Genomic DNA, 57671 nt, shown 5'->3' on the forward strand with positions numbered 1-57671 from the left:
GTTATTTAATTTATAGAATTATGACTATCCGAGCATGTTATTTACAAGCCCGGATGTCATTGACCTTATTGGGTTATTTTCTACTGAGTGTTGTATTTCCAACTAACTTGATATTGATAAATTTCATCGGTTAGCAAATCATCAATATGCACACTGGGACTCCATGAATCATCGCCACCAACCCCCATATGGAAACCATCAATATTCAACCAAGTGCCTAGTTCTGGTTTGAGTAAGTGCTGATGGCTGGTATTCATCAGCTGCTGCATGCTGTAACGGCTAATTCCAAAATGGAACTGACCTGTTAATTGCCAATTCCCGTATTCTAGACGGCGGGTATAGCAACGTAAGCCATTTTCGCTTGGGAATATATAGGGGGTGTGCATTTGTTCGAGTGGTTGCGACCATCGGCCATATTGCGCGGAAAGCTGGCGGTCAGGATAGTTTTCATGTGGCCCTAGCCCTAACCAGCTAACATTTTCTGCGATATCTGATAATTGACAACACATACCAATTCTTGCTGGTAAGGGCAGTGATGTAGCCACTTGAACTCGGACATCAATGGTCATTTGGCCTTGCTGATCAAAACGGTATAGCCAATGTGAATACAATACCTGCTCGTTGGCAAACGTGTAGCCATACTCAGCACTAATTTGTATTGAGTGAGCTAAGGTATCAGCCTGTAGTGATAAACAATGCTGCTCTAGTTGATACATACCGGCTTTTTTCCAGCGTTCAACCCAAGCGTTGGGATCAATACGAGTAGCCTCACTGACGCCAATATCATTATCCAGCGGTGCACGAACAAATTGATCACGTAATGGGGTCAATAACATCATCTTTTCCCCGACCCACCACTGTTCTAATAGGCCGGTTTGGCGACTGAACTGCCAACGCTGATGCTGATGTATTACCCAAATATGATGTACATCCTGGTGTAACTGGAGATGATTTGGCGTGAAGACTTTTGCTGTACAAGCAGGAGGGAAAGATATCGTCTGTGGTAAACGCCACTGATGCCAGGCACAGCGATGATTGTTTGGCGACCAAGGCGTCTTTTGCACTTGTCTGACTTCAGCATTCAACCATGTATGGCCTTCATCGACAGCCGGTAATTGTGCTGCCAGTGTGTATTGTTGTGTGCTTTCAGGCTGTATTTCTAATGGGAAATCCCCTTCCAGCACTAATTTACCCTCTGACTCAATACGCCAATAGAGATGTTCGTTGTCACTTTTTCGAAACAAATACTCACTGGCGACACTAATCACCAAGGGTTCGGTACTAAGCAGCTTGAACTGGAAAAACTGCTGGGCGCATTGTGCTTCATACAGACTTGGATGAGGGGTTCGATCAGGGAAAACAAGCCCATTCATGCAGAATTGGCGATCATTTGGAGTATCACCAAAGTCACCACCATAAGCCCAATAGGGCTGCCCATTTTCATCGTGACGAGTGAGACTTTGGTCTACCCAATCCCAAACAAAGCCCCCTTGTAGTCGAGGGTATTGTCGGAATGCCTGCCAATAGCGGGCGAATCCACCAAAACTATTACCCATGGCATGGGCATATTCACACAGAATCAATGGACGAGATTCATTCGGTAAGCCAACCCATTTCTTAATTGACCATTTCGGTACAGCCGGGAACGGTTGGTCTTCATCCACACGCGCATACATTGGGCAAACAATATCCGTTGCCAGAGTATTTGCTCCTCCTCCTTCGTACTGAACTGGGCGTGTGGGATCGTTAGTTTTTATCCAACGATACAAGGCATCATGGGTGGCGCCGTGACCTGATTCGTTGCCGAGTGACCAAATAATGATGCAAGGATGGTTACGATCACGCTGAACCATCCGGGTAACACGCTCACTAAAAGCAGAAAACCACTGTGGATCATCAGCGAGACGCCCCATGGGCTGCATACCATGTGTTTCAATATTGGCTTCGTCAACAACATACAATCCATAACGGTCACACAGGCGATACCACAATGGATGATTAGGGTAATGTGAACAGCGCACGGCGTTAAAGTTATGCTGCTTCATCAGAATGATGTCTGTTAGCATACTTTTTTCATCTATAGCTTGGCCTGTTTGCGGGTGATGTTCATGGCGATTGACCCCACGAATCAGCACGGCTTTACCATTTATCTTGAGTTGGCCTTGATGAATAGTCACTTGCCGGAAGCCGACGTCATAAGCCTCCGCCTCAATCAGTTCTTGTTGATGATTCAGTAGAGAAACGACTGCACGATACAGCGTGGGTTGCTCTGCACTCCATAAGGACGGGTGTTCAACTCGAAGCTTCAAGTGGGTACGATCAGTATAAGGGCCTCGTTCATCAATTGCCGATGTACCAAGGGGTTGCTGTAAGCTCGTGACCAAGGTCTCAGCCAGCCAAAGTTGTACACGGACTTGATAAGCTCCGGTGACTTGCGGATTATTAATTTCAAGGGATGGGATATTAATCGCGGCCATCACCTCTAAAGTGGCAGAACTAAATTCAGGGGATAAATTGGTCGTAATGTGAATATCCCGCAAATGAATATCTGGTTTATGCAGCAGGCTAACATCACGGAAAATCCCACTCATACGCCACATATCCTGGTCTTCCAAATAGCTACCATCACTCCAACGTAGCACTAGAACAGCAATACGGTTCTTGCCCACTGTTAAGTAAGGTGTGAGATCGAATTCTGCGGGCAGGCGGCTGTCTTGCGAATACCCAACCCAGTGGCCATTGCACCACAAATAGAATGCAGAATTCACGCCATCAAAAATGATGCGGGTTTGACCTGATAATAGCCAGTCGGCCTCAACCGTAAAATCATAAGAATAACAGCCTGTTGGGTTCTCCTGCGGGACGTGTGGTGGCTCGACAGGAATGGGATATTGCACGTTAGTGTAAATCGGCGTGTCATAACCATGAAGTTGCCAGTTAGCTGGAACAGGTAGCGATGCTACCCCCGGTAAGTCCTGTTCGACCCAACAATCTGGCACTGCCTCGGGTTGGGTAAAATAGCTAAATGACCATTGCCCATTAAGTAGCAATTTCTGCGGTGAAGACTCGTCATTTTGGGCTGAATTGATATCACGCCAACTGTGGAATGGTGGGTGAGCTTCAAGGCGATGGTACTGCGTCACCTGCGGATTCTCCCAATCCCTACGGGATAAAATCTGCGAAAGGGTAGGTCTAGGCTGATGTTGAACCTTTTGCGGTGACGTCATGATATCTGCCTCATATTCTGTGGGTATTTTCTTATTTTAGTTAGCGATAGGGAAAAATGTTATGCGCTCACAATTTGATGCCATCAAGATGAGTTCAGCAGAAAGTAAAGTAAATAGTGGTGAGTTAAATAGTCGAGAGTGATCGCATTTATTCACTTTTACGGATTTTGGGATTAAATGGGGCAGTTGTTTGGCGTATTGTCAGCTCGGTGGCCAATAACAAAGATTCAGAGGGCGGGGTAATTGTATGGTGCAGTCTAACCACTAGGCGGGAAACACTTTCTTCACCTAATCGCTTGAAGTTCTGTCTGATAGTGGTCAGGGGGGGCTGAAAATAGGCACTGTCTGCGGTGTCATCGTATCCAATGACAGAAACCTGACTTGGCACTTCGATATGATGTTCATGCAATGCTCGCAGTACACCCAGAGCCATTTGGTCGTTAGCCACTAAAATGGCGCTAAAAGGAATATGGCTAGAAATCAGTTTTTGTGTTTCCTGATAACCACTGCGCGCACTCCATTCACCATGGTAGACCGCCTGCGGTGCTAATGACGCAGTATTGAGCGCCTGTTGCCACCCCTGATAGCGTAGTTGGGAAGAAATAGCGTCTTTCGGGCCGCAGATCAAAGCGATGTGCTGGTGGCCTAATGCAATCAGGTATTCCGCTCCCTGAATTGCCCCTTCTTTGGGATCAAACAAGACACTAAACGCGGTGGATTGTGGGTCTACATCGAGAAAAAGCACAGGTGTATTTGCACATTGCTCGGCAATTTTTTGGCTACGTTTGGGCTTTAGAGAAACATTAACCAAAATGCCTTCAACTCGTTGAGCTAACAGCTCATTTATAGCTTGTTTACAAGCATCCTCACTGTGGTCATCAACCATGGCAATTACGACGTTGTATTCTAACTCTCGGGCTTTTCTTTTAATCGCGGCGGCTATTTGTGAAGGGGCATGTAAAGAGAGATCTGTGGTGGCCAGCCCCAGTGTCCGGCTATGTTTACCTGCTAATTGTTGTGCAACGCGATTAGGAACGTAGCTTAACTGGACCATGGCCAGTTCAACTTTATTACGGGTTTTAGGCGAAACATGGGGGGCGTGGTTTAAAACCCGAGATACAGTTTGATATGAAACACCGGCCTGGCGCGCGACATCATCTAAAGTAGCAGACTTGTGTTTCATGTATTCCTCTTAGGTATGGATAGCTACTAATTATAGCAAATTCAATGGATAAACTTTTAGTGACTACCCACAAACATGATGAAAATAGGCCGTTGAAGATATTTTTGCACTGTTGAGACTGAAAGCACGGCCGTATTGGTACGATTTAATAATAATCATGGTTATTATTCTGCCTAAAATAGAGGCTCAAGAGTATAATAAATCGCTTTTTTGGTTTTATTTTAGGCACGTGAACAAGAATCTTCCGTTTGCTTGCTAAAAAGAGTTGCTATTAAAAGCCGGTCATGAGTTAATGCGTCTCGGCCTGTGGTACAGACCTATTTATGCACGACATCTTGAGTAAAGTGGTTCATATTTAAAGCGTTATCGTTGATAGCTCTTCACTGACGAATTTCCTTCATAGTGCCTCCATAAGTAACGACTGATAACCGGCTATAACACGCCCATGGTGGCAAAATTTTTTAATAAAGGAAATACACATGTCTAACATGATGAAAGGTCAAGTAAAGTGGTTCAACGAGTCTAAAGGCTTCGGTTTCATCACTCCAGCTGATGGCAGCAAAGACGTGTTCGTTCACTTCTCTGCTATCCAAGATCAAGGCTTCAAGACCCTGGCTGAAGGCCAGAACGTACAGTTCTCTATCGAGAACGGTGCTAAAGGTCCGTCTGCAGCAAACGTAACTGCAATCTAATTGGCCTTTGGCTGATTATAAAAAAACCCGCTAAGGCGGGTTTTTTACTTTCTGATGTAAATAAAATTTATCTCCGCTTAACTCTTTCTTTGTACTTATTCTTGTTTTACTCAACGTCCTCTCTGTCCGTAAATTTCCCTTTAATATATTCGACAAAAGCATACCACTGGGTGCGCGTAAACCTTATCATTCTCACCTGATTCTGTACTACACTAGCAGCATTGATTTAATCGAAGGTAATATCATGAAAGTGAATGATCGGGTGACGGTAAAAACCGATGGCGGCCCACGACGTGAAGGGGTTGTTCTAGAAGTGGAACAGTTTAGCGAAGGCGTCATGTATTTGGTTTCGCTGGAAGATTATCCTGCAGGCGTGTGGTTCTTTAACGAAATCGACAGCCATGATGGCACCTTTGTTGAGCCACTTCATAAGTAGGGTTACCAACCCCACGCTCTATTGAGCGTTTATTAAACGGTAATAAAAAACCGGAGGAAGGTGAATAACCTAGTCTCCGGTTTTTTTATGTCACTTTGCTCATTATGTTTCGACTGGATTTCAGTCGGTCATAACTTAGAAAGTTTCCCAGTTCAGTGCATCATCGCCTGATTTTTTGTTATCACTGGTTTTATGCTGGCCAGTTGACGTAGGCGCAGGTGTTTTAAGCGCCGTTGAGGAACTACGCCCCTTCAGATGGAATACCGCAACAGCTTGGGTTAATACTTCAGCTTGTTGTTCAAGGGAGGCAGCCGCAGCCGATGCTTCTTGCACTAAAGAGGCATTCTGCTGTGTAACATTGTCCATCTCGGATACGGCTTGTGCAACCTGACTGATACCCCGACTTTGTTCATCAGAAGCTGATGCAATCTCGCCCATAATATCTGTCACATGGGTGACGGCCGTCACAATCTCTTTCATGGTCTTGCCTGCGTCAGATACCAGAATTGAACCATCACCAATGAGATCAACTGACGCCTCAATGAGTGATTCTATCTCTTTAGCTGCATCGGCACTGCGCTGCGCCAGATTGCGTACTTCACTGGCGACCACTGCAAATCCGCGTCCTTGTTCACCTGCGCGAGCAGCTTCAACCGCCGCATTTAATGCCAGAATATTGGTTTGGAAGGCAATGCTATTAATGACATTTGTAATTTCAGCAATTTTCATCGAGCTGAGGGATATTTTGTCCATCGTGCTGACGACGTCATTGACGATATCACCGCCTTGAGCCGCTTTACCTGATGCGTTAGCTGCCAGCTGGCTGGCATGGTGTGCATTTTCCGCATTCTGTTTCACGGTGGCAGTTAGTTGCTCCATGCTGGCCGCAGTCTGCTCAAGTGAGGCCGCTTGCTGCTCGGTTCGTGCTGAGAGGTCAGTATTGCCCAATGCAATTTCACTGGAACCTTGATAGATGGATTCAGCACTGCTGCGAACGGCTTCGACCGTGGAGGAAAGTGAATCTTGCATCTGCTGAATATTGTTACCCAATACACCAATTTCATTACGCCCGAATGAGACTGAATCCTGTGTCAAATCTCCTTGAGCAATGCGTTGAATTCTCTCTACTAGCCAGTTAATAGGTTTAATAATGACTTTGCTGATGACTAAGAAAGCAATGACGGTTAGCAGCAACGCGAGAATAAAGGCTCCTCCCATCAGAATATAGCCAAGTCGAGCTTCCTGTTGCGCGGATAAATTAATTTGATTGGCGCGGTCTGTACGATATTTAACCGCTTTCAGCAGTGGCTCATTATATGCGTCATCTAGCTGATTGAGTTTTTCCGCCTCTAGCGAAATTACCTCTTCAAAATGTCCCTCTTTAGTCGCGTCCAGCATGAGTTTCATCCCATCGTCGCGATACTCTTCATAAGCTTTTTTCAGCGGTGCATCTAAGGCTGTGTCGGTCTCCGATTTAATCGGGCGATTATAGTAGAGGTTAAACATCTGCTGTGATTGAGCAATAAGACTTTCTGCGTTTTTTAGGCCCTGTTGGTAACCTTGGCTATCACCGATACGTGCCGCGGATGCAGCTTGAATCAAAATAAGGCGTGCAGTACGCAGGTGGTTTGAGCTGTTAGATAGGCCCAGACGGATGTCCAGTTCTTGCGTCGCTTCTTCTAGCGACTGGTTACTTTGTTTTAAAAAGTAGCTCGATGTACCAATTGCTGCGGCAAATAAAAGCAGTATTCCCGCCAAAATGGCGATAAACAAAGTGACCAGACGCATATTATTCACAAACGATACTTTCGTATCTTTATTATGTTCTGGCGTTATTTTTATATCCGATGGCTTATGCGTACTTCCACGTTTCATTGTTAGTTCCGTTTCTATAGTCGCTCGAGGAAAGGTCCTTGCCTGCTATATCCTGACTGGGTGCTACCGTGCCGCTAACTGACGGATGGCAACATCAGTGACTTCGGATGTAGGCATCGCTACTTAAAGTTAATCCACCCCTATATTTGAAATAATCTTCACAGTCCTTTAAGAACCTATCGGCAACGGGCCTGAAATAGTTAGGGTTATTAATGAGATCGGGATCGCAATTTGAACTAAAGGGTTCATTGTATTTCTGTAATTGTGTCAATGACTTGATACAGGATTTTCCCTAGCTCTGCATGCTATGGTGCAGGTAGGGGAATGAGATTATTGTTGCCACAGTGCTGTTGCTTTTCCTAGCGATGAGGCTGATAGCCTACAATGCCAAGGTATGCTTGATAACGTTATTGGGGCGTGTGAGTGGTGCAGTCATGAAAAACTCCAGTGACGGCGTGACGTTTACAGTGTAGTAACTGGCATAGCTATTCGCCTGACTCTGATGAATATGAAATATGGCGATATAGTAAAATTAAAAAAAACAATATTCTTAATATTATTCTTATTATTTAACTGACGGGAATTGGTTTAGGTTTTGTTTAGAAATATAACCTTTACATAGCTATCACCCACAACTATAATCTTGAAAAATTTCGGTGGAGAAACTAATGGATACGCAAAGTAGTAGTCAAATAAGCAAGGCAAGCTAACTCATCTTCCAACCGATTTGTTGCTTGCCGAAAAATGGCGGGCAGCACCCTCTCTGTATTTCTCTGAGCTGTGCATACCCAATAATGATTTAACTCGATGATTTTCGTCGAGGGTATTAATTCGGGTTTTTATTATGGTATTTAATAACCACGCACTCTTTCCTCCAGGCACTAACACTGGTTATTGCTGATATTCCGTTTGGAATATATCAGCACAATTTCCTGTGTGCTAAATAGCACATGATTATTCTACCAATGATTAATTCATGGAGAGAATCATGGCATTAACTCCTTTTGTCGTAAATTTATTACTGGCGATGTGTCTGGGCGCACTAATTGGTGCTGAAAGACAATGGCGTCAACGAATGGCTGGTTTACGGACCAATGCATTAGTCGCAACTGGAGCTGCGGTATTTATTCTCAGCTCTTATGCGACATCTCCAGATAGCCCTGGGCGAATTGCTGCTCAAGTGGTCTCCGGGATCGGTTTCCTTGGGGCTGGCGTTATTATGCGTGAAGGCATGAATATTAGGGGGCTGAACACTGCGGCAACGTTGTGGTGTTCAGCGGGAATCGGTGTGCTTTGTGGGCTAGGGCTGTATTGGAATGCCGTTGCTGCAACCGCTGTTATTCTATGTGCCAATATATTGCTCCGTGAAGCCGCGCAGCGGATTAATATGCAACCTCAGCAACAAGCTGTCGATTTAGCGGTTCGATATCGGATTCAAGTCACTTGCGGTGCGGAAGATGAAGTTTTGGTGCGTACCTTGATTTTACAGGCACTAAATGGTGTGGCATTGCGGCTACAGTCACTTTGTAGTGCCGATATTGCAAGACCTGGCCAGTTAGAAGTCTGCGCTGAAATTATGGCAACGCCAGCAGAACAAAAAGAAATTGAAAGTATTGTTTGCCGCGTAAGTTTGGAGCGTAGCGTTAGCTCTGTTCATTGGCGTATTGCGTCGGAATTGCCGGTTTAATCATATTAACTACTGATTTATTTAAGTGGTATGAAATTAGGTTATTTAATAAATATTTGAATAATAAATAGCGCTAACCCATGTGGTAGTAAGGAGTTGTTATGGACGATCACCCCGAAGTTAACTCAATCAGCCGCTGCTGATAAAAATAAATACAATATTGGCAGCGCAATAATAGTTCGGCACATTTACCTCTCAATTATTGAGTGGGTAAGATCAGTGCATTCAGAATTAAATGAGATGCGTTATGACCAAATTTAAAAAGACAGCGACGAGTCGGAGCAATAATAAAAAACCTTTTACTATTGCATTAGAGGCTAAGAATAGCCTAGACCAAACTTTATCCAAGCTAAATGCAAATTTTAATGGGTTAACTGAAGAAGATGCTAAAGAAAGGCTGGAATTATACGGTATTAATCAAGTTGCGCATGAGAAAGCACCTCCAGCATTAATTCAATTATTGGCTGCGTTTAATAACCCTTTTATTTTTGTTTTAATGATTTTGGCAATAATCAGTTTCTTCACTGATTATTGGTTGCCGCTACAAAGAGGTGAGGAGACGGATCTCGTTGGTGTTTGCATCATTGTGACGATGGTCATGATCAGTGGCTTGCTGCGCTTCTGGCAGGAATACCGCACCAATAAAGCGGCTGAAGCATTGAAATCGATGGTGCGAACCACGGCAACAGTGTTACGTCGGAATAGCCATAGCGCTCAACCGGCAAAACAAGAAATTGCCATTAAGCAGCTTGTGCCGGGTGATATCATTTTATTATCTGCCGGGGACATGATTCCGGCTGATCTGCGACTGATTAAATCCAGAGATCTCTTTATTAGTCAGGCAATCCTGACGGGCGAAGCCATACCCATAGAGAAGTATGATGCAATGGGCGCAGTCACTCCGAAATCAGTTGATGCAGACGCTAGCAGTGAAAGTGAATTACTTGAACTGTCTAACATCTGTTTGATGGGAACTAACGTTGCCAGCGGAACGGCAATGGCAGTGGTGGTTGCCACTGGTGGGCAGACTTATTTCGGGTCGCTTGCTAAGTCGATTGTGGGTAATCGCGCTCAAACGGCCTTTGACCGTGGGGTTAATAGCGTCAGTTGGTTATTGATTCGTTTTATGTTGGTGATGGTGCCCATAGTCTTGCTGATTAACGGCTTTACTAAAGGGGATTGGAGCGAAGCGGCGTTGTTTGCGCTTGCCGTTGCCGTCGGTTTGACGCCTGAAATGTTGCCTATGATTGTTAGTTCTAATCTGGCGAAAGGTGCGATAGCAATGTCGCGGCGAAAGGTGGTAGTTAAGCGACTCAATGCAATACAAAACTTTGGTGCGATGGATGTGTTGTGCACCGATAAAACCGGGACTTTAACTCAAGACCGCATCATTCTTGAGCACCATCTGGATGCTCACGGTAATAATGATAGTAAAATATTGCAACTAGCTTGGCTTAACAGCTTCCATCAAAGTGGTATGCGTAATTTGATGGATCAGGCAGTGATCAAATTTAGTCGTGGTAAACCCGAAATTGATGCTTTACGTCGCTTTAATAAAGTGGATGAGTTGCCATTTGATTTCATTCGGCGTCGTCTATCCATTGTGGTCAAAGATGAACAACAGCATCAACAATTGATCTGTAAAGGTGCCGTGGAGGAGATGCTCAGTATCTGCACCCATGTGCGAGAAGGAGAGGAAACTTATCCACTGGATGAGGCGCGTCGAACATCATTATTAGCACTGGCCACACAATATAATGAAGATGGTTTTCGCGTTCTCTTGCTCGCTACTCGCGAGTTAGGGACTCAAGCCAGTGAGTTGCCGCTGAATATTCAGGATGAGCGTGATTTGGTTGTTCAGGGGGTGTTGACCTTCCTTGACCCGCCAAAAGAGAGTGCAGAAGCGGCGATTACGGCACTGCGGGAAAATGGCGTTGCTGTCAAAGTGTTAACTGGTGATAACCCTATTATTACGGCCAAAATATGTCGTGATGTTGGGCTAGATCCCGGTGAGCCGTTGAGCGGTCGTGCAATTGAAAACATGGATGACGAGACACTGGCTCGTGAAGTGGAGTTGCGTACCGTGTTTACTAAATTGACGCCCCTGCAAAAATCACGAGTGCTGAAAATGCTGCAAAGCAATGGTCATACTGTTGGTTTTCTGGGGGATGGTATCAATGATGCTCCAGCATTGCGTGATGCCGATGTGGGTATTTCAGTTGATACTGGTACTGATATTGCTAAAGAGTCAGCCGATATTATTTTGCTGGAAAAGAATTTAATGGTCCTAGAAGAGGGGGTCATTAAAGGCCGTGAAACATTTGGGAATATCATAAAATACTTGAATATGACGGCCAGTTCTAATTTCGGCAATGTATTCTCAGTATTGGTTGCTAGTGCATTTATTCCATTCTTACCTATGCTCGCCATCCATTTATTACTGCAAAATCTGATGTATGACATCTCCCAGCTCTCTCTGCCCTGGGATAAAATGGACAAGGAGTTTTTACGTAAACCACGTAAGTGGGATGCGAAAAATATCGGGCGCTTTATGTTGTGGATTGGGCCAACATCCTCAATTTTTGATATTACAACCTTTGCGTTGATGTGGTTTGTTTTTGCCGCGAACAGTGTCGAACATCAGGCATTATTCCAGTCTGGCTGGTTTATCGAGGGTTTACTGTCGCAAACATTAGTCGTCCATATGTTGCGCACACAAAAAATTCCATTTATTCAAAGTACGGCAGCACTGCCTGTGTTATTGACCACCGGAATCATTATGGCCATCGGCATTTATATTCCGTTCTCCCCTTTGGGGACATTAGTCGGATTACAGCCGCTACCATGGCAATACTTCCCATGGCTGGTGGGTACGTTGGTCAGCTACTGTGTGGTGGCGCAACTGATGAAGCAGTTCTATATTCGCCGCTTCGGCAAATGGTTCTAACTGTTTTTATTCACGATTTAATATAACTAACCGGGGCCATCTGGCCCCGGGATAATAAAACTTATTTTTAGTGCGGGTTATTCGCTACTGACGCGAATCACCAACTTGCCAAAGTTTTTGCCTGCTAGTAGGCCAATAAAGGCTTGTGGCGCATTCTCTAGCCCATCGACCAAATCTTCTCTGAATTTGATTTTTCCTTGATCGACCCACTGTGTCATTTGCTGCAGGAATTCATCAAAATGTGGGGCATAGTCATCAAAAATGATAAATCCTTGCATCCGAATCCGTTTGCGCAAAATGATGCTCTGTAGCAGTGGCAAACGATCAGGGCCAGTAGGTAATTCTGTGTCGTTATAACGGGCAATAAGACCACAAACCGGAATGCGGGCGCGTGGATTCAGTAATGGCAATACGGCATCAAAGACGGCTCCGCCGACATTTTCATAATAGATATCAATACCTTTTGCGCAATTTTTTTCCAGTTGCTGCGCGAAATCTGTTGCACGGTGATCAAGGCAGGCGTCGAAGCCCAATTCCTCGACCACATAACGACATTTCTCAGCACCCCCAGCAATACCAATAACGTGGCATCCTTTCAACTTACCTATTTGCCCCACCACCGAACCCACCGCTCCGCTGGCTGCAGCAACGACTAATGTTTCACCGGTTTTAGGTTGACCAATATCCAGTAGCCCCATATAAGCGGTAAAACCTGGCATACCCAGAACCCCTAAGAAACGGGAAGGATGGGCGAGTTGTGGCCCTAGATTGCGGATGCCCGCACCATCAGAGAGGGAATAGTCCTGCCAGCCGCTACTGGCCAAAACCCAATCACCAACTTGAAAGTCTGGATGTTTTGACGCTTCAACTCGTGAGACGGCACCTCCTACCATCACATCGCCAACTTCGACAGGAGCGGCATACGATGGCGCATCACTCATCCGCCCACGCATATAGGGGTCAAGAGAGAGATAGCGAGTGCGGAGTAAAATTTGGCCTGCGGTAGGTTGCGGGATGGGCTGAATATCGAGTGTGAAATTCTTATCGATTGGTGTGCCATGCGGGCGCGAAGCCAACAGAATTCGGCGGTTATTAATTTTATCTTGTGGCATCAGGTTCCCTTACTTGTGAGGCATAAATCGGGATATTGAAAACGGTAGGTGCTGAAAAATCATAGTTGAACTCTTTACATTGGTTTCAGTTAATAGTGCGAAAGGCGCAGTCGTTTTATTCCGACAGGCGCCATATAACAAGGAAGAGGGCGATGAATTAAAGGGGGACAATCAACACATCGACCGTGCTGGTATTAATTAACCGGGCAGCAGAACAGGAGAATTTATTCATCAGGCTAGCACTGTGGTTACCACATATTACTAAATCAATATGATGTTGACGGCAAAAATACGCCAGACTATCGGCGAATTCCCCATGAACAACACTTCTTTTTTCAATGGGATAATCTGAATTAACCGCTAGTTCTTCCATAAAAAGCTGAGCTTCTTCTTGTAAAACAGAGCGTAAATCACCCAGCATCGGTGCGGCATAGCTACTGTACATTTCAGGTTCTGTTGTCAGCGTAATCAATGAAATTCGTCCATCATAGGGCCGAACGATGGATACGGCTTTATTAACCAATCGTTGGCTATCAGGTGAAAGAGCAACTGCCACTAGCACATTCCTGTATCCCATCATTAGGCTCCTATAAGTACGGTGATACTTTAAAGGTTAGGGGATCGTATCTTTAAGAAATGAGAGATTAATCACACTTAGTAGTAGCAGGCAATAAAAGCTTTTAGAGCAGAGGGTTACTCAAAAAAATAGTAAAGGTGGTCGAAGTGAAACTTCTGTTTCAAACATTATTAATTAATTTTACTTACATTTGATTCACAAGGCCCTTGCAAAAATATGGATATGAAGCAAAGTTGAAAAAGTGTCTGATAAATATGTACAGAACATAGGAGTGAAACATGTGGTTACCTCTGTTGCCTTTTTTAATACGTCTTGTTGATTTTTCTAACAGTAAAAGGCAAATAGGTTAATAAATAATCGAAGGAATAACTTTTTGGCAAGCGCATAAATATTCGTTAAAACAAAATAGTTTCGGAAGGTTATTTATAGCATTGTAGGGTAATAAAGTTTCATCTTAGACCTTCATGCTGATAATTTCGAGTTACGACAGATTTATGTACTGCTATTTTGCTTTAGGAATGCTTTTGTTCGAATTGATCTAAAAACACTAAGAATTGGGCCTATATCCTTAGTTTTTTAGCTCTTTTCTGACTTCTGCTCATTTTTTGATCATGCAATTGATCAAAAAATGAGCAGTAAACGGAAAAAAGAACAACTTTATATTTTATTTTTGTGATTCGCGTCACATTACATTTAAAATGAATCACTAGTCACATTGTATGTGCTAACGATTCGGGAGTAGAGTTGGGCCTCTTTAGGATTAATCCTAATATTTTGTAAGAAAAGTTTCATGGCGCAGGTGCAATATCAGAGCAGCATAAAGTTCAACTGCCAAACCAGTGACATGCTATCTCATACCGAAATGGTATTTTTGTAATGTAACACCAGTAGGCTTTAATTACTTTTAGTTCTATAGGTTCTAATTAACTGTATAACGGGAAGGATCCCTGGTCTTGGGTGAGGAGTACTATCATCCAACTTATGTTTTAAAACATAATCAGTCGGGATGTATAAAATGAGTACGTCTGAATTACTCAAGCATATTTATGATATTAATTTGTCCTACTTGCTTTTAGCACAACGCTTAATTAACGATGAGAAAGCCTCAGCGATGTTTCGTCTGGGTATTACCGATACCATGGCTGACACATTATCGCAGTTAACTTTACCGCAGATGGTTAAATTAGCTGAGACTAACCAATTAGTCTGCCATTTCCGTTTTAGCGATCACAATACTATTCATCATCTGACGAAAGAATCTCGTGTGGATGACTTGCAGCAAATTCATACCGGGATTTTATTGTCGAGCCACTTACTCCACGAGCTATCGTTAAAAGACGGTAGTGCGCCTAAGAAAAGAGCATGACTGATGGTTGAGAAAAGTATTGTCCAGGAAGCCAAAGACATTCATTTGGCAATGGAGTTGATAACTTTAGGTGCACGCTTGCAGATGCTTGAAAGCGAAACGCAACTCAGCCGGGGGCGTTTAATTAAGCTCTACAAAGAGCTGAGAGGCAGTCCACCACCTAAAGGCATGTTACCGTTTTCGACCGATTGGTTCATGACCTGGGAACAGAATATCCATTCATCGATGTTTTATAACGCCTATAGCTTCTTGCTAAAAAGCGGGCAATGCACCGGTGTTGAGGCCGTTATTAAGGCTTATCGTCTTTACCTCGAACAGTGTCCAGATCAGTCTGGGATACCGCCATTGCTGGCGTTAACCCGTGCCTGGACATTGGTTCGATTCGTTGACAGTGGTATGTTGCAACTTTCTGGTTGCAACTGCTGCGGTGGGACTTTTATCACCCATGCGCACCAGCCGCGAAACAGCTTTGTTTGCAGTCTTTGCCAACCACCTTCCCGCGCAGTAAAAAAACGTAAACTTTCTCCGCAATCTGCCGATATAACTTCACAACTGCTGGATGAGCAGGTTAGACGCGCAGTTTGAGTTTCTTTGAGTTGTCAGCATTTTTGGTTACAGCCGCGGTATGGATACCGTTTCTGTAACCCATTAATGGCAATCAGGGTACTCAAAGGGTGCTAACGCCTCACCTTCCACCCACACACTTTGCTAAGGATATCGCGTGTTAGTTATTTTGGGTTATATCGTGGTCTTAGGTGCGGTTTTTGGCGGCTACATCATTGTTGGTGGTCACCTGGGCGCACTATATCAACCGGCTGAATTTTTAATTATCGGCGGGGCAGGTATCGGCGCGTTTATTGTGGGTAACAATGGTAAAGCGATAAAAGCCACAATGAAGGCCATGCCTAAATTGATGCGCCGCTCTAAATATAACAAAGTTTTATATATGGACTTAATGGCGCTGCTTTACCGCTTATTAGCGAAATCTCGTCAACAAGGAATGCTCTCACTGGAGCGTGATATAGAAAGTCCATTAGAAAGTGAAATTTTCTCTAATTATCCGAGGATTTTGGCCGATAAGCTATTAGTAGAATTTATTACAGACTATTTACGGTTAATTGTCAGCGGGAATATGAACGCTTTTGAAATTGAAGCGCTGATGGATGAAGAAATTGAAACTCACGAGCAGGAATGTGAAGTGCCAGCCGGCAGTTTGATGATGGTAGGGGATTCTTTACCCGCATTCGGCATTGTTGCTGCGGTTATGGGGGTCGTCCATGCACTGGCTTCCGCAGACCGACCCGCAGCAGAACTTGGCGCGCTAATTGCTCATGCAATGGTGGGAACATTCTTAGGTATTTTGCTGGCATATGGGTTTATCTCGCCTTTGGCAACTTTGTTACGTCAACAAAGTGCAGAAACGACCAAAATGATGCAATGCATCAAAGTTACTCTGCTTTCTAGCTTGAATGGATATGCGCCACAAATTGCAGTGGAATTTGGTCGTAAAACACTCTACACCACTGAGCGTCCATCGTTCATTGAGCTGGAAGAGCACGTGCGCAGAGTGAAAGCTCCGGCACCGCAAGCGACAGAAGAGGACGCATGAAGCATCAGAACCACCCCGTTATTCTGGTCAAAAAGCGCAAAGCCAAACACGGCGGAGCCCATCATGGCGGGTCATGGAAAATCGCTTACGCTGACTTTATGACAGCGATGATGGCCTTCTTCCTGGTGATGTGGTTGCTTTCGGTTTCCAGCCCACAAGAGCTGACGCAAATTGCAGAATATTTTCGTACACCGCTGAAAGTGGCACTGACCAGTGGTGATAAAAGCAGTTCCAGTACCAGCCCAATTCCTGGCGGGGGCGATGACCCAACGCAGCAAGTGGGTGAGGTGCGTAAGCACATTGATTCAGAAGAAAGTCGGAAAGAAGAGTATCGACTCAATAAGTTACGGGAAAAGTTGGATCAGCTTATTGAGTCTGACCCAAGACTGAGAGCGTTACGGCCACATTTGCTGATTAACATGATGGACGAAGGGCTGAGAATTCAGATTATCGATAGCCAAAATCGGCCAATGTTCAAGATGGGGAGTGCACAGGTTGAGCCATATATGCGCGATATTTTGCGTGCAATCGCCCCTATTTTGAATGACATCCCAAACAAAATCAGTCTTTCCGGCCACACCGATGACTTGCCGTATGCCACAGGCGAACGGGGCTACAGCAACTGGGAGCTATCAGCAGATCGCGCTAATGCGTCGCGACGTGAATTGCTCGCCGGTGGTTTAGATGAAGGCAAAGTATTACGCGTGGTTGGAATGGCCTCGACGATGCGGCTAAAAGAGCAAGCTTCAGATGATCCGGTTAACCGCCGCATCAGTATCTTGGTGCTGAACAAACAGACTCAACACGACATTGAGCATGAGAATTTAGATAACAAAGCGCTGGATATCGAAAAAGCGGAGAGCTTGAAGCAGATTGATTCTACTGGCACAACACCAGCGGTGACATCGCCCGGTGTTACAGCAACGAAGAGTGCAGCCGCATCAACAGAACAATCGGTGACGACGAGTTCAGTCTCCGTACCCGCAGCCGCCGCAACGGAACCTGTAAAAGCGGCCGTTTTGCCAGCAACAGCACCACAAATACAACAATCGAGCACGGAGAACACGACTCCGGTTACCCGCGGACCAACGACATCGTTGCCAGCGGCACCGGCAAGTGATGCACCGGTCTCTCCGACAAGCCGCGACGCACAGTAGAGGTGACACCGTGAGCATGGATATTACCGCGTTTTATCAGACGTTCTTTGATGAAGCAGATGAATTGCTGGCAGATATGGAGCAGCACTTGTTATTGCTGGATCCGCTGGCACCAGACAATGAACAACTTAATGCCATTTTCCGAGCTGCACATTCTATCAAGGGCGGTGCGGCGACATTTGGTTTTACGGTATTACAAGAGACAACCCATCTGTTGGAAAACCTGTTGGATGGTGCTCGCCGCGACGAGATGCGCTTGAGCACTGACATCATCAACCTGTTTTTGGAAACGAAAGATATTATGCAGGAACAGTTGGACGCCTACAAAACCTCTCAAGAACCTAATGCGGAAAGTTTTGAGTATATCTGTCATGCATTGCGCCAACTGGCACTTGAGGCATTAGAGCAGCAAGGTAATACAAATAAAGCGGTGGTAGCTGAGCAGAGTAATGCTATCGCCACGCCAGCTATTGAAACCAAAACGGGCAGCAAGTCTCCGGCTCTGGTGCAGGGCGGTATGCGTATTCACCTTTCTGGTCTGAAAGCACCAGAAATTCCTTTGATGCTCGAAGAGTTGGGTAATTTGGGCGAGGTGAAAGATCCCCATCAAACAGCCGACAGCCTGGAAGCAACGCTGATAACTTCTGTCAGTGAAGATGACATCAGTGCAGTACTCTGTTTTGTGCTCGAACCTGAACAAATCAGTTTTGTACAGGATGAGATTGCATCTGAGCCAGAGATTGAAGCAGCCGTTGCCGTGGCAAACCCTCAAGTGACTGTCGCCGCTGTTGCAGAAGTTAAAAGTGCACCCAAAGCTGATGTTGCCGCAGTGCCAGCCAGTGCTGAACATGTCAAACCGAAAGCGAAGGCGAGTGAATCAACCAGTATCCGTGTGGCGGTCGAAAAAGTAGACCAACTGATTAATCTGGTGGGTGAATTAGTCATTACCCAATCAATGTTGGCACAGCGCTCCAGCACATTGGATCCGGTGATTAATGGTGATTTACTCAATAGTATGGGTCAGTTGGAGCGAAATGCGCGCGATTTGCAAGAATCGGTAATGTCGATTCGTATGATGCCGATGGAGTATGTCTTTAGCCGCTTCCCTCGACTCGTGCGTGATTTAGCCAGCAAGCTGAATAAACAGGTTGAATTGACTTTACTGGGTAGCTCGACTGAATTGGATAAAAGCCTGATTGAACGCATTATCGATCCATTAACCCATCTGGTGCGTAACAGTCTGGATCACGGCATTGAAGATCCTGAAACGCGTATCGCGGCAGGGAAACAGCCCGTGGGGAATCTGACACTGTCAGCGGAGCATCAGGGCGGGAATATCTGTATTGAGGTTCTTGATGACGGTGCCGGACTGAATCGGCAAAAAATTCTGGCGAAAGCACAATCGCAAGGCATGGCGGTTAATGAGCACATGAGCGATGAAGATGTCGGGATGTTGATTTTTGCACCTGGATTTTCGACTGCCGAACAGGTTACTGATGTTTCAGGCCGTGGTGTTGGGATGGACGTCGTTAAGCGGAATATTCAGGAAATGGGCGGCCATGTGCAAGTCAGTTTTCAGGCAGGCAAGGGCACGTCCATTCGTATCTTACTCCCGCTGACACTGGCTATTCTTGATGGCATGTCCGTTAAAGTCAGTGATGAAGTTTTCATTCTGCCATTGAATGCTGTAATGGAATCGCTGCAACCATTGGCTGAAGATCTTCATCCATTGGCCGGTGGTGAACGTGTGCTACAAGTCCGTGGTGAATATCTGCCGCTGGTTGAATTGTTCCGTGTATTTGATGTTGAGAATGCGAAAACTGAAGCCACTCAAGGCATTGTTGTCATTCTGCAAAGTGCCGGTCGTCGTTATGCACTGTTGGTAGACCAATTGATTGGCCAGCATCAAGTGGTCGTGAAAAATCTGGAAAGCAACTACCGAAAGGTCCCAGGTATTTCAGCGGCCACCATTTTGGGTGATGGTAGCGTGGCATTAATTGTCGATGTGTCGGCATTGCAGGCCTTAAACCGGGAAAAGCGTGTCACGGCTGATGATACAGCCGCGGCATAGCAAAAGCCCCTGTATGAAACCCGTAATAAAACAGGTATAGGGCTGTGAGGTGTATTCCCGGCTCTAAAAACAAACATAAATTCAACCTATTGATTGAAGGGTAAAAACATGGCAGGACTAGCAACCGTCACGAAGCTGGCTGGCGAAACGGTAGGACAAGAGTTCCTGATTTTTACGCTGGGCGCTGAAGAGTACGGCATTGATATTCTGAAAGTACAAGAGATCCGTGGCTATGATCAGGTGACTCGCATTGCTAACACCCCGGCTTTTATTAAAGGTGTGACTAACTTACGCGGTGTCATTGTTCCGATTATTGATCTGCGGGTTAAATTTGCCCAACAAGGTGTTAGTTATAACGAAAATACGGTAGTTATCGTGCTGAATTTTGATCAGCGCGTTGTCGGTATTGTGGTTGATGGTGTATCTGATGTGTTGTCGCTAACCACGGAACAAATCCGCCCAGCGCCTGAGTTTGCCGTGACGTTGGCAACAGAATACCTGACAGGGTTAGGTTCGCTCGGCGAAAGAATGCTGATTCTGGTTGATATTGAAAAGCTGTTGAGCAGTGAAGAGATGTCGCTGATTGACTCGGTAGTGAAGGGTTAATACGTTATTCAGTTTTCAACGCGGGGTATCAGCACAACATTATGAGCTGATACCTCGTTCATTTATGAAAACCCCTTCAATAATTATTATTAAATGGAAAATTTACTGTCACATCCTAATCTGGGACAGCAATGATTTTTTGAAATGGTTACAGTAATTAGAATAAATAAAAATTAAAGAAAATAGACTTTATCAGTTATTTAAGAAACAAGTGCTGGGTTGTTAAATGTTTTATTTATCAAGTGGTTATAATTGGTTGCTAATAAAATAACTTGCCCATGTTTATTCGGGGATTAACTTTTTATTCTGTGGGAATATCTTACTCTAAGTATAAGAAATGATTAAAATTATCATCAACATTTTCTTGGAAATTAATGTTTAAGTACCTCCGTATAATTTCCTTTTCTAAACTAGTAGTTAGCTGCGCTAAATGAGTTTTATGAACGTTAGCTTATATCTATTTTGCTGTTAACTGCGGCGAAGTGTTAACACCCAGCTACACCTCGTTAAAATAATGTCTCTTCCCGGTAAAGTTCCCCCTTGCAGTGCCGATAACACTCTTAATTAGACGTCTTATGTTTTGGCGTACCGGTGTTTTGACGTACTTATGAAGGGATAACATGTTCAAGCGTATGAAAGTGGTCACCAGCCTGCTGCTGGTGTTAGTGCTATTTGGTGCCTTACAGTTGGTTTCCGGTGGGCTTTTCTTTAACTCACTGAAAAATGACAAAGAAAATTTTGAAGTTTTACAAGTTATCCGTCAGCAACAGTCGGTTTTAAATGAAAGTTGGGTCAATCTGCTGCAAACGCGTAATACACTAAACCGAGCTGGTATCCGCTACATGATGGATGTCAACCACACGGGAAGCGGCCCAACAGTGAATGATCTGCTGGCTTCGGCCAAAGGGACATTGGGCGTCGCTGAAGAGCGTTTTAAAAGCTACGAGCAAATTCCACTCGATAGTCAGCAAGATCCTGAGTCAGCTAAAAAATTAAAGCAGACTTATGACCAATACTTTGGTGCATTGACCGAACTTATCCAGTTGATGGAAGTGGGCAAAATTAATGAATTCTTTGATCAGCCGACTTCCAGCTTCCAAAATGCCTTTGAGCATGATTACAACACCTATCTGACACAGAATGACCGTTTGTATGCTTCTGCCGTAGAAGACAGTAATCAGTCCTTCAGTTTTGCCATGGGTGTGATTGTTACTGTGCTGATTGTTGTATTAGCAGTGATAATTGTTGTTTGGCTGGGCATGCAACACATCTTAATTAACCCACTTAAGCATCTGATTGAGCACATTAAACATATTGCTAATGGCGATTTGACCCAAACCATTGAAGTGCATAGCCGCAACGAGATGGGCACCTTGGCGGCCAGCCTGAAACATATGCAATCAGAATTGATTACCACGGTGAGTGATGTGCGTTTAGGGGCTGATGCCATCTATAGCGGCGCGTCAGAAATTGCTGCCGGTAATAATGATTTGTCAGCTCGAACTGAAGAGCAGGCGGCGTCGTTAGAAGAAACCGCAGCCAGCATGGAACAGTTGACTGCCACCGTAAAACAGAATGCTGAAAATGCTCGTCAAGCAAGCCAATTGGCATTGAGCGCATCAGAAACCGCGCAGAAAGGCGGAAAAGTTGTGGCTAACGTGGTGCAAACCATGCACGAGATTGCGGGTAGCTCACAAAAAATTGCTGACATTACCAGTGTCATCGACGGCATTGCTTTCCAAACCAATATTCTGGCACTAAATGCTGCCGTTGAAGCGGCGCGCGCTGGTGAGCAAGGCCGTGGTTTTGCGGTGGTTGCGGGGGAAGTACGTAATTTGGCGCAACGCAGTGCACAGGCAGCAAAAGAAATTAAGGGCTTGATCGAAGATTCGGTCAGCCGTGTCGACATGGGGTCTGTTCTGGTTGAAAGCGCCGGTGAAACCATGGGTGATATCGTGAATGCGGTAACCCGAGTCACTGACATCATGGGCGAAATCGCTTCCGCCTCTGATGAACAAAGTCGCGGTATCGATCAGGTAGGCCAAGCGGTTACCGAAATGGACCGCGTCACACAGCAAAATGCTTCTTTAGTCGAAGAGTCTGCTTCTGCCGCCGCAGCACTGGAAGAACAAGCCAGTATGTTAACCCAATCCATGTCCGTATTTGTTTTGCGTATGGATAACAGTAGTACCACAAGAAATATCAAGAAACCCAAGCAGCCGACACAGGATCTGAGCGGCACTGCTAAAAAAACACTGGGAAGTGACCTGCAAGAGAATTGGGAAACTTTCTAGACCCCTACACAAAAACATATACCCCAAATAATTCAAGTTGCAGGAAGACGGTAACTAAGAGCATCCCCAAGAGCTGACATCAGCAAGTGACTGGGGTGAACGAAGGAAGCCAACGCATATGCAGCTTGAAGTACGACGGGGATAAATAAAGCCGGCCAACGAGCCGGCTGAGAAGAGGTTACGATGTTTGGCCGAATCCGGATTTCTACCAGCTTTTTCCTGTTACTCATGTTGATTTGCTCAATACAGTTAATTTCGAGTGGTCTGTCATTTACCGCTTTCCGTTCAGACTACCAAAATTTAAACCGAGTGGATCTCAGCAGTCAGCAACGGGATGCATTAAGCCTCAGTTGGGTATCCTTACTTCAGGCACGTAATACCTTAAACCGGGCGGGGACGCGCTCGGCTCTCAAAGTACCTCAGGAGCAAGTTAATGCGTTAATGGGGAATGCCCGCAGCTCATTACAGAAAGCTGACCTCTATTTTAATCAGTTCCTGGCCGTACCGCGTCTTGATGAAAGTGAGACCGGAGGGGAGTTATTGAATGCGACTAAAAACAGCTATCAAAACTTACGGGCCTCATTACGCCAATTAATTGATTTTCTGGAAGCGGGTGATTTACAAGCCTTCATGGACCAACCGACTCAGAAAACACAGGATTTGTTTGAAGCCGATTTTGTGCAGTATTTGCAGTATGCCAATGAGGTGATTGCTGAGGCGGGCACGCAGAATCAGCAAGCTTACCATCTCTCCATGTGGATCTTTGGTGGTGCGATCCTAATGGTGATTGTGATGGCGATATCTTCACTGATTTGGTTGCGTACTATGTTTGTTACGCCACTGAAAATCATGCGCGCTCATTTTGAACGCATCGCGCGCGGGGATCTTTCCGGGCAGATTTATGTCTCTGGTCGTAATGAAATCAGTCAAATGTTTGCCAGTTTACGCACCATGCAACACTCGTTGATAACGACAGTGAGTCATGTTCGCGATGGCACCGAGTCCATGTTGACGGGTATTCAGGAAATTTCTGCTGGTAACAATGATTTGTCCGCACGAACGGAGCAGCAAGCGGCTTCTCTGGAGCAAACGGCGGCAAGTATGGAACAGTTAACTGCCACAGTGAAGCAGAATGCGGATAACGCGCGTCAGGCCACATTACTGGCGCAAGATGCGTCGGGAACCGCAGCTAAAGGAGGCGATTTAACGAGCAGTGTTGTCACCACCATGCACGATATCGCCACCAGTTCGCAGAAAATTGGCGCTATTACCAGCGTGATCGATGGCATTGCATTCCAAACCAATATTCTGGCATTGAATGCGGCGGTTGAGGCTGCCCGTGCGGGTGAGCAGGGGCGTGGTTTTGCGGTAGTCGCGGGTGAAGTGCGTAACTTAGCCCAGCGCAGTGCGCAGGCAGCAAAAGAAATTAAAGGGTTGATCGACGAATCGGTCAGCCGTGTTCGCCAGGGCTCCACACTGGTCGAAAATGCGGGTACTACCATGGAAGAGATCGTTCGCTCAGTGACACGGGTTACCGACATTATGGGTGAAATCGCTTCCGCCTCGGATGAACAGAGTCGGGGTATTGAGCAGGTTTCACTCGCAGTAACACAAATGGATCAGGTCACTCAGCAAAACGCCGCATTAGTGGAAGAGGCTGCGGCTGCAGCTAATGCATTGGAAGAGCAGGCAAGTCTGCTCTCCAATGCCGTGTCTGTTTTTCGTTTGGAGCAGGATGGCGACAGCGGGGAGGGGCAGGCAGCAGAGGGCAGTAGTCAGCAATCGGTTGTAAAAACAGCGGTCGCAAAGGAAATCCCAGATTGTCAAACGGTGTAACGAAGACGATGTTATGGGGTGAGGCCGGATGAAACCATCACCCCAAGAATCTGGGTCTATTCTGACCCAGATGATTCAACGGCTCCCGCTGTCGGATGTTCACTTCCGGCGCATTTGCCAACTTATTTATCAACGGGCCGGGATTGTTCTGGCCGATCACAAACGGGAAATGGTCTATAACCGCTTGGTCCGGCGGCTAAGATTGCTGGGAATTAACGATTTTGGTCAATATCTGGCGTTATTGGAGACCGATCCGAACAGTGCGGAATGGCAGGCATTTGTCAATGCGTTGACCACTAACCTGACGGCATTTTTCCGTGAGGCACACCATTTTCCGATTCTGGCTGAACATGCGCGCCAGCGACCGGGAAATTACTCGGTATGGAGTACAGCGGCATCGACGGGCGAAGAGCCTTATTCTATCGCGATGACACTATGTGATGCGTTAGGAAATCGTTCGGGATCCTGTCGCGTGCTAGCCAGTGATATCGATACACAAGTGCTGGAAAAAGCGACCAGTGGCGTATACCGACAAGAGGAATTGCGTTCTTTGTCAGCGCAGCAGATGCAACGCTATTTTTTGCGCGGCACCGGCCCCCATCAGGGGATGGTACGAGTGCGACCGGAACTTGCCAACATGATTCAGTTTCAACAACTCAATCTGTTAGCTCCGGAGTGGGCGTTGCCTGGGCAATTTGACGCTATTTTTTGTCGTAACGTGATGATTTATTTTGATAAAGAAACGCAGGAACGCATTCTGCGTCGCTTTGTCCCTTTGCTAAAACCCGGTGGCTTGATGTTTGCAGGTCATTCGGAGAATTTCAGTCAGATTAGTCGGGAATTCTATTTGCGCGGGCAGACCGTTTATGGACTGACCAAGGAGAGGTGATGAGTAAAATCAGAGTATTGTGCGTTGATGATTCTGCATTGATGCGCCAGTTAATGACAGAGATTATTAACAGTCACCCGGATATGGAAATGGTTGCAGCTGCACCTGATCCGTTGGTTGCCCGTGATTTGATCAAAAAATTCAATCCGCAGGTGTTGACACTTGATGTTGAAATGCCGCGGATGGATGGTTTGGATTTTCTTGAGAAATTGATGCGGTTGCGGCCAATGCCAGTAGTGATGGTGTCGTCGTTGACGGGTAAGAACTCCGAAATAACGATGCGAGCGCTGGAATTGGGGGCTATCGATTTTGTTACCAAACCGCAACTCGGTATCCGAGAAGGGATGCTGGCTTACAGCGAGCTGATTGCAGAGAAAATCCGGACTGCGGCGAAAGCGCGTTTACCTCAACGTGGCCCGGAACATGTACCGGTTATGCTCAGTCATACACCATTGCTCAGTAGCGAAAAGCTCATTGCTATTGGTGCATCGACCGGAGGCACGGAAGCTATCCGTACCGTATTACAGCCTTTGCCGCCCACTAGCCCGGCACTGTTAATTACGCAGCATATGCCACCGGGATTTACCCGTTCATTTGCCGAGCGGCTCAATAAATTGTGCCAGATTACCGTGAAAGAAGCAGAAGATGGCGAACGGGTATTGCCCGGACACGCCTATATTGCACCCGGTGATCGGCACATGGAGTTGGCTCGTAGTGGGGCAAACTATCAGGTGCGTATTCATGATGGGCCGGCGGTCAACCGCCATCGTCCCTCGGTCGATGTGCTTTTTCGTTCGGTAGCGCAGTATGCCGGACGGAACGCTGTCGGTGTCATTTTGACCGGTATGGGCAACGACGGTGCTGCTGGTTTATTAGAGATGCATCGTGCTGGGGCTTACACCATTGCACAAAACGAAGCGAGTTGTGTGGTGTTTGGTATGCCACGTGAAGCCATTGGGATGGGGGGGGTCAATGAGGTTCTGGATCTGAATCAGGTCAGTCAACGGATGTTGGCGCAGATCAGTAGCGGACAAGCGTTGCGCATCTAGCCACCTTTCGTCCTTGATATGCGGGGGAGAGTTTACTCACTTACCCGAATCACTGACTTGAGTAAGTTTATCGGGATTTGCTTGTTGGCAGCCTACCGGCAACGTCAATGATTTTGGATGATATTGCTGGATAGAATTTTTCCATTATAAACAGGATTTTGGTATTTAATCGCTCAGTGGTGAGCAACAAACCTTAGGAGTTGGTATGGCGGATAAGAATCTCAGATTTTTGGTGGTAGACGATTTTTCGACCATGCGTCGTATTGTCAGAAACCTGCTGAAAGAGCTGGGTTTTAATAATGTGGATGAAGCCGAAGACGGTGTTGACGCATTGAATAAATTACGCGCGGGTGGTTTCGATTTTGTGGTTTCCGACTGGAACATGCCAAATATGGATGGCTTGGACCTATTGAAAACGATCCGTGCTGATGGTGCTCTTGGTTCTCTGCCTGTTCTGATGGTCACTGCGGAAGCTAAAAAAGAGAATATCATTGCAGCAGCACAAGCCGGTGCCAGTGGTTATGTAGTGAAACCTTTCACTGCCGCTACCTTGGAAGAGAAGCTCAATAAGATCTTTGAAAAATTGGGTATGTAAGGAGGCGAGATGAGTAACCATCAAATGCCCGCAACAGATGCGGCATCAGCCAGTGATATCATTAGCCGTATTGGTCAGCTTACGCGGATGTTGCGCGACAGTTTACGTGAATTAGGTCTTGATCAAGCAATTGCTCAGGCAGCAGAAGCTATCCCTGATGCCCGTGACCGCCTTGACTATGTAGTTCATATGACGGCGCAGGCCGCAGAACGGGCATTGAACTGCGTCGAAGCAGCGCAACCGCGTCAGAATGAGCTGGAATCCTCGGCTAAAGCACTTAAAGTTCGCTGGGATGAATGGTTCGCTAACCCAATTGAGCTTTCGGATGCTCGTGAGTTGGTTACGGATACCCGTGAATATCTGGATGTTGTGCCACAACATACGTCATTTACTAATGCGCAACTGTTGGAAATCATGATGGCGCAGGATTTCCAAGACCTAACGGGTCAGGTTATCAAGCGTATGATGGATGTGGTGCAAGAAATTGAGAAGCAATTACTGATGGTCTTAATGGAGAACATTCCAGATATGCCATCAAAACCGCAAAAACCGGCGGATAGCTTACTCAACGGGCCTCAATTGGATAAAAATGGTGCAGGCGTTATCGCCAATCAAGATCAAGTAGATGACCTGCTCGACAGCCTCGGTTTCTAGCGGATATTGAACTCTGTAAATGATACGGTGCAGATGAGGTCTCTTGTTGTTGGGGCAACCTCATCTGCCACTCTTTTTTTAGCTGGACTTACCCCTCAGCTTGAGCAAATTTACTGCACATCATTGATGTGTTCATCCCACTCTCTGGCTAACTGCACGGCATTCCCGGCATTGATTCGCCCGTAGCCATACCATTGGCTGTGCCCCTCTTTATCATAAAAACCATACTTTTTGTCTATTTGGTCACAGGTATATCGAATAATATCTTTAACCTCGAGAATAGTGAGCGACGGATTAACGGAGAGAATAAGGGCTGCCACACCCGCGGCTCCCGGACAGGCGCTGGAAGTCCCACTAAAGCTATTGGTATAGTTGCCAAAAATATCACCGGTATTTACCGCACCTTTATTGTTGCCATATTCATTTCGTAAATCGGTCGTCCAGATGCCCGGTGTTAATGGTGTTGGGTGGAGTTCCATCGGATTGGCACAATCGCCGCTTGGGAAGGCGCACCACAGTGATTTGCCATAATCGCTGTAAGCGGAGCGCATACCGCGATCATTGCAGGCACCGACGGCAATGACATGCTTGTAGCTTGCATAACCGTCATTATCCACGGATTCATTGCCATTCCCTGCGGCAAAAAAGATGACACAACCTTTGCCATCACGCCCTTTTGTTACTGCATAATCAATTGCTGCGCGTGTTAACGCCGGAAGCTCGGCTATCACTTCGTGTTCAGGGTCATCTGGATCGAACCACATACCCTCGACCGGTCCCCAACTGCAAGAGATAATATCTGCGCCCATATCGGCCGCCCAAACAAAAGCCAAAGCTTCCCCTAGTGAACCCAAGCCTTCAGCTAGCCGTATCGGCATGAGATTTGCCTCTGGCGCGACACCGGATGCACCATAACGACCATCGGCACAGGCGACCCCTGCACAAGGTGTTCCGTGAGTATCATTAGGCCCAGGGCTGGGGTCATTATTTGAACTCACCCCCGAAAAGTTGGCTGGATGCACAATTTTCCCCTCACGCATAAACTCCGGATGGGTTAAATCAAAGCCATCATCAATGACGGCGATTGTGGTGCCTTTTCCTTGCGTCATTCTATGTGCGTCTTCCACATTGGCGCTGGCATCAACATCAATTTCAACCCGCACGACAGTTTTCTTCAAATGCCATTGATTTGGGTGAATAATCTTAGGTTCTTTATGATGAATTAACTCAGGATGGCAATGTTCAATATCATGACGTTTTAATATATCCTCAGCAAGAATAAAGACTTTATCTCCAGTGTTGGGTTGTGCGGAAACGAAATAGCCATTGGTCATAAAGGTTAATCTTACTTTAATAGTAAGGTTATATTGGCTGATTATTGTTTTGCATTCATCCTCCGTTAAGTCATCATTAAATTTAATAAACAAGTTCTCGGTATAAATAATAGGCTCTTTATTTCTCTCTGTTTTAAAGGCATAGCCAACAAATCTAACATCCCCATTCGCTGCTATGGCGGTCTTTAATTCATCTGTTTTGTTTTTGTTACATTGTATATCAACGACATACACATCAGCAGAGGCAAGAGTGAAAATAACCCTATATTGTGTGTTTTTTTTCATTACCTTATGCATCATCGCCGCAAAATCTTTCCCTTGCCGCATTCTAATAATGAACATGTCGTCTGATTTGATAATAGATAGTGTTTTCCTATTATGATTTTGAACATCATATGTAACATTGAATTTCTTCATCTCAATTTCCTTTTGATATGTTTAATTATCACTTAACTTAGTGTGATAATTATTTTCAATTAACACTGGTGGGCAATAAAAATAACTGAGTTGGATTTGTTTCTTATATCACATCAAAAAGATCAGTTTATAAAAAAAGTTATTATTAAACTTGAATTATTAAATTATCAGCCAGAGTGGTTTTGTTTTGGCTCCTAAAAATCACCGTGTGCAAACACTGGAGAGAAGGCGACGACTAGGGCTGATCCGAGAAATAACCGCCTAATTGCAGCGTTGTTCCATCCATAGGCTGCCTAAATGTTTGTCATGCTAGGCAGCAATTTTACTGTTACTCATGTCTTTGATACGGGAACGCTCACGCTGAACAGGAATACCTGCTGTGGCTGAAGATAGCGATCTGGAAAAAAGCGAGGAACCCACAGCCCATAAGCTGGAGAAGGCTCGCGAGAAAGGCCAGATCCCGCGCTCGCGCGAACTGACCTCGATGCTGATGCTCGGGGCCGGTTTGGCGATCTTGTGGGTCTCTGGGGAGTCGATGGCGCGACAACTTGCTGCCATGATTGCCCAAGGGTTGCATTTTGATCACGGCGTGGTGAGTGATGACAAGCAGATGCTGCGACAAATAGGCATGTTATTGAGCCAAACGTTGATGGCGCTGCTGCCGATCTTTGCCGGCTTGGTGATAGTGGCGCTGGCAGTGCCGATGTTGTTAGGTGGCGTGTTGTTTAGCGGCGAATCGATCAAATTTGATCTCAAGCGTATGAGCCTTATTTCTGGCTTGAAACGCATGTTTTCTTCTCAGGCGCTGGCCGAGTTACTCAAAGCCATTTTGAAAGCGACACTAGTCGGTTGGGTTACTGGCATTTTCCTCTGGCATAACTGGCCTGACATGATGCGGCTGATCGCCGCCCCCCCAATAGCCGCTTTAGGTGATGCACTCCACTTGATTATTTTTTGCGGATTGGTGGTGGTATTGGGGCTAACTCCGATGGTTGGGTTCGACGTGTTCTTCCAAATAACCAGCCATATTAAAAAATTGCGTATGACCAAGCAGGAAATACGCGATGAGTTCAAAGATCAAGAGGGTGACCCGCATGTGAAAGGGCGTATACGTCAACAGCAGCGGGCTATGGCCCGCCGGCGAATGATGGCCGATGTACCGAAAGCCGATGTCATCGTGACTAACCCGACACACTATGCTGTGGCACTGCAATATAACGAGGCCAAGATGAGCGCGCCCAAAGTCTTGGCGAAAGGTGCGGGCGCTGTTGCGTTACGTATCCGTGAGCTGGGTGCCGAACATCGCATTCCTTTATTAGAGGCCCCGCCGCTGGCCCGAGCATTATTCCGGCACAGCGATGTTGGCCAACATATTCCCGCCACCCTGTATGCAGCGGTGGCAGAAGTCCTTGCCTGGGTCTATCAGCTAAAACGCTGGAAGCGGGAAGGTGGGTTAATCCCGAAAAAACCTGAACATCTGCCGGTACCGGAAGGGCTGGATTTTGCAACAGAGAGTGAGACTGACTAATGGCTAACTTGGCCGCCCTGCTACGTTTACCGGGCAACTTTAAAGATACGCAGTGGCAAGTTCTTGCCGGGCCAATTCTGATCTTAATGATCTTGTCGATGATGGTGTTGCCGCTCCCACCATTCATCCTTGATTTGCTATTTACCTTCAACATTGCACTGTCCATCATGGTGCTGCTGGTTGCTATGTTTACCCAGCGCACCTTAGATTTCGCCGCATTCCCTACCATTTTGCTGTTTTCAACATTATTGCGTTTGTCGCTAAACGTGGCCTCAACTCGTATCATTCTAATGGATGGTCATACGGGGGCGGCGGCGGCGGGTCGCGTAGTTGAAGCCTTTGGTCACTTTCTGGTAGGCGGTAACTTTGCCATTGGTATCGTGGTCTTTATCATTTTGGTTATCATTAACTTTATGGTTATCACCAAAGGGGCAGGGCGTATTGCTGAAGTTGGGGCGCGTTTTGTGCTGGATGGGATGCCCGGTAAGCAGATGGCAATCGATGCGGACTTAAATGCCGGATTAATTGGTGAAGATGAGGCGAAGAAACGCCGCTCGGATGTCACCCAAGAAGCGGACTTCTATGGCTCTATGGACGGGGCGAGTAAGTTTGTTCGTGGCGATGCCGTTGCCGGGTTATTGATCATGGCTATTAACGTGGTTGGTGGTTTGCTGGTCGGGGTACTGCAGCACAATATGGCTGTCGGCCATGCGGCAGAAACCTATACGTTGCTGACCATTGGTGATGGCTTGGTGGCACAGATCCCGGCATTGGTTATCTCCACTGCGGCGGGTGTGATTGTGACTCGCGTCAGCACTGATCAGGATGTGGGCCAACAAATGGTCACCCAGTTGTTCAACAACCCAAGGGTGATGGTGTTGAGTGCCAGTGTTTTAGGCTTGTTGGGCATGGTGCCGGGAATGCCTAACTTTGTCTTCCTGCTATTTACCGCAGCCCTGCTGGCATTGGCTTGGCATTTACGCGGCAAACAAAAACAGCAACCCGCAGTGGCTGAATCCCCCGTTGTGCAAGATCAACAACAAGCCACTGAAGCAACATGGTCAGATGTTCAGTTGGAAGATCCTTTGGGGATGGAAGTGGGTTATCGCCTGATTCCAATGGTGGATTTCCAGCAAAATGGTGAGTTATTGGGCCGAATTCGCAGTATCCGTAAAAAGTTTGCCCAAGAAATGGGCTACCTGCCACCGGTCGTACATATCAGGGATAATCTGGAACTGCCCCCCGCCAGCTATCGAATATTAATGAAAGGGGTTGAAATTGGCAGTGGTGAAGCGCATCCAGGTCGCTGGTTAGCCATCAACCCAGGTAATGCCGTTGGCACATTGCCCGGCGAGGCGACCCATGATCCAGCCTTTGGTTTGGCGGCGGTGTGGATTGAAAGTGCATTACGTGAACAGGCACAGATTCAGGGCTTTACTGTGGTTGAAGCAAGTACCGTTGTTGCAACTCACCTCAATCACCTGATTAGCCAATTTGCGAGTGAACTGTTTGGTCGCCAAGAAACCCAACAACTACTGGATCGTGTCACGCAAGAGATGCCGAAGCTGACGGAAGACTTTATCCCCGGTGTCGTCACTCTCACCACGCTGCATAAGGTATTGCAGAATCTATTGATGGAGCGAGTCTCAATCCGCGATATGCGCACCATTATTGAAACTTTGGCTGAACACGCACCGAATCAAACCGATCCATACGAATTAACCGCCGTGGTGCGTGTTGCATTAGGCCGCTCTATTGCACAGCAGTGGTTTCCCGGTACTGGCGAAATTCAGGTCATTGGACTGGATGCCGCACTGGAACGCTTGTTATTGCAGGCTCTGCAAGGAGGAGGGGGGTTAGAACCGGGTCTGGCAGACCGCTTATTAGAACAAGCAAAACAGGCATTACAACGCCAAGAGATGCTGGGCGCGCCGCCAGTATTGTTGGTCAATCATGCACTCCGGGCACTATTGGCTCGTTTCCTGCGTCGCAGCTTGCCGCAGATGGTGGTGCTCTCGAATCTGGAAATTGGTGATAATCGCCAAATCCGCATGACATCCACAATAGGAGCGGCATGATGCTCATTCGTCTTTCCCCTACCATGATTGGCATTGTGCTTTCAGCCTGTTTGTTGCCATTAAGTGCAGTGGCTTCCGGTTCTTGGGTGGCGGACGATATTGGCGTGACACAGAGTTTACGGGGGGTGGCAACATCGGCCAAACCGTTAAGTTCACCAGCGGCATTGGCGCAGGAGAATGCGCGAATTGTGTCGGTAGGCTGGCGCTACCAATTGATGTCGGCCGCGCCAGCGGGGTTGCAAGTGAAGCTATGTACTCCCACCCGCTGTATGCCGCTAGAAGGGGGGAGCGGGCAAAGTCGAGGGTTGGCAGGTGAACCTGCCGCAACCCAACTGACGTTTGTATATTTTATGGCAGGTACCGGCCGAGTTAATCCGCCGCTGCAAGTGCTCAGTCACCAAGTGTTGGTCAACTACCGTTAATCACAAAAATATCGGTAATCGCAAAGAATGGCTAACCACAAAATCAGACGATAACCATATCGGGTAAATGCAGGTAAAACAGATAAGAGGGAGGGGTTTTAACGGCCTACTGTTGAGTTCTTTTGCCTGTGCCACTGCAGCTACCGACAGAGTCATGACACTACAAAAAACCAAACTAAATAATACGCGTTGTATTTTCATATAGTTTCCTCGAAACCAGACAAAGCATTGTCCGACCACGAGAGATTAACGCATCGTGAAACCAGAGAATAATCCCTTTTTTGAGTGAACAATAAGCAAAGTCATCACAACAGGTGAGAGTAGTTCGGGGCTGAGAATAGCCGCAGACATAAGCCCGAGTGGGGAAATTTATCTCTGCGGAGCACTAAATGCAGTTGTGAATAACGGCAGGAGACAACTAAATCCCGATCTTTCGGCCCAGTAAACTGGCCCCTTTAGAGTGGCCATCAGGCCCGTACAATGACTGGCTGTAGCGAGTCTTGAGCACCGCCAGAGCTTGAGCATTATGCTCAATGTGCTGTTGCAACAATAAGCCATTGTGCAGGTTGCTGTATTGGAGGCTTTCGGCTAATTCCAACATACGCTGCCAACGCACGGCCAGTTCGACCATGCTGCTATAAGGTGCTTTCATATTAACCGTTTTTTCGGTGGTGAGCCGAGTTTGATCCAGATAGGCCAAGGTTGCCAGTATTGAGCTTTTTTGTTCGGTTACACCTTGCAATACTGTCCCTTGAATCCGACCAGAGCATAGCAATTGCTGCTCTTGCGCGACCACTGTCTTCAGCAATTCCAGAAGTTCCAGTTGTTGGTCCAGATTGGTCTGTAATCTTTCCACCACCACGTATCCTTTTACGGTTAAAGATTGTTGCTATCTTTAGCTATTCTTCAAATCATCCGCGACATTTTTCAGCAGGGCATCAGCAATTTTACCGGTGTCCATGGTCAGTTGGCCTGAGCGAATAGCCGCTTTTAATGTTTCGACGCGTTCTACATTGATATCCTGACTGCCCGGTTGCATCAGTTTTGCCTGCGCATCACTCAATTTAACCTCGGTACCACTGACTTGCGTTTTTGTTTGGGTCGACGGTTTACGCGCCTGTTGCGCAATATCACTGGTTTCCCGTGGCTGCACTTGTGTTACCGGTAATAGCGGTTGAGTGCGTTCAATACTCATATTGTGTTGCTCCCTTTATAGCGGGATTGACGTTTATCGACCCGCGAGACTTTATTTTTTTACAAAAAGAATCGCGGGATTGTCACTGTGTGACCCGCAAATAACTGCATACCAAAGTTATCGGCAAAGGTTACAAAAACTTTAATCACTATAACATAATGAGAATTGTCCCATCCTCGGCCACGGTCCCACTGACGATTTGGCCCGATGGCATACGCACTCGTACGTTATCTTGAATGGCCGCATTATTCATGGCTTTGCCATTACTATTCACATTAAATCCATCACCTTGCGCTAATACTTGTACATCTTGTCCCGCCTTTATGACCCACAGGCGGCGCATCATATTGCGTGTTAGCGGTTGGCCGGCATTAATGCGCCGTAAACTTACAGCACCTTGAGCAGAATGAGGGTCCAGCAATGCACCGAGAGGCAAGGTATCGAGCCGACCTTGCTTCATCTCGATATCCTGCGGGGTAATTTTCACTCCGCTGGCGAGTTGGCGAGCCGCAACAGCATAGCGCCCGCTGACTTGTACTTGAGTCTGGATAAAGCGACGTTGCCCATCGCAACGCACGGATAGACTGATATTTCCCCAAGGGCGCGCATTGGGGGGCAGTGTGATTTCAGGCATTTCACATTGTGGCCACTGGCTCTGTGGTGTTTTGATGACAACCTTTACTTGACTGTCTTTGTCCGGATACTGTTGTTGGAAGAATTGATTTACCTGCGCAGATAAATCTGCCGCCACTGCTTGATGCGCCAGTGCCTGACTCGCCAGCAGCCCCATCGCTAATGTTATGGCGCCACTTCTTTTTATCGCCATCAATTTTCCTCTTCACCTGCACAATTTTGGCCGTTCTTTTATTACCCACAGCCTCTTTTCGCACACTAGTGTACCTGTACCGCAAGAAGGTTAAGGGGATAAATAGCGACGCATTTTGCCCTTATTCTGACGATAGGCTTCCCTGTGCGACGTTTATGCTGTCGACTCCAAATTCTAACCTTGCGGGGGGACTATGCTCGACAAACTGGACGGTGCTCTGCGTTTTCAACAAGAAGCGCTTAACTTACGCGCTCAACGACAGGAGATCCTGTCGTCCAACATTGCAAACGCAGATACACCCGGCTTTCAGGCGCGTGATATTGATTTCTCCAGCCAACTGAAAAAAGTGATGGAGCAAGGGCGTGCCAATGGTACAGGGGTGTCGCTCAGTTTAACGTCAGCCCGTCATATCCCGGCAAGCACAGTTCAGCCACCTGATCTTGATCTGTTATTCCGTGTACCAGATCAGCCATCAATGGATGGCAACACAGTGGATATGGACCGTGAACGTACCAATTTTGCCGATAACAGCCTGAAATATCAGACCGATTTGACTGTCCTTGGCAGTCAGATTAAAGGGATGATTTCAGTGTTACAACAAGGATAAGACGTATGTCTTTACTGAATATTTTTGATATTGCCGGTTCTGCATTATCAGCTCAGTCGCAGCGAATGAACGTCAGCGCCAGTAACATGGCAAACGCCGACAGTGTCACTGGCCCGGATGGTCAGCCTTATCGCGCCAAGCAAGTGGTATTTCAGGTCGCCGCTCAACCAGGGCAAGAGACGGGTGGGGTGCGAGTTTCCCAGATAGTCGATGACCCTTCGCCAGACCGTTTGGTCTTCCAACCGGGTAATCCGCTGGCCGATGCCAAGGGATATGTCCGTATGCCTAACGTAGATGTGACCGGTGAGATGGTAAACACCATTTCAGCTTCACGTAGCTATCAAGCCAACGTTGAAGTGTTGAATACGACGAAATCTCTGATGCTCAAAACACTGACATTGGGCCAATAACAGGAGCCTGCATAAATGGCTATTACCAATTCTCTGACCGATAGCGATTACGGTATCACCAGCACCACCGGGACTAGCTCGACTACCGGCAGCACCAGTCAGGATCTGCAAAACAGCTTTCTGACCCTGTTGGTCGCGCAGTTAAAGAATCAGGACCCGACCAACCCAATGCAAAACAACGAGTTGACCACGCAATTGGCGCAGATCAACACCGTGAGTGGTATTGAAAAACTGAATACAACCTTGGGTTCCATTTCCGGGCAAATCGACAGCAGCCAATCTTTGCAAGCCAGTAGCTTGATTGGTCATGGCGTGATGATCCCAGGCACCACCATATTAGCAGGCACTCAAGATGGCACGGTCACCACCACGCCATTTGGTGTTGAGCTGGAACGTTCAGCCGATAAAGTGACCGCCACTATCACTGATAGCAATGGTCTGGCAGTTCGCACCATAGAAATAGGTAGCCTGACGGCGGGCGTGCACTCCTTTACATGGGATGGCTCACTGGAAGCCGGTGGCAATGCGCCAGATGGGGCTTACACCGTGACCATTACTGCCAGCAGTGGGAGTGAATCGCTGGTTGCTACCCCACTTAGCTACGCCATTGTTAATGGTGTGACCCGCGGTAGCGATGGGTCCAAATTGGATTTGGGCATGGCGGGAACAACCACCATGGATAACATCCGTCAAATTTTGTAAGCCGAATCGTTGACGGAAGCAGCAGTAAAACAACATTACGGTGGGTCAATGATTTGCACTGACTCACCTTCATTTTTAAACGTGGCATTTGATATGTCATCAATGCTTAAGGTCTCTCATCGACCTCGAATTTAACGGAGAAGAAAATGGGCTTTTCTCAAGCAGTCAGCGGTTTGAACGCAGCGTCCAGTAATCTGGATGTGATCGGTAACAATATCGCCAACTCGGCGACCTCAGGTTTTAAAGCCGGCTCAGTTTCTTTTGCCGATATGTTCGCCGGTTCTCAAACCGGTATGGGCGTTAAAGTTGCCGGGATTACTCAGGACTTTAACGACGGCACGCCAACAACCACTAACCGCCGTCTGGATTTGGCTATCAGCCAGAGTGGTTTTTTCCGTATGCAAGACAGCAGCGGCGGCATTTACTATGCCCGCAACGGCCAGTTTAAGCTCGATGAAAACCGCAATATCGTCAATATGCAGGGCTTGAGCCTAACCGGTTACCCGGCAACAGGGACACCACCAACAGTGCAGCAAGGGGCTAACCCGATTCCGCTGTCTATCCCTCAAGATATGATGGGGGCGAAAGCGACGGAGTCCGGCAACATGGTGGCTAACTTGACCTCAACTCATGATGTCATTACCGACGCATTTGACCCAGAAAAACCAGAAACGTACAGCTTTGTTAATAACATGACCACCTTTGACAGCTTGGGCAATCGCCATGTTATCAATGTGTTCTACGTTAAAACGGGTGAAGACGCGGCGAATGGCAACACATGGTCGGTGTACACCAAAGACAGCAGTGCAACACTGGCTGATGCAAGCAAGCCACTGGACCCTACCGACCCGGCAGCCGCTTCACTGCGTGGCACGATGGTATTTGATACCAATGGTGCACTGAAAAGCGTGACGAACGGCACTGGCACTGCAAGTACCACTAACTTCAATATGACTATTCCTATGGGGGTGGTAAATGGTGCACCTGCGCAAGATTTCGCTCTGAATGTGGGCGGCAGCAAGCAGCAAAATACTGGGACTGACAGCATCGTTACCCAGAACCAGACTGGCTATGCAGCGGGTGAGTTCACTGGTTTCCAGATCAATAACGACGGCTCTGTCGTCGGGACTTATTCAAACCAACAGACTCAACTGCTCGGTCAAATTGTGCTGGTTAACTTTGCTAACCCTGAAGGTTTATCTCCTGAGGGCGATAACGTCTGGAAAGAAACCAAATCGTCTGGCAACCCAATCCTCGGCACAGCCGGTGGTGGTGGCTTCGGTACATTGACCAGCGGTGCGTTGGAGTCTTCTAACGTCGATTTGAGTAAAGAACTGGTGAACATGATTGTGGCGCAGCGCAACTATCAGTCCAATGCGCAGACCATCAAAACTCAGGATCAGATCTTACAAACTCTGGTTAACCTGCGTTAATCGAACTGACGGGATAAGCTCATGGATCACGCAATATATACCGCGATGGGGGCTGCCCGGCAATCGCTGGAGCAGCAAGCGGTCACGGCGAACAACTTGGCTAACGCCTCTACGCCGGGGTTTCGTGCACAGTTGACCGCTATGCGTGCTGTCCCAATCGACGGGCCGAGCATGCCAACCCGCACAATGGTTGTGGCATCGACCCCAGGTGTGGATATCAGTCAAGGGACCATCAACTTCAGTGGTCGCCCGCTGGATGTGGCTTTACAGCAAGATGGCTATTTGGCCGTGCAACTGCCCGATGGTACTGAAGCCTATACCCGTAACGGTAACATTCAGGTGGGGGCTAACGGGCAAATGACCGTGCAGGGTTACCCGTTAATGGGAGATAACGGCCCGATTGAAGTGCCTCCTGAAGCCGCCGTCACTATCGCTGCTGATGGCACTATCTCGGCACTGAATGCTGGCGATTCACCGAATACTATCGCTCAACTTGGCCAAATTAAGCGGGTCAGGGCAACGGCAGGTGAAGTGATGCACGGTGATGACGGTTTGTTCCATTTGACGCCCGCCGCGCAGCAAGCGCGTGGCGCTCAGTTGGCTAACGACCCGCTTATCAAAATTATGCCGGGTGTGCTGGAAGGCAGTAACGTGAAAGCGGTTGAAGCCATGACCGACATGATTGCCAATGCCCGCAGTTTCGAAATGCAGATGAAGGTCATCCACAGTGTGGATGAAAACGAACAGCGCGCTAATCAACTGTTAGCATTGGGTTAAGCGCGAAGGCGCAGAGGAATAAACCGATGATCCGATCATTATGGATTGCCAAAACCGGGCTGGATGCACAGCAAACCAACATGGATGTGATCGCCAACAACTTGGCGAACGTCAGCACCAATGGTTTTAAACGTCAGCGGGCGGTCTTTGAAGATTTGCTGTACCAAACAATGCGTCAGCCGGGGGCACAATCTTCCGAGCAGACGACATTGCCATCCGGTTTACAGATTGGTACTGGTGTTCGCCCAGTTGCCACTGAGCGTTTGCACAGTCAAGGCAACTTGTCCAAGACCGATAACACCAAAGATATCGCTATTAAAGGTGAGGGGTTCTTTCAGGTGCAGATGCCTGATGGCACCAATGCTTATACCCGCGATGGTTCCTTCCAGGTTGACCAAAATGGTCAGTTAGTGACCTCAGCCGGTTTTCCGATCCAACCGGCCATTACCATTCCGGCAAATGCATTGAGCATGACGGTTGGGCGTGACGGGATAGTCAGTGTCACCTTGCAGGGGCAAACGGCCACGCAGCAAGTTGGGCAACTGACACTGACCACCTTTATTAATAACAGTGGTCTGGAAAGTATGGGTGAGAACCTGTATCAGGAAACCGCCAGCTCCGGTGCACCGAATGATTCCACTCCGGGTCTGAACGGCGCGGGTTTGTTGTATCAAGGATATGTTGAAACATCTAACGTCAATGTGGCGGAAGAGCTGGTCAACATGATCCAGACGCAACGCGCTTATGAAATCAACAGTAAAGCGGTTTCAACTTCAGACCAGATGTTGCAAAAACTGACACAGCTGTAAATCCGCTTTCGGGGGGCGAGAGTGCCCCCTGATTGCCGCAGAATAATGAGTATTCGGGGCTGACCTTGCCAGCCTCTAACAGGTTACAGGATCGATAATCAGAGATGGATACATCGCCGCTGCGAAAATTAGGTGAGTTGAGATGGGTTGGTGCACCGTTGATGGCCATGCTGTTGCTCAATGGTTGCGCGTATATTCCGCATAAACCCTTGGTGGATGGCACGACATCTGCACAGCCAGCTCCTGCCAGTGCGCCATTACCGAATGGCTCGATTTTCCAGGCTGCTCAGCCGATGAATTATGGTTATCAGCCGCTATTCGAAGACCGTCGACCGCGTAACGTCGGTGACACCCTGACGATCACCTTGCAGGAAAATGTCAGCGCCAGCAAAAGTTCCTCAGCCAATGCCAGTCGTAATGGGTCGAGTTCCTTTGCTGTGGCAACAGCACCGCGCTATCTACAAGGTCTGCTAGGTAATGCCCGTGCTGATATGGACATTTCTGGTGACAACACCTTTGGTGGCAAGGGTGGGGCAAATGCCAATAACACCTTTAATGGCACTATCACAGTGACGGTTAACCAAGTGTTGGCTAACGGCAATTTACATGTGGTGGGTGAGAAACAGATCGCAATCAATCAGGGAACCGAATTTATCCGCTTCTCTGGGGTAGTTAACCCACGCACCATCAGCGGCAGCAATACAGTGACCTCAACACAGGTCGCTGATGCGCGCATCGAGTATGTGGGCAATGGTTATATCAATGAAGCGCAGACCATGGGCTGGTTGCAGCGGTTCTTCCTTAATATTTCGCCGTACTAAGAGGCCCACCAATGCGTAAACCGTCACTTGTCACACTGTTTGTTGTACAGCTTGTTGCGTTCATTTCGTTGCTGTCATTACCGGCGTCAGCTGAACGTATTCGCGATTTGGTGACCGTTCAAGGGGTGCGTGATAACGCGTTGATCGGTTATGGCCTGGTGGTGGGTTTGGATGGTTCCGGTGACCAGACCATGCAGACGCCGTTCACCACGCAAAGTTTAAGCAACATGTTGTCGCAATTGGGGATAACAGTACCGCCGGGCACCAATATGCAGCTTAAAAACGTGGCTGCAGTGATGGTGACCGCTAAGTTACCAGCCTTTTCCCGCGCCGGACAAACCATCGATGTGGTGGTTTCCTCAATGGGGAACGCTAAGAGTATCCGCGGCGGCACACTACTGATGACACCACTAAAAGGGGTCGATAATCAGGTTTATGCACTGGCTCAAGGGAATGTCTTGGTGGGGGGCGCCGGTGCCTCCTCCGGGGGCAGCAGCGTGCAGGTCAACCAATTGACTGGCGGGCGAATCAGCAACGGTGCCACTATCGAGCGTGAACTGCCGACGACCTTTGGTACTGATGGGGTGATTAATCTTCAGTTGAATAACGAAGACTTCACCCTAGCGCAGCAGGTGAGTGATGCCATTAACCGTCAGCGTGGTTTTGGTTCAGCAACCGCTATTGATGCTCGTACCATTCAAGTGTTGGTGCCGCGCGGCAGCAGTTCGCAAGTCCGTTTTCTGGCTGATATTCAAAACATTCCCGTCAATGTCGACGCGGGTGATGCAAAAGTGATTATCAACTCCCGTACCGGCTCCGTTGTTATGAACCGCAACGTGATGCTGGACTCTTGTGCGGTGGCACAAGGTAACTTGTCCGTAGTGGTTGACCGGCAAAACATCGTTAGCCAGCCGGATACGCCATTTGGTGGTGGCCAGACGGTGGTAACACCGAACACCCAGATTTCTGTTCAGCAACAAGGCGGTGCACTGCAGCGTGTCAATGCCAGCCCGAACTTGAACAATGTGGTGCGTGCCTTGAACTCGCTGGGGGCAACACCTATCGATTTGATGTCTATCTTGCAGGCGATGCAAAGTGCCGGTTGCTTACGGGCTAAATTGGAAATTATCTAATGAGTGATTTGATGGCAATGTCCGGTACAGCCAATGACATGTTCGGGGCGGCTTATGACGCCCAGTCACTGAATGCGTTGAAACGCGATGCAGCAAGAGATCCGCAGGGGAACCTGAAGCAGGTTGCTCAACAGGTAGAAGGCATGTTTGTGCAGATGATGCTCAAAAGCATGCGCTCTGCCTTGCCGCAAGATGGCGTGATGAACAGTGATCAAACCCGGCTTTATACCTCGATGTATGACCAACAAATCGCACAGCAAATGTCGGTCAAAGGACTCGGTCTGGCAGATATGATGGTGGAGCAGCTTTCTGGTTCAACCTCACCAAGTGAAACCGCCGGTACAGTGCCGATGATGCTGGACAATGAAGTTCTACAAACGTTGCCAACACAGGCATTGGAACAAATGGTACGTCGGGCCATGCCAACGCCGCCGGCCAATAATGCGGCATCATTGCCGCAAGGCACCGGCAGTTTCGTGGCGCGAATGTCTATTCCGGCGCAAATCGCCAGTCAGCAAAGCGGCATTCCTCACCAGCTTATCGTGGCACAGGCTGCGCTGGAGTCAGGTTGGGGCCAGCGTGAGATTCCAACCCATGATGGCAAGACCAGCTATAACGTCTTTGGGATTAAAGCGGGCAGTAACTGGGATGGTCCAGTCAGTGAAATTACCACCACCGAATATGAACAGGGTGTAGCGAAGAAAACCAAAGCACGCTTTAGGGTGTATGGCTCTTATGTCGAAGCGGTCAGTGATTATGTCAAATTGCTGACTCAAAACCCGCGCTACGCCAATGTGGCCGCAGCTCAAAGCCCAGAACAAGGGGCGCATGCCCTACAAAAAGCCGGTTATGCTACTGACCCACAATATGCCCAAAAATTGGTCAGTGTCATCCAGCAGATGAAGAGTGCCGGGGAGCAGGCGGTGAAGGCTTATAGTAGCGACTTAAGCCAGCTCTTCTAAGAATCCCTTCGTATTTGAAGTTGCAGGGGCGTTTGCTTGCCGCCTACCGGCAACCCCAATTATTTTGGGATTAAAGCCGAGTTTGGACCCACATTTTTACTCAAGTTATCAAAAGTCTGGTCGATAACCTTTACAGGCTGTGCGGGGGCTTCGGTTTCCTCAGGCAGTATCCCAATATTAATAAACGCAGGTTCGCGAGAGTTATCGCCTGCTGTAAAAGGATTTCTTCATGTCCAATAGTTTAATGAATACTGCGATGAGTGGTCTGAGCGCAGCACAATATGCCCTGAGCACCGTCAGTAATAACATCACCAATTATCAGGTGGCAGGCTATAACCGCCAGAACACCATTTTTGCGCAAAACGGCGGAACGTTAAGCCCTGCGGGTTTTATTGGTAACGGTGTGACGGTGACGGGTGTTAACCGCGAATATAACTCTTTTATTACCAATCAATTGCGTTCTGCACAGACTCAAAGCAGTGGGTTGACGACCTATTATCAGCAAATATCGCAAATTGATAATTTGCTCTCTAACACGTCCAATAACCTCTCAACGACGATGCAGGATTTCTTTAGCAACCTGCAAAACTTGGTCAGTAATGCCGATGATGATTCGGCACGCAAGACTGTACTCGGCAAGGCTGAAGGGCTTGTTAACCAATTCCAGAATGCCGATAAATACCTGCGCGATATGGATACGGGCGTCAATCAGAAGATCACTGAAAGTGTCGCGAAAATTAATAACTATGCCGATCAAATCGCTAAGTTAAATGACCAGATAACCCGTCTGCGTGGCAGCAGTGGTAGCGAACCGAACGCCTTACTGGATCAACGCGACCAGCTTGTGACCGAGCTGAATCAGATTGTCGGCGTGACAGTCACGCAACAAGATGGTGATGCTTATAACGTCTCATTTGCTAACGGCTTGCCGTTGGTTCAAGGGCCAACGTCTTACCAAGTGGAAGCGATGCCTTCCAGCGCGGATGCAACACGTTTATCCATTGGCTACAAATATGGTAGCGGCACCACGCTGGAAGTCGATGAAAGTCGTTTGATGACCGGCAGTCTTGGTGGCACGTTAAAATTCCGCAGTGAAGCACTGGACAGTGCGCGCAATCAACTAGGTCAACTGGCTTTGGTGATGGCTGATAGCTTCAATACTCAGCACAAAGCCGGGTTTGATTCCAACGGTGATGTGGGTACTGACTTCTTTAGTTTTGCCGAACCGACTACGTTGAAAAATTCAAGAAATCAGGGTGATGCTAGCCTGACGGTCTCTTATACCGATACTTCAAAAGTCAAAGCCAGTGATTATAGCGTTGAGTTTGATGGGACTGACTGGCAGGTGACTCGCTTATCGGATAACACCAAGGTGGCGGCCAGCCCGGTGAAGGATGCGAGTGGTAACACGACCGGCTTAAGCTTTGATGGCGTTGCTGTCAGTATTGATAATGGTACTAATGGTGCGCAAGCCAGAGATAAATTTACTGTAAAAACAGTTTCTAACGTAGCGGCTAATTTGCAGGTTGCAATTACAGACTCCAGTAAAATTGCAGCTGCGGGCACCGCGGCAGGTGGCGAGAGTGATAACGTCAATGCCCAAGCGTTAATGGATCTGCAAACCAAAAAATTGGTGGACGGTAAAGCAACTCTTTCTGGCGCTTATGCCGGATTGGTCAGCACCGTCGGTAACCAGACGAACACCGCGAAAACCAACAGTACGGCGCAGGCCAATATTGTGACTCAGTTGACCGCCGAGCAGCAGTCTATTTCCGGGGTGAACTTGGATGAAGAGTACGGTGACCTTCAGCGTTTCCAACAATATTATTTGGCGAACGCACAAGTCATGCAGACCGCGTCAACATTATTCAGTGCATTGCTGGATATCCGCGGTTAATTTTTTATCTGCGGCAAAGTGATATGCCGCTACTTATCTTCTTTCGAGCTAAGTCAGTCTGTTTACTGACTTAGCTGTTGCTAAAAGGAACTGACATTGTGCGCTTAAGTACCAGCATGATTTATCAGCAAACTATGCAGGGCGTCACTAATGCCCAATCCCTTTGGATGCAGTCGGGTCAACAACTGTCTACCGGTAAACGGGTTGTGAACCCCTCGGATGACCCAATGTCGGCGTCCCAAGCGGTTATGGTTTCACAGTCTGAAGCTGAAAATAGTCAATATACCTTGGCACGTAGTTTTGCCCGCCAAAGTTCCTCATTAGAGACCACGGTTCTTGCACAAGCGACAACCACTATCCAGTCAATTCAAAGCATCATCATCAGTGCTAAGAGCGATATTCTAAGTGACGATGACCGTGCCTCCTATGCGACACAGTTACAGGGTTTAAAAGATCAGCTCCTCAATCAGGCAAACTCTAAGGATGGTAACGGCCGCTATATGTTTGGTGGGTTTAAAAGTGACAAGGCTCCTTTTGTGGTCAGCGCGACAGGTGAAGTGACTTACGCGGGGAGCGATACAGCAATTACACAGAAAGTCGATTCGAACCGTTCCATGACAGTAGGGCATACGGGTTCTAGCATATTTATGGCATTAACCAGTAATGCGAAACCAGAACCTGATGATGTCAATGGTGATCCGGTAGCCTCTGAAGCCAATATCTTTAATACGATAGATACGGTATTAAATTCGTTGAAGACGCCTTTACAAGGCGCAACGGATGAGGTTAAAGCGCAGGCAACAGCTGATATGGATAAAGGTATCCGTGGTATGGCTAACTCACTGAATAATGTCTTATCTGTGCAAGCAGAGATTGGGACTCAGTTGCAGGAGTTAGACAACCTGGATAGCTTAGGTGCAGACCGTACTTTGATCAATAAACAACGGTTAAGTGACTTGGTTGATGTGGATTGGAACTCTGCTATCTCTTCATATGTCATGCAACAAGCCGCATTGCAGGCATCCTACACGACATTTACCAATATGCAGGGCATGTCTCTGTTCCAACTGAATAAATAATCCGTCGACGACTGTGGGGTTCGCCCCACAGTATCTCAGCTTGCCAATCCGCTTAATACACCCGCCAGACGGTCAAAAAACTCACTAAACAGATGCTCGGCAAACGGTGCTAACAGCGGCATAACCAGCCCCAACGAAATAATACCGACCGTCAAGGTCAGTGGGAAACCGATGACGAACACAGAGAGTTGTGGCGTCATACGATTTAGCATCCCCAATGCCATGTTTAAGGTGAGTAGCAACGTAATCAGTGGTAAGGCCAGCATCAAACCATTCATGAAGATCAATGAACCTGCCTGCGTCAATGCCAGAAATCCATTGCCATTGAGTGGTTCGAACTGGATAGGTAAGGTATGAAAACTGTCTGCCAGCAATGAAATCAGCCACAAATGTCCATCAAAGGTGAGAAATAACAGCATCGCCAGCAGGTTCAATAACCGGGCGAGAACCGGCATGTTTGGCCCTCCCGAGGGGTCAAAGAATGTGGCAAAAGAAAGCCCCATTTGCAAGCCAATCACTTCACCTGCCAGGCGGATAGCGGCAAAAGCAAATTGCATGGTTAAGCCGATAGCCACCCCAATCAAGACTTGTTGGGCTGCAACCCACACCGCACCGGCGGAGACGAGGGGAATATTGACCGGTGGCAGAGAAGGGGCAATCAGAAAGGTAATTAATACCGCCAAACCCACTTTGACCTTGCGGTTTATCTGCTTCTCACTGAGTACTGGGGCGGTGGTGATCAGTGCCAGTATGCGGATTAATGGCCAGAAGTATTGGCTGACCCAAAGGCTCAGTTGCGTGGCGTCGAGGGGGATCATTATTACCCGATCAACGTCGGCAGACTGGTGAATAAATTGCGCATATAGTCGAGTATCAGGCTCAACATCCACGGGCCTGCAATCACCATGGTGGTGAATACGGCCAGTATTTTCGGGATAAATGACAATGTCATTTCGTTAATCTGTGTTGCTGCCTGCAATAGGCTTACAATCAAACCGCTGATCAGCGCAGCCAATAATAGTGGTGCCGCCAATGCAAGGGCGATTTTCATTGCCTCGACGCCGAGTGCCATTACCGATTCTGGTGTCATGACGAGTCCCCCTTGCTTAAATGTGATGGATAAAAACGTAATTTGTTTCTCGGTGATAAAACATCATCAACTATAAAAACTCTGCGCCAACGAGCCTAATAACAGTTGCCAGCCATCAACCAAGACAAACAGCATCAACTTGAAGGGGAGCGAAATACTGGCAGGAGGAACCATCATCATCCCTAGGGCCATCAGCACACTGGCGACCACCAAGTCGATAATTAAAAATGGAATAAAAACGGTAAAGCCAATTTGGAATGCGGTTTTCAACTCACTGGTGACATACGCTGGCAGCAAAATACGCATAGGAACGACTTCCGGCCCTTCCAATGGTGGAAGGTTTGCCAGCCGTGCATACAGTGCTAAGTCTGACTCGCGTGTTTGGCGCAGCATAAATTCACGTAACGGTTGCGAACCTTTATCCATCGCGACTTCCATACTTATCTTGTCTTGGCTAAAAGGCAGATAGGCATCCTGATACACTTTGTCGAATACCGGCGACATAATGAAGAACGTCAGAAATAGAGCTAACCCCAGCATGACTTGATTGGGGGGGCGGATGGAGTACCTAAGGCGTTGCGCAGCAAACCGAGTACAATAATGATGCGTGTAAAACTGGTCATCATCAGCAACGCGGCGGGCAGGAAACTCAGTGTGGTAATAAAAACGAGTGTCTGCACCGGTAACGACCAACTTTGCCCACCATTTGCTAAAGGCTGGCTAATAATACCGGGCAGTTGAGCAAATGCTGCTGGAGAGCAGAAAAGGATGAGCAGCAGAGCGGCTTTATTCAGAAGCGGACGCAGGGACATCATGCCGATTTTTCCGGATGTTTCAATTTTTTGTTAAACAGATGGTTATTCAGTAGTTGGCGAAAATCAGCCGGTTTTGCTGAGTCTGACGACGGCGCGGTATGTGTCTCGTCAACAGGAGGGCGCGGCAATGTATGAAGTGGCGTCACATTTTGTGCGGTGACGCCTAATACTAGCCAAGTATTATCGACTTCGACCACCACCACTCGTTCACGCTGACCCACCTGACAACTGGCGCGAACATTTAATAGTTTATTGTTGCGCGCCTGTGGCGCAAAACCTAAACGGCGAACCAACCAGGCGGCACACAAAATCAACAGTAAAATGCCCCCTAAGACCGAGCCAACTTGCGTGAGCACCGAACCTGCGGGCATGGCTGGCGCAGCTTGCTGCGTGGCAACACCCGGATGGCTGGTAGCAAACCCCGTCACCGGTGTTTGCGTAGTGATTGCTGGCGGGGTAATAGCTGGCTGATTCACTTGCGTAGCATTCATTTGTGCCGAATGCACTATTACCGGGACATCGGTTCCAGTGGATGAATCAGTTAGCGTTGCTGCCACGGTTTGCGCTGCGGTCATTAGCGACTCAGACGACGCATACGTTCTGATGGGGTAATAATGTCAGTGATACGCACGCCGTACTTATCCGCCACGACCACCACTTCACCCTGAGCAATCAGATAACCGTTAATCAAGATATCCAGTGGTTCGCCCGCTAAACCATCAAGGGAAACCACCGAGCCTTGTGACAGGCGCAGCAACTCTTTGATAGTCATTTTGGTGCGCCCCAGCTCCACTGTTAGCTTCACCGGGATATCCAGAATCAAGTCGATATCCTGCAAGTTACCCAGTGCGTCCGGTGCTTCCAGTGATTTAAATACGCCTTCGGTTGTGGCCGTTGGTTTATCCGCCGCTTGCTGCTCATTAAACGCATCAGCCCACAGATCATCCACGGATTCCTTTCCATCATCAGACGGAAGCTTAGGGTCACTCATTGGGCTGTTCCTCATTCAGAGCATTCAAAATAGGGTTAATCAAATGTTCAACACGTAGGGCATATTGCCCGTTTAATGTCCCGTACTGACTGGTCAGTACCGGTACGCCGTCGACATGACCAATCAGTCGATCCGGTTTATCTATAGGGAGCACATCCCCGGGTTGCAGCTTGAGTATCTGCGACAATCTGAGCGGGATATCGACAAAATTAGCGACCAGCTCTAGCTCTGAATGCTGAACTTGTTTAACCAGCGTTTCACGCCAATGGCTATCTTCCTGACGGGAGTTTTCCAGTGGTGGATTGGTCAACAGTTCGCGCAATGGCTCAATCATGGCAAACGGAATACAGATGTTAAACTCACCACTCAACGCGCCAATTTCCACGTGGAAAGGGGTTGTCACCACAATATCGTTAGGGGAGGTGGTGATATTGGTAAACTTCACCTGTATTTCAGAACGGACATATTCCACATCTATTTTATAGATAGGCGCCCAAGCATCGCGGTAAGCATCCAGCGCCAGCCGTAACATCCGATTGATAACGCGTTGTTCGGTATGCGTAAATTCACGGCCTTCCACTTTTGTCGGGAAACGGCCATCACCGCCAAACAGGTTATCAACGGCGATAAACACCAAACTTGGGGCGAAAACAAACAGCGCCGTACCGCGTAAGGGTTTCAAATGTATTAGGTTGAGGTTGGTGGGCACCGGCAGATTTCGAGCAAAATCATGGTATGGCTGAATTTTGATCGGCCCCACCGTGATATCGGGACTGCGACGCAATAGGTTAAACAGCCCCATTCGGAACTGACGAGCAAACCGCTCATTAATGATCTCCAACGCATGTAGGCGCTCACGCACCACACGTCGCTGGGTCGTTGGATCATAAGGTTTAACGTCTGTCTCGTTACCTATCACAGCCTCGGGTTCATCACCTCCGCTGTCACCGTTTAACAGTGCGTCAATCTCTGCTTGTGAAAGAATGCTATCGCCCATAATGATTATCGCAGTATAAATGCGGTAAACAGCACATCGCTGACTACCTGATTAGGTTGACCTTTAACCATTGGCGGGCTAAGTACGTTTTTAATTTCACCGACTAAACGCTGTTTGCCTTCTTCATTCGACAGGCTGTCAGCTGACTGGCGGGAGAGCAACAGCAGCAAGCGGCTGCGCACTTCCGGCAGATAGTCATTGAGTTTTGCGCGAGTGGTATCGTCGGGCAGCCTTAACGTCAATCCGATATAAAGGACACGATCCAGATTATTATCTGGCGTGATCAGATTGACCGTGAAGGTCTCCAAAGGCATGAATACAGGGATCACCGGCACGGCTTTCACTGTGGCGGGTCTACTCTGATTGAGCATCCACCAGCTATAACCGCCACCCGCTGTTGCTGCTACCGCGATCAACACCAGCAAGATCACCCAGATCGAACTCTTACGCTTGGCCGGGAAGGTATTTTCAGACATGGAGAAGACAAATTCCTGTTTCGGTATCACACCGGTGAATCACGATAATAACGTGGAGAAAATCCACGTTATCCGAATTATTGATGATGATTATCCCGCGTATCATGAATGCCAATAGGCAGAATAGGTGGCGAAAAACAGCCTAACTTGCTCGTTTGTCGCCTTTTGGTGAAACTAACATCAATCTTAGGCGAAAATATCAACGCCACCATTCCCGTTCGCCAGAGCCTGTAATGCGGCTGGTGTGGTAAGCGGTGTGCTGGTTAAGGCGTCGCCTGCGGTGATTTCACCGTATCCCGGTTGACCTCGAGAGGCGAAATCTTGTTGATTTTGCTGACTCTGTTGCTGTGCTTGTTGCCATTGTCCTTCACTGCCGACGCTGCTTTGACCTAACTGAATACCACTTTCAGCCAAGGCGCTACGTAGACTTGGCATGGCGGCTTCAATGGCGGCACGTACTTGGCTGTGTGCTGAAGCAAAGTGCAGCTGCGCTTGATTATCTTCGATTTTCAGACTGATTTGCAGAGCGCCAAGCTCCTGTGGATTGAGCCGCAACTCGGCATTTTGCTGACCATTGCGACTGAACATCACCACTTGTTGACCAAGGGCTTGCTGCCATTCTTGGCTACCTAATTGAGCACTTAAATGGCCACTGACTGGGGCGCTGACAAGGGGGCTGGCGGTTGTCGATAATACTGGGCTAGAAACGGGCGGCAGAGAGGGGGGGACGGTGTTTGAATTGGCGAGGCTTTTGTCCAGAGTTGCAGCCGTCACATTGGTTTCTACCAGCGCAGTTTTTATATTAAGAGCGTTATTGTCAGCCCCTTTTGCTGTCGATGGGTCAAGCTTGCTTTGTGCGGATGCTGCTTTAGATTTTGTGGTCACGCCCGGCAATATCTCGTTGCTCGTGGCCTTATCATTTTTTACTGTATTCAGTGTGCTACCTATCAGCGCCGCTAAACCTTTATCTTGCGAAGTCAGAGTGGTCAGGGCCGCAACATCTTGCTTGACGCTGGTTTTACTCTCAGTCAGGCCATTGGCATTGGCTGCTGTCGCTTTTTGTCCGTTAGTCGCGGTGCCCAACGTATTGGCAACTTGATGTGGCAGCATTGCCAGTAATGTTTGCAATGCTGAAAGGTCGGTTTTGTTGCCACTTTTATCAAGTGTACTGTCATCATCTGCCACGGTTTTTTTAATGCCAGCGGCGTCTCCGGTCTGCCCGGCATGTGTCAGGCCCGCAGGTAACGTGGCACTGATATCGCCCAATGCAGCCAACAACTGATTCAATTTGCTATTACCAACGAGGGATTTACCACCGTCGGCATCAGCCGTGATATCAGTCGCCGCTGCCAGAGAGGATTTCAGTGTTGAGGCATCCATGGCGGTTAGCTCTTTACCCAGTTGGTCACCCAAGAGTTTGGCAAAATCTGCCGGCAATCCCGCATCGGTAAACAGCGCTGCAATGGAGGACAAGGATGTCGCCCCTTCAGCTTCACTGGTGGTAGATAATGCAGCAGTCGGCAGTAAAGACAGATTCATGAATTTAGACTCCTTTGTGAGGCGCGCTGGGCGAACTCATCCATCAATTTTTGATCCAAACGGTTTTCTTGCAGGCGAGCGGTGCTCTCAGCCCGCTCTTGTAATGTTTCAAACGCATTTAACCGTTGCTGTTTTTCTTGCCAATGCTTAACTGCCTGTTCCACTTTGACATTCCATTGAGCTAACTGATTGCGATGTTGATCAATGGCTTGTTCCAGAGTTTGAATAAATTGTTGATAATTTTGCCAACTGGAGGAGGCCATCCCGTTGCTCAAGGTGTCATTCAACCGCATCCGATATTCATCCTGATAAGACAGCAACATGGTGAGTTGCTGCTCAACATTTTGATAGGACAGACGCGCTTGTCCTAGTTGAGTCGTTGCCTGCTCGACGGCCTTTTGGGCCAGTTCGCACAGGGTAACGAGAGGTGACTGATTTTTCATCGCATTCCCCTTTGATTAGCCAGGAAACAGGCTTTTCAGGTGCTGGCAGGCATCTTCATAACTACTGCGTTCGAACATGCCCTGCTGTAAGAAAATTTCCATCTGTGGGTACAAGGCAATCGCCTTATCCAGTAACGGGTCGCTGCCCGCCGCATAAGCACCCACACTGACCAGATCACGATTACGTTGAAAACTGGCCAGTAACTGTTTGAATTGGCGGACTTTACTGTAATGGTTCTCATCAATCAGCGAGGTCATGGCACGACTGATTGATGCCTCGATATCAATCGCGGGGTAGTGACCGGATTCCGCCAAACGGCGTGATAACACCACATGCCCATCAAGAATGGCGCGAGCAGAGTCGGCAATGGGGTCTTGCTGATCATCGCCTTCGGTTAATACCGTATAAAATGCCGTAATGGAGCCACCACCAGAGACACCGTTACCCGCCCGCTCAACCAGTGCGGGTAATTTAGCGAATACGGAAGGTGGATATCCTTTGGTTGCCGGCGGCTCACCAATCGCCAACGCAATTTCACGTTGTGCCATGGCATAACGGGTGAGGGAGTCCATAATCAACAATACGTGTTGACCACGGTCACGAAAATCTTCTGCAATGCGGGTGGCATAGGCTGCGCCCTGCATACGTAACAATGGCGAGACATCGGCAGGGGCAGCTATCACCACCGAACGTGCACGCCCCTCAGCCCCTAAAATATTCTCGATGAAGTCTTTCACTTCACGGCCACGTTCGCCAATCAACCCCACGACAATGACATCCGCTTGGGTGTAGCGGGCCATCATCCCTAAAAGCACACTTTTACCGACCCCTGAACCGGCGAACAGGCCCATACGCTGGCCACGACCTACGGTCAGTAAGGCATTAATGGTGCGCACCCCGACATCCAAAACTTGCTCAATAGCGGTGCGCTGCAACGGGTTAATGGGCGGAGTGATGAGGGGGGCGCGATAGCCAGTTTCAGGTGCAGGTAAACCATCCAGTGGTTTGGCGCTGCCATCTAACACGCGCCCCAGCAATTCTGGGCCGAGGGGCAGTTGTTTGCTGGCTGAGGCGCCACCGGTTGTCACACGGGCATAAACTCGCGCGCCCGGAACAATCCCTTCCACTTCTTCCAGTGGCATCAGAAATAGGCGTTGGCCATTAAAACCAACCACTTCACTCTCCACCTCTTGTACTTCACCATTGTCATGGCGTTCAATCAGACAGGTGGCACCCAGTGGGAGTTGTAGGCCGGTAGCCTCCAGTACCAGACCGGTGGCACGCGTCAATCGCCCGTAGCGGCGAATGGGGGTTGATTGACTGATTCGCTCTTCGAATTTATCTAAAGAGGTAAGCCAGCGGCCAAGACGGGCGGTCATCATAATTCTCCCGGCGCTGCCAAACGGCACAGCTCATGCCAGCGAGTTGCCAAACTTGCATCCAAGTCACCTTCTTCGGCGCTGACTTTACAACCACCCGGATGAATTTGGCTGTCACCCAATAAGCGCCAACCATGCAGACTCAGCGTCGATCCCAGACGTTGTTCGACGACCGCCAAATCATTTGGATTGACCCGTAATTGTGGCTTCCCGGCAAACATCGGTTCTTGCTGAATCATTTGCTGGATTTGGGCCAGCAACGCAGTACCATCACAAATGGCCGGTTGCCCCAGAATTTGTTTTGCTGCGGCCAATGCCATTTGCATTAATCGTGAGGCAATCACGCTGTCCAGCGCATCCAGCGTGCTTTGGAAGTCGTTGACCAGCAATTGCCAATGCGCGGTGATTGGTGCTAGCTGTTTCTCGGCATCGGCCAACGCTTGTTGATGGCCCTCTTCAAGACCGGTTTGGTAACCTTTATCCAAACCTTCTTGCAACCCTTTGGCAAACCCTTGCTGCCGCCCCTGCTTCTCTGCTTCGAGTTGCAGGTTTATCAGTGTTTGTTGCGCATCATTTTCAGTCGGCTCAGTGTCGGTCCCCGGCTCATCAGTGAACAGCATGCTGATATCCGGTGCCGGGGCCGCAGCGATGGATTCTGCCTGGCTGGCAAAATCGTTAAGTGACCAAGGCTGCCAGGGCAGGGTATTAATCCGATCAGACATAGATATCCTCGCCACCGCCAATGACTATCTCGCCGCTCTCTGCCAGACGACGGACGATGAGCAAGATGGCTTTCTGTTCGTTTTCCACCAGAGACATACGCACCGGCCCGCGGGTGGCCAGATCGTCGCGCAGAATTTCTGCTGCACGCAGGGACATATTGCTGAGGAAGCGCTCGCGCAGTGCTTGGTCGGCACCTTTCAAGGCAATCAACAACGACTCGTTGTCGATCTCTTGGAGTAAACGCTGAATGCTGCGGTCGTCGACACTGACCAAATTCTCGAACAAGAACATTTCGTCGATGATTTTTTGTGCCAATTCGCCGTCGTATTCGCGTACTGCGTCCATGACTGTTTCTTCCTGCTGAGTTTTCATCAGGTTGATAATCTCGGCCGCTGTGCGGATACCCCCCATTTTGCTGCGTTTGAGATTTTGACCATCAAGCAGGTTATTCAGCACTTCAGTCAATTCAGCCAATGCCGCTGGCTGGACTCCCCCAAAGGTGGCGATACGTAGCATGACATCGTTGCGCAGACGCTCGTCGAACAGGGCCAGAATATCGGCAGCCTGTGCACGTTTGAGGTGAACCAAAATGGTAGCGATAATCTGCGGGTGTTCGTCGCGAATCAGATCAGCGGCCATCTGAGGTTCCATAAAGTTGAGCGTTTCCATCCCACTGGTGGTTTCGCGCGACTCCAAAATGTCTTCCAACAAACTGGATGCACGCTCTTCCCCCAATGCTTTTATCAGCACACTGCGCAGATAATCGCTGGCATTTACACTCAAAGCGGCGTACTGCTCGGCATCGTCTTCAAACTCAGCTAATACATCAACTAGCTGCTGGTGAGAGACCTGACGCATACTCGCCATAGTGGTACTGAGTTGTTGTACTTCGCGCGAGGAGAGGTGCTTAAACACCTCGGCGGCGTGGTCTTCACCCAGAGTCATCAGCATGATGGCGCTTTTTTCAGTTCCGGTCAGGCTCATTGGTCATTACTCATCCATTGACGGATAACCAGCGCAACAACACGTGGGTCTTTATCCGCAAGTTCGCGTATACGCTGGGCCTGAACTTCAGCACTTACCCGCTGCTGATTTTTCTTACGTAGGGCCAGCTCTTCTTTACTCTGTTTCGCTGTTTCAGTGGCTTGGGCGGTCTGCACAATGTTATTGACCGAGGCCGCTGCCTTATCAGCAAGTTGTTTCTTAGCAATTAATGGGCGTACCAGCTTGCGCCACAAGACCCATGCCACCAGTAAGATGAGCAGATAACGGCCAGCATTCAGCAACTGATCAAAGAACGATTGCTGTTGCCAGAACGGCAGGGCGCTGCCGGAGGCATCGTCTGTCGCATTAAATGGTGTGTTCACCACATTTAATGTGTCGCCGCGCTCAGTGGAGAAGCCCATTGCCTCGCGGGTCAATGATTCCACTTGCGCTAACTGATCTTTACTCAGCGCAATCGGTTTGCCCGCTTTATCGCTACCGTAATTGACCACGACTGCAACAGAGAGACGCTGCACCATGCCCGCTTGTTGCTGGGTGTGGCGAATAGTGCGATCCACTTCGAAGTTTGTGGTTTGGTCATGGCGGCTATTACTGGATGTGGCAGTCGACCGAGCAGCCGTGGCCGCTGGACGATTTGCCGCATTGGCGGCAGCACCTGTAGCTCCAGGGGCGGCGGCGGGTTGAGGGACTTCAATCGGAGCAACCGGTGTCGCTGACGGTTGATTGGATAATGCGCCCGGCACACCGCCTACATTCGTGCCGCCCAGTTGTTCACTGGTGCTGACTTGTTGAGAGCGCACGGCTCCTTGGTTGGCCGCCTGATTCGGTTTGTACTCTTCGTCGGTTTGCTCGCGGCTGGCGAAATCAACTTGTGCAGTGACCTGCGCGTGCACATTGCCACTACCGACCATCGGGGCCAGAATGGTTTCAATACGGCGTTGGAAGCGGTTTTCCACTTCGTTGGTAAATTTGAGTTGTGCGGCATTTAAGTCACGACCAGCACTGTCAGATTGCGTGAGTAAACGGCCTGTTTGGTCAACCACAGTGACATTCGCCGGTGGCAAACCTGCCACACTGCTCGATACCATGTACACGATAGCGTTGATCTGACCATCATCAAGAGCACGGCCCGGTTGCAGGGCAAGAGTGACAGAGGCGGTTGGTGATTTCTGTTCGCGAACAAACAGTGAGGGTTTTGGCATTGCCAAATGAACTCGGACATTCATCACCGGCCCAAGAGTACCGATAGTTCGGGCGAGTTCGCCTTCCAGTGCCCGCTGGTAGTTCACTTGTTCACTGAACTGGCTGATGCCAAATTTTTCCTGGTCCAGTAGTTCAAAACCGACTGCACCGCCTTTAGGCAAACCTTGTTGTGCCAGACGTAGACGGGTTTCATGCACCTTCTCTGCCGGGATCAACAACGCTCCGCCATTATCAGCGAAGCGATAAGGAATATTCAGTTGCGTCAGTTGAGTGACGATATCACCACCGTCACGATCACTCAGATTGCTATAAAGAACGCGATAATCCGGGCTTTTGGCCCATAACATCAGCGCGACAATGATAGCGATAGCTGCTGCTGCTGCAATCAGCAGTGGGATTTTTGGATTCGCGCGTAGGCGTGCCAGTGTCGTCGCAAAGGTATTTTCACGATTTTCACCGCCGGTTATCGAGGCATTCATACACGTCCTTGGCCAAGCTGAACAACGTTTGAGTGAGTATTCTTTATGTAACTAATGTGTCGAAACAAAACAGACTCCCAAGTGAAAGCATCAATAACTGACATCCCCTTTTATGGGCACGCCATTATTTGCCGTAAATAACCAATTCGATGGCTCAATAAGCCGGTATTTTTGTGTCTAATTAGCCGCTTTAGCGCAAAAATGATGTGTTAGGGTGTCATCCTGAAAAAAGTGATTC

51 protein-coding genes and 1 pseudogene are annotated in these 57671 nt (G+C 48.1%); 30 read left to right on the plus strand and 22 right to left on the minus strand.

All coding sequences use genetic code 11. The annotated features are described in order from the left end of the window. Positions 1-80: 80 nt before the first annotated feature. Together HUZ92_RS13545 and HUZ92_RS13550 are read right to left on the minus strand one after the other, a co-directional pair. Positions 81-3227 carry a beta-galactosidase gene (locus HUZ92_RS13545; protein ID WP_145579734.1) on the minus strand — a complete coding sequence of 1049 codons (3147 nt, stop codon included), beginning with the start codon at positions 3225-3227 and terminating at the stop codon, positions 81-83. Positions 3228-3375: 148 nt separating this feature from the next. Continuing rightward, entirely contained in the window at positions 3376-4410 is a 1035-nt protein-coding gene (locus HUZ92_RS13550) for a LacI family DNA-binding transcriptional regulator (protein ID WP_050098382.1), read from the minus strand. 479 nt (positions 4411-4889) lie between these two features. Here HUZ92_RS13550 and cspE point away from each other — a divergent pair, with 479 nt between their 5' ends. Continuing rightward, on the plus strand, positions 4890-5102 hold the full coding sequence (gene cspE, locus HUZ92_RS13555; RefSeq protein ID WP_002210893.1) for a transcription antiterminator/RNA stability regulator CspE: 213 nt from the start codon (positions 4890-4892) through the stop codon (positions 5100-5102). A gap of 244 nt (positions 5103-5346) precedes the next feature. Beyond that, a complete protein-coding gene (gene dsrB, locus HUZ92_RS13560; RefSeq protein ID WP_004701013.1) occupies positions 5347-5538 on the plus strand; it encodes a protein DsrB in 192 nt (63 codons plus the stop codon). A gap of 135 nt (positions 5539-5673) precedes the next feature. Here the strand turns inward: dsrB and HUZ92_RS13565 are convergent, their stop codons facing one another. Continuing rightward, positions 5674-7413 (minus strand): methyl-accepting chemotaxis protein, encoded by a 1740-nt coding sequence (locus HUZ92_RS13565; RefSeq protein ID WP_050098381.1) that lies wholly within the window; start codon positions 7411-7413, stop codon positions 5674-5676. A gap of 988 nt (positions 7414-8401) precedes the next feature. Between HUZ92_RS13565 and HUZ92_RS13570 the strand changes: the two genes are divergently transcribed. Further along, positions 8402-9100 (plus strand): MgtC family protein, encoded by a 699-nt coding sequence (locus tag HUZ92_RS13570; protein WP_050098380.1) that lies wholly within the window; start codon positions 8402-8404, stop codon positions 9098-9100. Positions 9101-9347: 247 nt separating this feature from the next. Further along, a complete protein-coding gene (gene mgtA / locus HUZ92_RS13575; RefSeq protein WP_145579735.1) occupies positions 9348-12047 on the plus strand; it encodes a magnesium-translocating P-type ATPase in 2700 nt (899 codons plus the stop codon). Positions 12048-12124: 77 nt separating this feature from the next. Here mgtA and HUZ92_RS13580 read toward each other — a convergent pair whose 3' ends face one another. Together HUZ92_RS13580 and uspC are read right to left on the minus strand one after the other, a co-directional pair. Next, a complete protein-coding gene (locus tag HUZ92_RS13580; RefSeq protein WP_050140801.1) occupies positions 12125-13159 on the minus strand; it encodes an NADP-dependent oxidoreductase in 1035 nt (344 codons plus the stop codon). 157 nt (positions 13160-13316) lie between these two features. Further along, the gene (gene uspC, locus HUZ92_RS13585) at positions 13317-13736 is read right to left on the minus strand and encodes a universal stress protein UspC (RefSeq protein WP_050098377.1); all 420 of its coding nucleotides are present in this window, start codon (positions 13734-13736) and stop codon (positions 13317-13319) included. 1015 nt (positions 13737-14751) lie between these two features. Between uspC and flhD the strand changes: the two genes are divergently transcribed. The 12 genes from flhD to cheZ all read left to right on the plus strand — a co-directional run bounded on the left by flhD (position 14752) and on the right by cheZ (position 27862). Beyond that, positions 14752-15102 carry a flagellar transcriptional regulator FlhD gene (gene flhD / locus HUZ92_RS13590; RefSeq protein WP_050098376.1) on the plus strand — a complete coding sequence of 117 codons (351 nt, stop codon included), beginning with the start codon at positions 14752-14754 and terminating at the stop codon, positions 15100-15102. A gap of 3 nt (positions 15103-15105) precedes the next feature. Further along, on the plus strand, positions 15106-15687 hold the full coding sequence (flhC, locus tag HUZ92_RS13595; protein ID WP_005164496.1) for a flagellar transcriptional regulator FlhC: 582 nt from the start codon (positions 15106-15108) through the stop codon (positions 15685-15687). A gap of 136 nt (positions 15688-15823) precedes the next feature. Beyond that, positions 15824-16711 carry a flagellar motor stator protein MotA gene (gene motA, locus HUZ92_RS13600; RefSeq protein WP_050098375.1) on the plus strand — a complete coding sequence of 296 codons (888 nt, stop codon included), beginning with the start codon at positions 15824-15826 and terminating at the stop codon, positions 16709-16711. After that, positions 16708-17868 (plus strand): flagellar motor protein MotB, encoded by a 1161-nt coding sequence (gene motB, locus HUZ92_RS13605; RefSeq protein WP_050098374.1) that lies wholly within the window; start codon positions 16708-16710, stop codon positions 17866-17868. The genes motA and motB overlap by 4 nt, the downstream gene beginning before the upstream one ends. Before the next feature lie 16 nt (positions 17869-17884). After that, on the plus strand, positions 17885-19939 hold the full coding sequence (cheA, locus tag HUZ92_RS13610) for a chemotaxis protein CheA (protein WP_050098373.1): 2055 nt from the start codon (positions 17885-17887) through the stop codon (positions 19937-19939). A gap of 108 nt (positions 19940-20047) precedes the next feature. After that, a complete protein-coding gene (gene cheW, locus HUZ92_RS13615) occupies positions 20048-20545 on the plus strand; it encodes a chemotaxis protein CheW (RefSeq protein ID WP_050098372.1) in 498 nt (165 codons plus the stop codon). A gap of 620 nt (positions 20546-21165) precedes the next feature. Continuing rightward, complete coding sequence (locus HUZ92_RS13620; protein ID WP_145579736.1) at positions 21166-22839, plus strand: methyl-accepting chemotaxis protein; 1674 nt, start codon at positions 21166-21168, stop codon at positions 22837-22839. A 183-nt stretch (positions 22840-23022) separates the two neighbouring features. After that, positions 23023-24675 (plus strand): methyl-accepting chemotaxis protein, encoded by a 1653-nt coding sequence (locus tag HUZ92_RS13625; RefSeq protein ID WP_145579737.1) that lies wholly within the window; start codon positions 23023-23025, stop codon positions 24673-24675. A gap of 70 nt (positions 24676-24745) precedes the next feature. Next, complete coding sequence (cheR, locus tag HUZ92_RS13630; protein WP_230678337.1) at positions 24746-25564, plus strand: protein-glutamate O-methyltransferase CheR; 819 nt, start codon at positions 24746-24748, stop codon at positions 25562-25564. Next, on the plus strand, positions 25564-26613 hold the full coding sequence (locus HUZ92_RS13635; protein WP_050098368.1) for a protein-glutamate methylesterase/protein-glutamine glutaminase: 1050 nt from the start codon (positions 25564-25566) through the stop codon (positions 26611-26613). Before cheR ends, HUZ92_RS13635 begins: the two co-directional genes overlap by 1 nt. A gap of 205 nt (positions 26614-26818) precedes the next feature. Beyond that, complete coding sequence (cheY, locus tag HUZ92_RS13640) at positions 26819-27208, plus strand: chemotaxis response regulator CheY (RefSeq protein ID WP_050098367.1); 390 nt, start codon at positions 26819-26821, stop codon at positions 27206-27208. A 9-nt stretch (positions 27209-27217) separates the two neighbouring features. Beyond that, positions 27218-27862, plus strand: a complete 645-nt coding sequence (gene cheZ / locus HUZ92_RS13645) for a protein phosphatase CheZ (RefSeq protein WP_050098366.1) — start codon at positions 27218-27220, stop codon at positions 27860-27862. A gap of 110 nt (positions 27863-27972) precedes the next feature. Here cheZ and HUZ92_RS13650 read toward each other — a convergent pair whose 3' ends face one another. Next, positions 27973-29481 carry a S8 family peptidase gene (locus tag HUZ92_RS13650; protein ID WP_328592708.1) on the minus strand — a complete coding sequence of 503 codons (1509 nt, stop codon included), beginning with the start codon at positions 29479-29481 and terminating at the stop codon, positions 27973-27975. Between the two features lie 511 nt (positions 29482-29992). Between HUZ92_RS13650 and flhB the strand changes: the two genes are divergently transcribed. The 3 genes from flhB to HUZ92_RS13665 are packed head-to-tail and all read left to right on the plus strand — an operon-like array spanning position 29993 to position 33641. Continuing rightward, the gene (gene flhB, locus HUZ92_RS13655) at positions 29993-31141 is read left to right on the plus strand and encodes a flagellar biosynthesis protein FlhB (protein ID WP_050098364.1); all 1149 of its coding nucleotides are present in this window, start codon (positions 29993-29995) and stop codon (positions 31139-31141) included. After that, positions 31141-33219, plus strand: coding sequence for a flagellar biosynthesis protein FlhA (gene flhA, locus HUZ92_RS13660; RefSeq protein WP_050098363.1), 2079 nt, complete (start codon positions 31141-31143; stop codon positions 33217-33219). Before flhB ends, flhA begins: the two co-directional genes overlap by 1 nt. Then, a complete protein-coding gene (locus tag HUZ92_RS13665; RefSeq protein ID WP_050140806.1) occupies positions 33219-33641 on the plus strand; it encodes a flagellar protein FlhE in 423 nt (140 codons plus the stop codon). The genes flhA and HUZ92_RS13665 overlap by 1 nt, the downstream gene beginning before the upstream one ends. A gap of 418 nt (positions 33642-34059) precedes the next feature. On the opposite strand, the gene HUZ92_RS13670 is transcribed toward HUZ92_RS13665, so the two are convergent. The 3 genes from HUZ92_RS13670 to flgA form a co-directional block, all read right to left on the minus strand. Continuing rightward, a complete protein-coding gene (locus HUZ92_RS13670; protein ID WP_050098361.1) occupies positions 34060-34500 on the minus strand; it encodes a flagella synthesis protein FlgN in 441 nt (146 codons plus the stop codon). Positions 34501-34536: 36 nt separating this feature from the next. After that, positions 34537-34836, minus strand: a complete 300-nt coding sequence (flgM, locus tag HUZ92_RS13675; protein ID WP_050098360.1) for a flagellar biosynthesis anti-sigma factor FlgM — start codon at positions 34834-34836, stop codon at positions 34537-34539. 148 nt (positions 34837-34984) lie between these two features. After that, positions 34985-35662, minus strand: coding sequence for a flagellar basal body P-ring formation chaperone FlgA (gene flgA / locus HUZ92_RS13680; protein WP_050098359.1), 678 nt, complete (start codon positions 35660-35662; stop codon positions 34985-34987). Between the two features lie 193 nt (positions 35663-35855). On the opposite strand from flgA, the gene flgB reads away from it, so the two are divergent. From flgB to flgL, 11 genes are all read left to right on the plus strand, one after another. After that, the gene (gene flgB / locus HUZ92_RS13685) at positions 35856-36269 is read left to right on the plus strand and encodes a flagellar basal body rod protein FlgB (protein WP_050098358.1); all 414 of its coding nucleotides are present in this window, start codon (positions 35856-35858) and stop codon (positions 36267-36269) included. A 5-nt stretch (positions 36270-36274) separates the two neighbouring features. Further along, entirely contained in the window at positions 36275-36679 is a 405-nt protein-coding gene (gene flgC, locus HUZ92_RS13690) for a flagellar basal body rod protein FlgC (protein WP_050098357.1), read from the plus strand. A gap of 15 nt (positions 36680-36694) precedes the next feature. After that, positions 36695-37381 carry a flagellar hook assembly protein FlgD gene (flgD, locus tag HUZ92_RS13695; protein ID WP_050098356.1) on the plus strand — a complete coding sequence of 229 codons (687 nt, stop codon included), beginning with the start codon at positions 36695-36697 and terminating at the stop codon, positions 37379-37381. A gap of 146 nt (positions 37382-37527) precedes the next feature. Then, on the plus strand, positions 37528-38814 hold the full coding sequence (gene flgE, locus HUZ92_RS13700; protein WP_050098355.1) for a flagellar hook protein FlgE: 1287 nt from the start codon (positions 37528-37530) through the stop codon (positions 38812-38814). Between the two features lie 21 nt (positions 38815-38835). Continuing rightward, complete coding sequence (locus tag HUZ92_RS13705) at positions 38836-39591, plus strand: flagellar basal body rod protein FlgF (RefSeq protein ID WP_050098354.1); 756 nt, start codon at positions 38836-38838, stop codon at positions 39589-39591. 26 nt (positions 39592-39617) lie between these two features. Further along, the gene (gene flgG / locus HUZ92_RS13710; RefSeq protein ID WP_050098353.1) at positions 39618-40400 is read left to right on the plus strand and encodes a flagellar basal-body rod protein FlgG; all 783 of its coding nucleotides are present in this window, start codon (positions 39618-39620) and stop codon (positions 40398-40400) included. 104 nt (positions 40401-40504) lie between these two features. After that, positions 40505-41221, plus strand: a complete 717-nt coding sequence (flgH, locus tag HUZ92_RS13715; RefSeq protein ID WP_050098352.1) for a flagellar basal body L-ring protein FlgH — start codon at positions 40505-40507, stop codon at positions 41219-41221. A gap of 11 nt (positions 41222-41232) precedes the next feature. Continuing rightward, on the plus strand, positions 41233-42354 hold the full coding sequence (locus HUZ92_RS13720) for a flagellar basal body P-ring protein FlgI (RefSeq protein WP_050098351.1): 1122 nt from the start codon (positions 41233-41235) through the stop codon (positions 42352-42354). Then, a complete protein-coding gene (flgJ, locus tag HUZ92_RS13725) occupies positions 42354-43316 on the plus strand; it encodes a flagellar assembly peptidoglycan hydrolase FlgJ (protein WP_050098350.1) in 963 nt (320 codons plus the stop codon). The genes HUZ92_RS13720 and flgJ overlap by 1 nt, the downstream gene beginning before the upstream one ends. Before the next feature lie 229 nt (positions 43317-43545). After that, on the plus strand, positions 43546-45213 hold the full coding sequence (gene flgK / locus HUZ92_RS13730) for a flagellar hook-associated protein FlgK (protein WP_050098349.1): 1668 nt from the start codon (positions 43546-43548) through the stop codon (positions 45211-45213). A 98-nt stretch (positions 45214-45311) separates the two neighbouring features. Continuing rightward, a complete protein-coding gene (flgL, locus tag HUZ92_RS13735) occupies positions 45312-46292 on the plus strand; it encodes a flagellar hook-associated protein FlgL (protein ID WP_050098348.1) in 981 nt (326 codons plus the stop codon). A 35-nt stretch (positions 46293-46327) separates the two neighbouring features. Here the strand turns inward: flgL and fliR are convergent, their stop codons facing one another. The 13 genes and pseudogenes from fliR to fliF all read right to left on the minus strand — a co-directional run bounded on the left by fliR (position 46328) and on the right by fliF (position 57433). After that, positions 46328-47110, minus strand: coding sequence for a flagellar biosynthetic protein FliR (gene fliR, locus HUZ92_RS13740; RefSeq protein ID WP_145579739.1), 783 nt, complete (start codon positions 47108-47110; stop codon positions 46328-46330). Between the two features lie 2 nt (positions 47111-47112). Beyond that, positions 47113-47382, minus strand: a complete 270-nt coding sequence (gene fliQ / locus HUZ92_RS13745) for a flagellar biosynthesis protein FliQ (RefSeq protein WP_019210355.1) — start codon at positions 47380-47382, stop codon at positions 47113-47115. Between the two features lie 66 nt (positions 47383-47448). Continuing rightward, positions 47449-48197 (minus strand): annotated as a pseudogene (gene fliP, locus HUZ92_RS13750) (flagellar type III secretion system pore protein FliP). After that, positions 48194-48688 (minus strand): flagellar biosynthetic protein FliO, encoded by a 495-nt coding sequence (fliO, locus tag HUZ92_RS13755; protein ID WP_230678339.1) that lies wholly within the window; start codon positions 48686-48688, stop codon positions 48194-48196. Before fliO ends, fliP begins: the two are co-directional and overlap by 4 nt. Before the next feature lie 83 nt (positions 48689-48771). Then, positions 48772-49188, minus strand: a complete 417-nt coding sequence (fliN, locus tag HUZ92_RS13760; RefSeq protein ID WP_050098344.1) for a flagellar motor switch protein FliN — start codon at positions 49186-49188, stop codon at positions 48772-48774. Further along, complete coding sequence (gene fliM / locus HUZ92_RS13765) at positions 49181-50185, minus strand: flagellar motor switch protein FliM (RefSeq protein ID WP_050098343.1); 1005 nt, start codon at positions 50183-50185, stop codon at positions 49181-49183. The genes fliN and fliM overlap by 8 nt, the downstream gene beginning before the upstream one ends. Positions 50186-50190: 5 nt before the next feature. Continuing rightward, a complete protein-coding gene (gene fliL / locus HUZ92_RS13770) occupies positions 50191-50661 on the minus strand; it encodes a flagellar basal body-associated protein FliL (protein WP_050098342.1) in 471 nt (156 codons plus the stop codon). A 186-nt stretch (positions 50662-50847) separates the two neighbouring features. Continuing rightward, entirely contained in the window at positions 50848-52200 is a 1353-nt protein-coding gene (locus tag HUZ92_RS13775; protein ID WP_050098341.1) for a flagellar hook-length control protein FliK, read from the minus strand. Next, positions 52197-52643 carry a flagellar export protein FliJ gene (fliJ, locus tag HUZ92_RS13780; protein ID WP_050098340.1) on the minus strand — a complete coding sequence of 149 codons (447 nt, stop codon included), beginning with the start codon at positions 52641-52643 and terminating at the stop codon, positions 52197-52199. The genes HUZ92_RS13775 and fliJ overlap by 4 nt, the downstream gene beginning before the upstream one ends. Positions 52644-52658: 15 nt before the next feature. Beyond that, a complete protein-coding gene (gene fliI / locus HUZ92_RS13785) occupies positions 52659-54023 on the minus strand; it encodes a flagellar protein export ATPase FliI (protein WP_050098339.1) in 1365 nt (454 codons plus the stop codon). Further along, positions 54023-54745, minus strand: a complete 723-nt coding sequence (gene fliH, locus HUZ92_RS13790) for a flagellar assembly protein FliH (protein ID WP_050098338.1) — start codon at positions 54743-54745, stop codon at positions 54023-54025. Before fliH ends, fliI begins: the two co-directional genes overlap by 1 nt. Continuing rightward, entirely contained in the window at positions 54738-55730 is a 993-nt protein-coding gene (gene fliG, locus HUZ92_RS13795) for a flagellar motor switch protein FliG (RefSeq protein ID WP_025383579.1), read from the minus strand. Before fliG ends, fliH begins: the two co-directional genes overlap by 8 nt. Beyond that, entirely contained in the window at positions 55727-57433 is a 1707-nt protein-coding gene (gene fliF, locus HUZ92_RS13800; RefSeq protein ID WP_050098337.1) for a flagellar basal-body MS-ring/collar protein FliF, read from the minus strand. The genes fliG and fliF overlap by 4 nt, the downstream gene beginning before the upstream one ends. Positions 57434-57671 lie beyond the last annotated feature (238 nt).

Source organism: Yersinia vastinensis (assembly GCF_902726565.1).
GTDB classification, from domain to species: Bacteria; Pseudomonadota; Gammaproteobacteria; order Enterobacterales; family Enterobacteriaceae; genus Yersinia; species Yersinia vastinensis.

Excerpts from the sequence above, each read along its gene's own strand:
- fliI (WP_050098339.1), bottom strand. The coding sequence starts at position 54,023 with ATGACCGCCCGTCTTGGCCGCTGGCTTACCTCTTTAGATAAATTCGAA.
- cheZ (WP_050098366.1), top strand. The coding sequence starts at position 27,218 with ATGAGTAACCATCAAATGCCCGCAACAGATGCGGCATCAGCCAGTGAT.
- HUZ92_RS13625 (WP_145579737.1), top strand. The coding sequence starts at position 23,023 with ATGTTTGGCCGAATCCGGATTTCTACCAGCTTTTTCCTGTTACTCATG.
- mgtA (WP_145579735.1), top strand. The coding sequence starts at position 9,348 with ATGACCAAATTTAAAAAGACAGCGACGAGTCGGAGCAATAATAAAAAA.
- HUZ92_RS13580 (WP_050140801.1), bottom strand. The coding sequence starts at position 13,159 with ATGCCACAAGATAAAATTAATAACCGCCGAATTCTGTTGGCTTCGCGC.
- HUZ92_RS13705 (WP_050098354.1), top strand. The coding sequence starts at position 38,836 with ATGGATCACGCAATATATACCGCGATGGGGGCTGCCCGGCAATCGCTG.
- HUZ92_RS13570 (WP_050098380.1), top strand. The coding sequence starts at position 8,402 with ATGGCATTAACTCCTTTTGTCGTAAATTTATTACTGGCGATGTGTCTG.
- flhD (WP_050098376.1), top strand. The coding sequence starts at position 14,752 with ATGAGTACGTCTGAATTACTCAAGCATATTTATGATATTAATTTGTCC.
- cheA (WP_050098373.1), top strand. The coding sequence starts at position 17,885 with ATGGATATTACCGCGTTTTATCAGACGTTCTTTGATGAAGCAGATGAA.
- HUZ92_RS13720 (WP_050098351.1), top strand. The coding sequence starts at position 41,233 with ATGCGTAAACCGTCACTTGTCACACTGTTTGTTGTACAGCTTGTTGCG.
- flgH (WP_050098352.1), top strand. The coding sequence starts at position 40,505 with ATGGATACATCGCCGCTGCGAAAATTAGGTGAGTTGAGATGGGTTGGT.
- motB (WP_050098374.1), top strand. The coding sequence starts at position 16,708 with ATGAAGCATCAGAACCACCCCGTTATTCTGGTCAAAAAGCGCAAAGCC.
- fliG (WP_025383579.1), bottom strand. The coding sequence starts at position 55,730 with ATGAGCCTGACCGGAACTGAAAAAAGCGCCATCATGCTGATGACTCTG.
- flhC (WP_005164496.1), top strand. The coding sequence starts at position 15,106 with ATGGTTGAGAAAAGTATTGTCCAGGAAGCCAAAGACATTCATTTGGCA.
- flgE (WP_050098355.1), top strand. The coding sequence starts at position 37,528 with ATGGGCTTTTCTCAAGCAGTCAGCGGTTTGAACGCAGCGTCCAGTAAT.
- cheY (WP_050098367.1), top strand. The coding sequence starts at position 26,819 with ATGGCGGATAAGAATCTCAGATTTTTGGTGGTAGACGATTTTTCGACC.
- fliM (WP_050098343.1), bottom strand. The coding sequence starts at position 50,185 with ATGGGCGATAGCATTCTTTCACAAGCAGAGATTGACGCACTGTTAAAC.
- HUZ92_RS13650 (WP_328592708.1), bottom strand. The coding sequence starts at position 29,481 with ATGAAAAAAAACACACAATATAGGGTTATTTTCACTCTTGCCTCTGCT.
- cheW (WP_050098372.1), top strand. The coding sequence starts at position 20,048 with ATGGCAGGACTAGCAACCGTCACGAAGCTGGCTGGCGAAACGGTAGGA.
- flgD (WP_050098356.1), top strand. The coding sequence starts at position 36,695 with ATGGCTATTACCAATTCTCTGACCGATAGCGATTACGGTATCACCAGC.
- fliH (WP_050098338.1), bottom strand. The coding sequence starts at position 54,745 with ATGTCTGATCGGATTAATACCCTGCCCTGGCAGCCTTGGTCACTTAAC.
- HUZ92_RS13545 (WP_145579734.1), bottom strand. The coding sequence starts at position 3,227 with ATGACGTCACCGCAAAAGGTTCAACATCAGCCTAGACCTACCCTTTCG.
- flgJ (WP_050098350.1), top strand. The coding sequence starts at position 42,354 with ATGAGTGATTTGATGGCAATGTCCGGTACAGCCAATGACATGTTCGGG.
- flgB (WP_050098358.1), top strand. The coding sequence starts at position 35,856 with ATGCTCGACAAACTGGACGGTGCTCTGCGTTTTCAACAAGAAGCGCTT.
- HUZ92_RS13775 (WP_050098341.1), bottom strand. The coding sequence starts at position 52,200 with ATGAATCTGTCTTTACTGCCGACTGCTGCATTATCTACCACCAGTGAA.
- HUZ92_RS13620 (WP_145579736.1), top strand. The coding sequence starts at position 21,166 with ATGTTCAAGCGTATGAAAGTGGTCACCAGCCTGCTGCTGGTGTTAGTG.
- flgC (WP_050098357.1), top strand. The coding sequence starts at position 36,275 with ATGTCTTTACTGAATATTTTTGATATTGCCGGTTCTGCATTATCAGCT.
- flhA (WP_050098363.1), top strand. The coding sequence starts at position 31,141 with ATGGCTAACTTGGCCGCCCTGCTACGTTTACCGGGCAACTTTAAAGAT.
- HUZ92_RS13550 (WP_050098382.1), bottom strand. The coding sequence starts at position 4,410 with ATGAAACACAAGTCTGCTACTTTAGATGATGTCGCGCGCCAGGCCGGT.
- fliQ (WP_019210355.1), bottom strand. The coding sequence starts at position 47,382 with ATGACACCAGAATCGGTAATGGCACTCGGCGTCGAGGCAATGAAAATC.
- HUZ92_RS13635 (WP_050098368.1), top strand. The coding sequence starts at position 25,564 with ATGAGTAAAATCAGAGTATTGTGCGTTGATGATTCTGCATTGATGCGC.
- fliJ (WP_050098340.1), bottom strand. The coding sequence starts at position 52,643 with ATGAAAAATCAGTCACCTCTCGTTACCCTGTGCGAACTGGCCCAAAAG.
- HUZ92_RS13665 (WP_050140806.1), top strand. The coding sequence starts at position 33,219 with ATGCTCATTCGTCTTTCCCCTACCATGATTGGCATTGTGCTTTCAGCC.
- fliN (WP_050098344.1), bottom strand. The coding sequence starts at position 49,188 with ATGAGTGACCCTAAGCTTCCGTCTGATGATGGAAAGGAATCCGTGGAT.
- dsrB (WP_004701013.1), top strand. The coding sequence starts at position 5,347 with ATGAAAGTGAATGATCGGGTGACGGTAAAAACCGATGGCGGCCCACGA.
- flgK (WP_050098349.1), top strand. The coding sequence starts at position 43,546 with ATGTCCAATAGTTTAATGAATACTGCGATGAGTGGTCTGAGCGCAGCA.
- flgG (WP_050098353.1), top strand. The coding sequence starts at position 39,618 with ATGATCCGATCATTATGGATTGCCAAAACCGGGCTGGATGCACAGCAA.
- HUZ92_RS13565 (WP_050098381.1), bottom strand. The coding sequence starts at position 7,413 with ATGAAACGTGGAAGTACGCATAAGCCATCGGATATAAAAATAACGCCA.
- flgA (WP_050098359.1), bottom strand. The coding sequence starts at position 35,662 with ATGGCGATAAAAAGAAGTGGCGCCATAACATTAGCGATGGGGCTGCTG.
- fliO (WP_230678339.1), bottom strand. The coding sequence starts at position 48,688 with ATGAATGCTACGCAAGTGAATCAGCCAGCTATTACCCCGCCAGCAATC.
- flgM (WP_050098360.1), bottom strand. The coding sequence starts at position 34,836 with ATGAGTATTGAACGCACTCAACCGCTATTACCGGTAACACAAGTGCAG.
- fliF (WP_050098337.1), bottom strand. The coding sequence starts at position 57,433 with ATGAATGCCTCGATAACCGGCGGTGAAAATCGTGAAAATACCTTTGCG.
- cspE (WP_002210893.1), top strand. The coding sequence starts at position 4,890 with ATGTCTAACATGATGAAAGGTCAAGTAAAGTGGTTCAACGAGTCTAAA.
- cheR (WP_230678337.1), top strand. The coding sequence starts at position 24,746 with ATGATTCAACGGCTCCCGCTGTCGGATGTTCACTTCCGGCGCATTTGC.
- fliR (WP_145579739.1), bottom strand. The coding sequence starts at position 47,110 with ATGATCCCCCTCGACGCCACGCAACTGAGCCTTTGGGTCAGCCAATAC.
- fliL (WP_050098342.1), bottom strand. The coding sequence starts at position 50,661 with ATGTCTGAAAATACCTTCCCGGCCAAGCGTAAGAGTTCGATCTGGGTG.
- uspC (WP_050098377.1), bottom strand. The coding sequence starts at position 13,736 with ATGGGATACAGGAATGTGCTAGTGGCAGTTGCTCTTTCACCTGATAGC.